General features: G+C 45.6%; 53 protein-coding genes, 1 tRNA gene and 1 pseudogene (2 of these 55 cut by a window edge). 32 read left to right on the top strand and 23 right to left on the bottom strand.

The window, feature by feature from the left end; genetic code table 11:
• Positions 1 to 953 carry the 5' portion of a response regulator gene (locus RIE73_RS03905; protein WP_446399936.1) on the bottom strand. The gene continues 193 nt to the left of window position 1, outside the view, so only the first 953 of its 1,146 coding nucleotides appear in the window; it begins with the start codon at positions 951 to 953; the stop codon falls past the left edge of the window.
• Positions 954 to 1,337: 384 nt separating this feature from the next.
• Between RIE73_RS03905 and RIE73_RS03900 the strand changes: the two genes are divergently transcribed.
• The gene (locus tag RIE73_RS03900; RefSeq protein WP_446399964.1) at positions 1,338 to 2,210 is read left to right on the top strand and encodes an alpha/beta fold hydrolase; all 873 of its coding nucleotides are present in this window, start codon (positions 1,338 to 1,340) and stop codon (positions 2,208 to 2,210) included.
• A 70-nt stretch (positions 2,211 to 2,280) separates the two neighbouring features.
• Here the strand turns inward: RIE73_RS03900 and RIE73_RS03895 are convergent, their stop codons facing one another.
• Positions 2,281 to 3,675, bottom strand: coding sequence for a glycine-rich domain-containing protein (locus RIE73_RS03895; RefSeq protein ID WP_446399935.1), 1,395 nt, complete (start codon positions 3,673 to 3,675; stop codon positions 2,281 to 2,283).
• A 306-nt stretch (positions 3,676 to 3,981) separates the two neighbouring features.
• Here RIE73_RS03895 and RIE73_RS03890 point away from each other — a divergent pair, with 306 nt between their 5' ends.
• The 13 genes from RIE73_RS03890 (at position 3,982) to RIE73_RS03830 (ending at position 12,331) form a co-directional block, all read left to right on the top strand.
• Positions 3,982 to 5,994 carry an ATP-binding protein gene (locus tag RIE73_RS03890; RefSeq protein WP_446399934.1) on the top strand — a complete coding sequence of 671 codons (2,013 nt, stop codon included), beginning with the start codon at positions 3,982 to 3,984 and terminating at the stop codon, positions 5,992 to 5,994.
• A gap of 26 nt (positions 5,995 to 6,020) precedes the next feature.
• Positions 6,021 to 7,178, top strand: coding sequence for an eCIS core domain-containing protein (locus RIE73_RS03885; protein ID WP_446399933.1), 1,158 nt, complete (start codon positions 6,021 to 6,023; stop codon positions 7,176 to 7,178).
• Positions 7,179 to 7,197: 19 nt separating this feature from the next.
• Positions 7,198 to 7,410, top strand: coding sequence for a hypothetical protein (locus RIE73_RS03880; protein ID WP_446399932.1), 213 nt, complete (start codon positions 7,198 to 7,200; stop codon positions 7,408 to 7,410).
• A gap of 185 nt (positions 7,411 to 7,595) precedes the next feature.
• On the top strand, positions 7,596 to 7,829 hold the full coding sequence (locus RIE73_RS03875; protein ID WP_446399931.1) for a hypothetical protein: 234 nt from the start codon (positions 7,596 to 7,598) through the stop codon (positions 7,827 to 7,829).
• A gap of 124 nt (positions 7,830 to 7,953) precedes the next feature.
• The gene (locus tag RIE73_RS03870; RefSeq protein ID WP_446399930.1) at positions 7,954 to 8,412 is read left to right on the top strand and encodes a hypothetical protein; all 459 of its coding nucleotides are present in this window, start codon (positions 7,954 to 7,956) and stop codon (positions 8,410 to 8,412) included.
• A gap of 152 nt (positions 8,413 to 8,564) precedes the next feature.
• Entirely contained in the window at positions 8,565 to 8,753 is a 189-nt protein-coding gene (locus RIE73_RS03865) for a hypothetical protein (RefSeq protein ID WP_446399929.1), read from the top strand.
• 293 nt (positions 8,754 to 9,046) lie between these two features.
• A complete protein-coding gene (locus tag RIE73_RS03860) occupies positions 9,047 to 9,280 on the top strand; it encodes a hypothetical protein (RefSeq protein WP_446399928.1) in 234 nt (77 codons plus the stop codon).
• 158 nt (positions 9,281 to 9,438) lie between these two features.
• A complete protein-coding gene (locus RIE73_RS03855) occupies positions 9,439 to 9,528 on the top strand; it encodes a 4-Cys prefix domain-containing protein (protein WP_446399927.1) in 90 nt (29 codons plus the stop codon).
• A 65-nt stretch (positions 9,529 to 9,593) separates the two neighbouring features.
• Positions 9,594 to 9,815 carry a hypothetical protein gene (locus RIE73_RS03850; protein ID WP_446399926.1) on the top strand — a complete coding sequence of 74 codons (222 nt, stop codon included), beginning with the start codon at positions 9,594 to 9,596 and terminating at the stop codon, positions 9,813 to 9,815.
• Positions 9,812 to 9,961: a WD40 repeat domain-containing protein gene (locus tag RIE73_RS03845; protein WP_446399963.1), complete on the top strand. Its 150-nt coding sequence runs from the start codon at positions 9,812 to 9,814 to the stop codon at positions 9,959 to 9,961. The genes RIE73_RS03850 and RIE73_RS03845 overlap by 4 nt, the downstream gene beginning before the upstream one ends.
• A 54-nt stretch (positions 9,962 to 10,015) precedes the next feature.
• Positions 10,016 to 10,237 (top strand): CHAT domain-containing protein, encoded by a 222-nt coding sequence (locus RIE73_RS03840; protein ID WP_446399925.1) that lies wholly within the window; start codon positions 10,016 to 10,018, stop codon positions 10,235 to 10,237.
• Between the two features lie 154 nt (positions 10,238 to 10,391).
• On the top strand, positions 10,392 to 11,336 hold the full coding sequence (locus RIE73_RS03835; protein ID WP_446399924.1) for a diguanylate cyclase: 945 nt from the start codon (positions 10,392 to 10,394) through the stop codon (positions 11,334 to 11,336).
• An 86-nt stretch (positions 11,337 to 11,422) separates the two neighbouring features.
• Positions 11,423 to 12,331 carry a ribose-phosphate diphosphokinase gene (locus RIE73_RS03830; protein ID WP_446399923.1) on the top strand — a complete coding sequence of 303 codons (909 nt, stop codon included), beginning with the start codon at positions 11,423 to 11,425 and terminating at the stop codon, positions 12,329 to 12,331.
• Between the two features lie 28 nt (positions 12,332 to 12,359).
• Here the strand turns inward: RIE73_RS03830 and RIE73_RS03825 are convergent, their stop codons facing one another.
• On the bottom strand, positions 12,360 to 14,693 hold the full coding sequence (locus tag RIE73_RS03825) for an adenylate/guanylate cyclase domain-containing protein (protein ID WP_446399922.1): 2,334 nt from the start codon (positions 14,691 to 14,693) through the stop codon (positions 12,360 to 12,362).
• Between the two features lie 248 nt (positions 14,694 to 14,941).
• Positions 14,942 to 16,324: a tRNA uridine-5-carboxymethylaminomethyl(34) synthesis GTPase MnmE gene (gene mnmE / locus RIE73_RS03820; protein ID WP_446399921.1), complete on the bottom strand. Its 1,383-nt coding sequence runs from the start codon at positions 16,322 to 16,324 to the stop codon at positions 14,942 to 14,944.
• A gap of 275 nt (positions 16,325 to 16,599) precedes the next feature.
• Here mnmE and RIE73_RS03815 point away from each other — a divergent pair, with 275 nt between their 5' ends.
• A complete protein-coding gene (locus RIE73_RS03815) occupies positions 16,600 to 17,178 on the top strand; it encodes a Uma2 family endonuclease (protein WP_446399920.1) in 579 nt (192 codons plus the stop codon).
• 138 nt (positions 17,179 to 17,316) lie between these two features.
• Here the strand turns inward: RIE73_RS03815 and RIE73_RS03810 are convergent, their stop codons facing one another.
• Entirely contained in the window at positions 17,317 to 18,633 is a 1,317-nt protein-coding gene (locus RIE73_RS03810; protein ID WP_446399919.1) for a dihydrolipoamide acetyltransferase family protein, read from the bottom strand.
• 273 nt (positions 18,634 to 18,906) lie between these two features.
• Between RIE73_RS03810 and RIE73_RS03805 the strand changes: the two genes are divergently transcribed.
• Positions 18,907 to 19,443: a hypothetical protein gene (locus tag RIE73_RS03805; protein ID WP_446399918.1), complete on the top strand. Its 537-nt coding sequence runs from the start codon at positions 18,907 to 18,909 to the stop codon at positions 19,441 to 19,443.
• A 381-nt stretch (positions 19,444 to 19,824) separates the two neighbouring features.
• On the opposite strand, the gene RIE73_RS03800 is transcribed toward RIE73_RS03805, so the two are convergent.
• The 3 genes from RIE73_RS03800 to RIE73_RS03790 all read right to left on the bottom strand — a co-directional run bounded on the left by RIE73_RS03800 (position 19,825) and on the right by RIE73_RS03790 (position 23,848).
• Positions 19,825 to 20,340, bottom strand: a complete 516-nt coding sequence (locus RIE73_RS03800) for a pentapeptide repeat-containing protein (RefSeq protein WP_446399917.1) — start codon at positions 20,338 to 20,340, stop codon at positions 19,825 to 19,827.
• 48 nt (positions 20,341 to 20,388) lie between these two features.
• Entirely contained in the window at positions 20,389 to 22,068 is a 1,680-nt protein-coding gene (locus RIE73_RS03795) for a glycosyltransferase family 39 protein (RefSeq protein WP_446399916.1), read from the bottom strand.
• A 763-nt stretch (positions 22,069 to 22,831) separates the two neighbouring features.
• Positions 22,832 to 23,848: a cyanophycinase gene (locus tag RIE73_RS03790; protein ID WP_446399915.1), complete on the bottom strand. Its 1,017-nt coding sequence runs from the start codon at positions 23,846 to 23,848 to the stop codon at positions 22,832 to 22,834.
• Between the two features lie 579 nt (positions 23,849 to 24,427).
• Between RIE73_RS03790 and RIE73_RS03785 the strand changes: the two genes are divergently transcribed.
• Entirely contained in the window at positions 24,428 to 24,805 is a 378-nt protein-coding gene (locus RIE73_RS03785; RefSeq protein WP_446399914.1) for a DUF2237 family protein, read from the top strand.
• Positions 24,806 to 24,917: 112 nt separating this feature from the next.
• On the opposite strand, the gene RIE73_RS03780 is transcribed toward RIE73_RS03785, so the two are convergent.
• From RIE73_RS03780 to RIE73_RS03750, 7 genes and pseudogenes are all read right to left on the bottom strand, one after another.
• Positions 24,918 to 25,490: a hypothetical protein gene (locus RIE73_RS03780; protein ID WP_446399913.1), complete on the bottom strand. Its 573-nt coding sequence runs from the start codon at positions 25,488 to 25,490 to the stop codon at positions 24,918 to 24,920.
• A 51-nt stretch (positions 25,491 to 25,541) separates the two neighbouring features.
• Entirely contained in the window at positions 25,542 to 26,276 is a 735-nt protein-coding gene (locus RIE73_RS03775) for an NUDIX hydrolase (RefSeq protein WP_446399962.1), read from the bottom strand.
• Between the two features lie 93 nt (positions 26,277 to 26,369).
• Positions 26,370 to 26,936 (bottom strand): nicotinate-nucleotide adenylyltransferase, encoded by a 567-nt coding sequence (locus RIE73_RS03770; protein WP_446399912.1) that lies wholly within the window; start codon positions 26,934 to 26,936, stop codon positions 26,370 to 26,372.
• 117 nt (positions 26,937 to 27,053) lie between these two features.
• Positions 27,054 to 27,212, bottom strand: a pseudogene (locus tag RIE73_RS03765) (type II toxin-antitoxin system RelE family toxin); the annotation flags it as partial.
• Positions 27,172 to 27,390 carry a type II toxin-antitoxin system Phd/YefM family antitoxin gene (locus RIE73_RS03760; protein ID WP_446399911.1) on the bottom strand — a complete coding sequence of 73 codons (219 nt, stop codon included), beginning with the start codon at positions 27,388 to 27,390 and terminating at the stop codon, positions 27,172 to 27,174. The pseudogene RIE73_RS03765 and the gene RIE73_RS03760, both read right to left, overlap by 41 nt.
• Before the next feature lie 109 nt (positions 27,391 to 27,499).
• Positions 27,500 to 28,876, bottom strand: coding sequence for a nicotinate phosphoribosyltransferase (locus RIE73_RS03755; RefSeq protein WP_446399961.1), 1,377 nt, complete (start codon positions 28,874 to 28,876; stop codon positions 27,500 to 27,502).
• 223 nt (positions 28,877 to 29,099) lie between these two features.
• Positions 29,100 to 30,554 (bottom strand): RtcB family protein, encoded by a 1,455-nt coding sequence (locus tag RIE73_RS03750; protein ID WP_446399960.1) that lies wholly within the window; start codon positions 30,552 to 30,554, stop codon positions 29,100 to 29,102.
• Between the two features lie 386 nt (positions 30,555 to 30,940).
• On the opposite strand from RIE73_RS03750, the gene RIE73_RS03745 reads away from it, so the two are divergent.
• On the top strand, positions 30,941 to 31,093 hold the full coding sequence (locus RIE73_RS03745; RefSeq protein ID WP_446399910.1) for a hypothetical protein: 153 nt from the start codon (positions 30,941 to 30,943) through the stop codon (positions 31,091 to 31,093).
• A gap of 452 nt (positions 31,094 to 31,545) precedes the next feature.
• Here the strand turns inward: RIE73_RS03745 and RIE73_RS03740 are convergent, their stop codons facing one another.
• Together RIE73_RS03740 and RIE73_RS03735 are read right to left on the bottom strand one after the other, a co-directional pair.
• Entirely contained in the window at positions 31,546 to 32,238 is a 693-nt protein-coding gene (locus tag RIE73_RS03740; RefSeq protein WP_446399909.1) for a hypothetical protein, read from the bottom strand.
• Between the two features lie 172 nt (positions 32,239 to 32,410).
• Positions 32,411 to 33,118, bottom strand: coding sequence for a diacylglycerol/polyprenol kinase family protein (locus RIE73_RS03735; protein ID WP_446399908.1), 708 nt, complete (start codon positions 33,116 to 33,118; stop codon positions 32,411 to 32,413).
• Between the two features lie 48 nt (positions 33,119 to 33,166).
• Here RIE73_RS03735 and yidD point away from each other — a divergent pair, with 48 nt between their 5' ends.
• The 6 genes from yidD to RIE73_RS03705 all read left to right on the top strand — a co-directional run bounded on the left by yidD (position 33,167) and on the right by RIE73_RS03705 (position 38,899).
• Entirely contained in the window at positions 33,167 to 33,418 is a 252-nt protein-coding gene (gene yidD, locus RIE73_RS03730) for a membrane protein insertion efficiency factor YidD (protein ID WP_446399907.1), read from the top strand.
• Between the two features lie 698 nt (positions 33,419 to 34,116).
• On the top strand, positions 34,117 to 34,830 hold the full coding sequence (locus RIE73_RS03725; protein ID WP_446399906.1) for a M15 family metallopeptidase: 714 nt from the start codon (positions 34,117 to 34,119) through the stop codon (positions 34,828 to 34,830).
• 60 nt (positions 34,831 to 34,890) lie between these two features.
• Positions 34,891 to 35,265, top strand: coding sequence for a DUF3110 domain-containing protein (locus tag RIE73_RS03720; RefSeq protein WP_446399905.1), 375 nt, complete (start codon positions 34,891 to 34,893; stop codon positions 35,263 to 35,265).
• Between the two features lie 24 nt (positions 35,266 to 35,289).
• Positions 35,290 to 36,213 carry an N-acetylmuramic acid 6-phosphate etherase gene (murQ, locus tag RIE73_RS03715; RefSeq protein ID WP_446399904.1) on the top strand — a complete coding sequence of 308 codons (924 nt, stop codon included), beginning with the start codon at positions 35,290 to 35,292 and terminating at the stop codon, positions 36,211 to 36,213.
• 82 nt (positions 36,214 to 36,295) lie between these two features.
• A complete protein-coding gene (locus RIE73_RS03710) occupies positions 36,296 to 37,834 on the top strand; it encodes a site-2 protease family protein (RefSeq protein WP_446399903.1) in 1,539 nt (512 codons plus the stop codon).
• A 597-nt stretch (positions 37,835 to 38,431) separates the two neighbouring features.
• Positions 38,432 to 38,899, top strand: a complete 468-nt coding sequence (locus RIE73_RS03705) for a CYTH domain-containing protein (protein WP_446399902.1) — start codon at positions 38,432 to 38,434, stop codon at positions 38,897 to 38,899.
• 87 nt (positions 38,900 to 38,986) lie between these two features.
• Here the strand turns inward: RIE73_RS03705 and RIE73_RS03700 are convergent, their stop codons facing one another.
• A complete protein-coding gene (locus tag RIE73_RS03700) occupies positions 38,987 to 39,868 on the bottom strand; it encodes an alpha/beta fold hydrolase (protein WP_446399901.1) in 882 nt (293 codons plus the stop codon).
• 363 nt (positions 39,869 to 40,231) lie between these two features.
• A tRNA-His gene (locus RIE73_RS03695) sits at positions 40,232 to 40,304 on the bottom strand.
• Positions 40,305 to 40,423: 119 nt separating this feature from the next.
• On the opposite strand from RIE73_RS03695, the gene RIE73_RS03690 reads away from it, so the two are divergent.
• The 3 genes from RIE73_RS03690 (at position 40,424) to RIE73_RS03680 (ending at position 43,531) form a co-directional block, all read left to right on the top strand.
• Complete coding sequence (locus tag RIE73_RS03690; RefSeq protein WP_446399900.1) at positions 40,424 to 40,822, top strand: DUF4359 domain-containing protein; 399 nt, start codon at positions 40,424 to 40,426, stop codon at positions 40,820 to 40,822.
• A 116-nt stretch (positions 40,823 to 40,938) separates the two neighbouring features.
• Positions 40,939 to 42,396, top strand: a complete 1,458-nt coding sequence (gene gatA, locus RIE73_RS03685) for an Asp-tRNA(Asn)/Glu-tRNA(Gln) amidotransferase subunit GatA (protein WP_446399899.1) — start codon at positions 40,939 to 40,941, stop codon at positions 42,394 to 42,396.
• A gap of 250 nt (positions 42,397 to 42,646) precedes the next feature.
• On the top strand, positions 42,647 to 43,531 hold the full coding sequence (locus tag RIE73_RS03680; protein ID WP_446399898.1) for an alpha/beta hydrolase: 885 nt from the start codon (positions 42,647 to 42,649) through the stop codon (positions 43,529 to 43,531).
• A 135-nt stretch (positions 43,532 to 43,666) separates the two neighbouring features.
• Here RIE73_RS03680 and RIE73_RS03675 read toward each other — a convergent pair whose 3' ends face one another.
• Genes RIE73_RS03675 through RIE73_RS03665 form a run of 3 tightly spaced genes read right to left on the bottom strand, consistent with a single transcriptional unit; the run spans position 43,667 to position 46,943 of the window.
• Positions 43,667 to 45,379 carry a hypothetical protein gene (locus tag RIE73_RS03675; protein ID WP_446399897.1) on the bottom strand — a complete coding sequence of 571 codons (1,713 nt, stop codon included), beginning with the start codon at positions 45,377 to 45,379 and terminating at the stop codon, positions 43,667 to 43,669.
• A 44-nt stretch (positions 45,380 to 45,423) separates the two neighbouring features.
• Complete coding sequence (locus tag RIE73_RS03670; protein ID WP_446399896.1) at positions 45,424 to 46,074, bottom strand: Uma2 family endonuclease; 651 nt, start codon at positions 46,072 to 46,074, stop codon at positions 45,424 to 45,426.
• A 53-nt stretch (positions 46,075 to 46,127) separates the two neighbouring features.
• Positions 46,128 to 46,943: an MOSC domain-containing protein gene (locus tag RIE73_RS03665; RefSeq protein WP_446399895.1), complete on the bottom strand. Its 816-nt coding sequence runs from the start codon at positions 46,941 to 46,943 to the stop codon at positions 46,128 to 46,130.
• A 93-nt stretch (positions 46,944 to 47,036) separates the two neighbouring features.
• Between RIE73_RS03665 and RIE73_RS03660 the strand changes: the two genes are divergently transcribed.
• From RIE73_RS03660 to RIE73_RS03645, 4 genes are all read left to right on the top strand, one after another.
• Positions 47,037 to 47,261 carry a DUF433 domain-containing protein gene (locus tag RIE73_RS03660; protein ID WP_446399894.1) on the top strand — a complete coding sequence of 75 codons (225 nt, stop codon included), beginning with the start codon at positions 47,037 to 47,039 and terminating at the stop codon, positions 47,259 to 47,261.
• 334 nt (positions 47,262 to 47,595) lie between these two features.
• On the top strand, positions 47,596 to 48,297 hold the full coding sequence (locus RIE73_RS03655) for a Mo-dependent nitrogenase C-terminal domain-containing protein (RefSeq protein ID WP_446399893.1): 702 nt from the start codon (positions 47,596 to 47,598) through the stop codon (positions 48,295 to 48,297).
• Between the two features lie 104 nt (positions 48,298 to 48,401).
• On the top strand, positions 48,402 to 49,427 hold the full coding sequence (gene obgE, locus RIE73_RS03650; RefSeq protein WP_446399892.1) for a GTPase ObgE: 1,026 nt from the start codon (positions 48,402 to 48,404) through the stop codon (positions 49,425 to 49,427).
• Between the two features lie 757 nt (positions 49,428 to 50,184).
• Positions 50,185 to 50,937 (top strand): PEP-CTERM sorting domain-containing protein, encoded by a 753-nt coding sequence (locus tag RIE73_RS03645; protein WP_446399891.1) that lies wholly within the window; start codon positions 50,185 to 50,187, stop codon positions 50,935 to 50,937.
• A 120-nt stretch (positions 50,938 to 51,057) separates the two neighbouring features.
• Here RIE73_RS03645 and RIE73_RS03640 read toward each other — a convergent pair whose 3' ends face one another.
• Positions 51,058 to 51,699 (bottom strand): phage tail protein, encoded by a 642-nt coding sequence (locus RIE73_RS03640; protein ID WP_446399890.1) that lies wholly within the window; start codon positions 51,697 to 51,699, stop codon positions 51,058 to 51,060.
• Between the two features lie 325 nt (positions 51,700 to 52,024).
• On the opposite strand from RIE73_RS03640, the gene RIE73_RS03635 reads away from it, so the two are divergent.
• On the top strand, positions 52,025 to 57,671 hold the 5' portion of the coding sequence (locus tag RIE73_RS03635; protein ID WP_446399889.1) for a CHAT domain-containing protein. Its footprint extends 1,385 nt past the window's final position; only the first 5,647 of its 7,032 coding nucleotides appear in the window; the start codon lies at positions 52,025 to 52,027; its stop codon lies beyond the right edge, outside the window.

Here is a 57,671-nt window from a genome sequence, read left to right as displayed (position 1 = left end):
TTGGGCAAAAGCAGGTCAAGCAAAATTAAATCGGGCTTATGTTCAATCAGTTGGGAGAAGCCTCGCATTGGTTCGGGAATACTCAACACTTGATATCCATTGGGAATTAAAATCTTGCGTAACGTGAGCGTTAACACCGGACTATCATCAATGCAAGCAATTAACGGGGTTTTAGTTTCAACTGGAGTTGGCTTGATTTCCGGTGGCTTTTTATCAGCAACTACTGGAGTATCCATCACATTCTCGTTGCTCGTGGGTAATGCCAAATCAGGAACGTCTTGAAATTTGAGCATCCCTTGTTTAGTCAAACCCATCAAAGACTGAGTTAAATCAATGATGGATTGATTTCGCTCAACCGCAATATCCCACAAGGTTAATTTTCCATTGAGATACTTGTCTTCAATCGGTAACTCTGAAGTGTCTACTCCCTCTTGTAAAATAGGAGCCAGCGTGGGGTGAAGGTGACTTAACCCAGCCGCTTGCCATTGTTGCTGCATTTGCTCGGCTGTACCCAGAATCGTTTGTATTTCGTTGCTGGATAAGGCAACAACTTTGCAAAATGTCGATATCGCCGTTTGGGTGGGTTTCCAGTCTCTGTCCAAATCCGTGTAAGGCGTGAGTTCAAATAAACATTCTTGCACGAGACTGCGAATGATTAACTTGGCTTGAATCAGGCTAAGTTGTTTTTGGCTCAATCCGCGATCGATGAGCTGACATTCCCAACTAGGATTGTCGGAAAACTGGGAGTAATCAGCCCTCCAGTGCCAATTCGACCGATGCTGATTGATTGCCCGGTTCCAGCGTCTCACGGGATGATGTTTACTCTTCGGATAAAGTAATTGACCCCGAACCAAGTACAATGTCCAAAATGCCTGAGAGTTTTTTAGAATTAGCTCTCCGTTTCCATGTTTACTATAGTCGTTTAACTCTTGAATTAGACGGGTTAAGTTCATTCGTAATAATTAAATTATTTCTTATAAATAGAAATTTGTGACCTAGTACAAGCGGCTTCCCGACCTACGTGATAACACGAGAGTTTCAGGTCACTGCTAGTATTCTTTGTCAAAAGAATTAGCATCTGATTCAAAGATGGAACCGATGCACTAGAAGAGTAGATGCTTGCCTTGAAACGTAAATGGTCTGAATTATACTTCGCGCAGTCAAATTTGTCATTCTGAACGGAGCGATAGCGGAGTGAAGAATCTCACCAGATGTTACGCTGTACTTCACTAAGTTCTGCATGACAAAAGCTCAGTTGTAACCGCGAGCTTCACCATCGCTTTCTATAAACTAACGTACTTAGTTAAGATTTGTCTACTTATTCCCCGTTAGCACGTATGTTTGAGCAATTTACCCAGCATCGAATTACCACCTCAGACACCACGATTAATCTGGTGATGGGTGGCGCAGGATATCCTCTATTATTACTCCATGGTTATCCGCAAACCTATGTAATGTGGCATCAGATTGCACCCGTTCTGGCACAGCACTTCACCGTGATTTGTGCCGATTTGCGCGGCTATGGTGACAGCGATAAACCCACCTCTGATCCAGCCCATCTGACCTATTCTAAACGGGTAACTGCCCAAGACCAAGTGGAACTGATGGATATCCTCGGTTTTAAGCGCTTTTTCGCTGCTGGACACGATCGCGGCGGACGGGTGTTGCATCGCCTGCTGCTTGACCATCCTAACCGAGTTGATAAAGCGGCGGTTTTAGATATTGTACCCACCCGAACGATTTTTCAAACGGTGGATAAAGAATTAGCCACAGCTTACGAACATTGGTTTTTTCTAATCCAGCCCTATGATTTTCCCGAACGACTGATTGGTGCAGACCCAGAATTTTACCTGAAAACCAAGATACACCAATGGAGTGCAACACAGACAGGGTTCACCGAAGCGGCGATGGCGGAATATAGTCGCTGCTTTAGTCAACCTGCTGTGATTCACGCCACTTGTGAGGATTATCGCGCCGCCGCCTCCATTGATCTCGACCACGATGAAGCAGATATTGACCAGAAGATTCAATGTCCTCTATTGGTGTTATGGGGCGCAAAAGGGGTCATGCAACGCCGCTATGATGTCCTGCAAACCTGGCGCGATCGCGCGATCGATGTTCGGGGTCAGGCGTTGGACTGCGGTCATTTTCTACCCGAGGAAGCGCCGCAACAGACAGCCCAAGCGCTGTTAGATTTTTTTGTCGGCTAATCGTGATTCGGTCTTAACTTTTTATCAATAGATAAAGGTGCGATCGCCAGTGTTTGCTGGCTGTGAGAATTTATCCACCGCCACAACCACCACAGCCACCACAACCGCCACCACCACCACAACCGCCACCACCGCTATTACCACCCCTACTACGGTAACCACTGGAACGACTACTGCCTGGAGAAAGCTGATTATTCAAATAAAAAGCAATGACTAAAATACCAATGACAAGAAAGAAACCAAAGGGAACAATAATCACAACCAGTAAGATTACAGCCAATAAAGATAAACTAACCAGCCAAGCCATTAGGTTGATTAACCGATGTTCAGACAAGAAAAAAGGTCGAAACAGTAAATAGCTACCGACCAGCAGCGACAAAACCAATAGATAGCCAATGGGTTGACTGCGTACCATCCCTATACTGATTCTGGTAATTCCTATAAAAGAGAATAAGCTTAGGGAGAGAATAGTCAATAGCCTTGTTGCCTTATAAAAAGCTAGAGAATATTTATAGTTACCCGATAAATTTCCCAAATATACATCCTCTTGCCATAGTCTTAATTTAGACTTAGAAATTAATTTAAACTTTATCCACAACTGAGCAGAACTGTCTAAGATAAGCCCCGGCACTAAAGCGAGTAAATAAAAGCTGAGAAATTCTGTTCCATGGAACGTGGAGAGTCCTGTCGCTAACTTGATGATTCCTATAAGAAATAACGAAAAAGTCAGGAATGAACCTAAAGGTGCAGCAATGAGGGTAGCTTTTCCAAAAGGGAGAAACGCCAAACACACGAGGGCTTCGATACAAACTGCAATGAGTGCAGCCGACAAATAAAACGACACAAATTCAGGTAAGGCAAGATTTAGAGGATTCGAGAGGTTGTCCAAAGATAAGCTACAACCTGTAATCCCTAATGCCAGAAACAAAAATAAACCCGAAATGGCAATGTATCGCCAAGGGAAATTCAACGAAAAATTCAACCGAGGCTTGGGTAAAATCCAGTTAGTCTGAGTGTTAACTCGAACAAAATAAAGATCTTGCCCAAAGCGAATGTGAGTGGGACGCCAAATATCGGTGGGTGGCTCTCCAAAGAAATGTTGATAACTCTCTAGCGTTTTGTTATACCAATTATTGAATTTATCTTGCTCATGACGACCGCCGATTGTGGGATTGTGATGCAGGGGAGTTTGCAGAACGTTTGGACAAAACTCATCCCAGTAAGATTTGGTGTACGTCAAATGTAAATGCCAAACTTGATCGATTTGGTCAGATGGAGTCACGGGATGTCCGGCGACGATAGCCAGAAAAACAAACTTTTTGTATTCGTCAATGACCCGTCGAGTATACTCAATTGTCCAGGCATTATCGCGTGCTAATCGCTTGCTGAAGGTTAACCGAGCCTGGGGTTCGTCTAAGGAAAATTCTTGAATTCGTTGATAAATTTCTGCCTGTTGATGGTTCATAGGATATAAGGAAAAAAGTTAAGTTTGTGTTCCCCAAATAGGGAGAGTGAATGGTTTAGGTAATTCTCTGATAGTAACCCTGTTGTTTGTGTTAATAAGTTTACCACTCAATTCTATTGTCTTCGACTGGGAAAAAGTCAGGTATTTCTGCATCATATATAGGTTTGAGGAGGTTTTAGGATGGTAAATGTCGGGAAAAGTCAGGATGATCGCTTGATGTATGAAATAACTCATTCATGAAATTCATCCTATTGACTTTGTTTTTTCCTTCATTTAGTCTGCTAGACAGGGGTAATACAAACTGTTATGGGACAAGCGGTAGCCGATCAATTCAGAATCGATAACCTGGTTAACCTGAGTGCCACAGTCGGGATGGTGCGCCAGATCCTGGAACGGTATGTGGCGCAACTGAGAAATCAACCTCTTGACGAGGAACTAGCGTTTTCACCGAACCTAGAAGAAGCGGTCAAGGTATTCCAGCCACCCGCCTTAACTCAGCTTTGTCGTGCCTTGGGACTATCGCGGTTTGAGCGCTATGTGCTGCTATTATGTGCGGCGATGGAATTAGACCCGATAATTGGGCGCTTATGTGCCGAGGCGCAGGGGAATGAACAGTGGACGTTCCCTACACCTCATTTGGCATCGCGTATTTTGCCGGAGGCGAGTTGGCAGGCGTTTACCGCTGATGCGGCGTTGCGACATTGGCAGTTAATTGAGATTGAACAAGGGCGGGCGTTTACCCTGAGTCCGATGCGGATTGATGAGAGTATCCTGCTGTATTTGTTGGGGGAAGCGTATGTCGATCCCCAATTAAAGGGAATCATTAAACCAGTCGCGCCTCAGTCCGATTTCCCCCTACCGCCCTCCCATCAAGGGATTGCACAACAGGTGGTACAAGTTTGGTTACAGGCAACGGCGGTATCGAGTTATCCAGTCATTCAACTGTGTGGCACTCAGATATCTGATCAACAGTCGGTGGCGGCGGCGATTTGTGCGTTGCTAGGGTGTCATTTAAAGCAGGTGTCTCTGACTACCCTAACCGCTACACCCGGTTTATTATCCACCGCCGGGAGTTTAACCGCACTGATGCAGCGCTGGGAACGAGCGGCACGGTTAACCAATAGTATCCTGTTACTGGACTGTCAGGAGATGAATGGGGCGGATGGTTTACAACGGCAAGTATTTCTCCAACTGCTAGAGAATTTGCAAACTCCTTTAATTGTCGCCAGTCGGGAACGGCTATTTTCCCCCCAACGTTCACCGATTACGTTTGATGTGCCGAAACCTACGCTGGAGGAACAACAGGCGATTTGGCTAGCACAATTAGGGACAGCGGGTGAGTCGTTAAATGGGCAGGTAGAGGCGTTAGCCTATCAGTTCAATCTCTCAGCACCGGGGATTGTTGCCGCTTGTACCCATGCCTTAACGGTTGGGGAAGAGGGGGAGAATAATCCCTCTCCAGTTTCCGAACAACTCTGGGATACCTGTCGCGCCCAAGCCCGTCCGCACTTAGATGCCTTGGCGCAGCGAATTGAATGTCGGGGCAGTTTCTCAGATTTGGTTTTACCTGAACAACAGTTGCAGCTACTACGAGATATTGTGGCTCAAGCCCAACTGCGCCCGCAAGTGTATCGGCATTGGCAATTTGACCGCAACCGGGAACGCGGATTGGGGATTAGTGCTTTATTTTATGGTGCAAGTGGCACAGGGAAAACGACAGCAGCGGAAATTATTGCGGCTCAACTACGGTTAGATTTGTATCGCGTCGATTTAAGTGCGGTGGTGAGTAAGTATATTGGCGAAACGGAGAAGAATTTGGCGCAGGTTTTTGATGCAGCAGAGATGGGAGGTGTGGTACTGCTGTTTGATGAGGCGGATGCTTTGTTTGGTAAACGAGGGGAAGTGAAAGAATCGCGCGATCGCTATGCCAATCAAGAGGTGAGTTATTTGTTGCAGCGGATTGAGAGTTATCAGGGAATTGCGATTCTAACCACGAATCTGAAAACGGCGATGGATAAGGCATTTGAGCGGCGGTTGCGGTTTATAATTGAGTTTCCCTTTCCAGATGCTCTTTGTCGGTGTCAGATTTGGCAGCGGGTGTTTCCTCAAGCCACGCCAACTAAGGGGTTGAATTATCGAAAATTGGCACAGGTGCCGCTGTCGGGGGGAAGTATCCAGAATGTTGCCCTGAATGCTGCGTTTGCGGCGGCGCAAAACAAGACGGCAGTGACGATGGGGCATATCTTAGATGCGGCACGAGTGGAGTGTAAAAAGATTGGCAAGGTAATCGTCAGTGCGGATTTTCAGGGTTGGGTTTGAATTGATAGAAATCGTTGAGGTGAATCATGTATCAGCAGGATAAAATCCAAAAATCCAGTTTGCCTGTGGCGCAATGGGCAACCAAGAAAGAGGCAAAAGGCGGAGTAAATGCGGTGCAGTCTCGCCCAGAGGACGTGGCGTCACCTGCCAAGGAAAACCGTAGCGTGATGGCGAAGTCACGGGATGGGATGTTGAATAATGTACTTCAGACTTTAAGGCAAGGGGATGATAGTAACTCTGGAACATCGAGTTTACAGGCAACTCCTGTAGAAGAACAGAAGTTGACAGAACAAGGAAAAGGAGATTGGCAGCAGCAAGCTGACCTCTCCACCATATTTGCTGGTTCTGGCAGTGCATTACCCCAAGGACTGATGGCGAAGTACCAGCAGTTGATGCCGGGAGTGAGTTTGAGTCATGTCAGATTACATCAGGGATCTCAAGTGGATGCTAGTCTAGCCAAGGCAGGACTTCAAGGTTTGACCAATGGCACCAGGGTAGCGGTTTCCGGTAAGGCTGAGTCAGGAACCCTGGAGCATGAATTGGGTCATGTGGCACAGCGACAGGTACAGGGTTTTAATCTGACCGAGGGAAATCGTCAGGCTTATGAGCAGGATGCTGACAGAATTTCGGCTCGATTGGTTAATGGTCAGATTGTGGAAGGTTTCCAGGGATCTGAAGTGAAAAGGAATGGAGAGTCGGCACAGGCGAAATGTTCTGAGTGTGAGCAAGAAGAGAAGCAGAATTTGATCGGCAAAGTCGATGGTGTTAATGGGTATCAAGTAGCACAAGCCGGAAATTGCAATCCTAGTCGTTCACCGAATACAATTATAGAAGATATCAGATCTCTACTAGATCCTGTAAGAAGCATTGCGAGTACTCTAAATCCTATAAATATATTCAGAGAAACTCCCGAAGAGGCATTAGGTAAATGCTTTCGAGAGTATATGTGGGCGATTCTTCCGGCTCTCGCCGATGCCAGTAGAACATGCGCGGGCGAGGGTGATGCCATTGATTGTGGTATAAAGCTGGCAACACTTTTGGGAATATTAGTATCCTACGGTTATTGTGTACGTAGGCGAATGGACACCCTAAGCCGCTCAGAGCAAGGAGTAATAAGACAACACTTACAAAAATTAAATAGTCTCATGACAGAACTTGAATGTTGGACACCCGCAATAGAGTAATTAGATATAGCGAGAGGATTTGATTCATGAACCCCTTAATGATTTCCCTAAAAATATAATGACAGAAAATGAAAAGTGGATTGTAATTATAGGTCTGTATACTTTAGCTTTGCTAGTGTTTATTTATAAAAATGCCAAGTTGCGTAAGGATTTAATTTTAAAATCAGATCAAATCCGAGAAATAGAACACGAACTTAAGGATTTAGAGAAAATTATTAAAACTAGAAAATAAATTATATAGCAGTACACTCTCGCGTAGTTACAGTACAAATGTTCTAAAGCACTCCTGATAAAGCCTCCATTTCTCATGTGTCAATACACCAGCGTGTAGCGCTATAGATGATTGAGCAACCTTAAACGCTAAAATTAAATATAGATTTAGTTTAAATTATAATAATTATAGGTCGATAAGTAAGTATGAGGATAAGTCAATCATGGTTCTGGCCATTACTGGGAATTAGCATAGTTGTTGCTAATGTAACGGGGAAGGAATGGCTGGAATGGGTTGTTTCATCAATTGTGATAATTTTAGCCATTAGTGAGGTGGCTAGTGAAGGACTATTATACCAAAAAAAAATGCAGGAAAGCGAAGAAAATATCAAGAGTATAAAAAAAAGAATTGAATCAATAAAGCAGTTTATAAAGGAATAATCAAATTAACCGTTAGCCGAAAATTTCAGCAGTCGGCAAATTCTCATTCCACCCTAAAATAAAGAATGTCTCATGACGTCAGCGGTGGGTTTGAGGAGATTAATGGGAGTTCAAGTCGAAGTCAATGATGTACCAGCAGCATTCGATCGGAAAACTTGATACCTTTAATGGAAATAAAACTGCACAAACAGGAGATCGCGCCCCTCGTCCACTGCCGATAATTATAGAAGATATTAAATCTCTACTAGCTCCTGTAAGAAGCGTTGCGAGTACTCTAAATCCTATAAATATATTCAGAGAAACTCCTGAAGAAGCAATGGGTCGATGTTTTTTAAGATTAGGTGTTTTTATTTTGGGAGCTATTGAAGGTGTCTCTATAGATTGCTTAACCCATGGTTTGTATAGCGCTGAGTGTGCTAGGTCTCTGACCACCTTAGCGGGAACATTAATAGCTTACGGCTATTGTGTACGTGATCGAATGAAAACCCTATCCTCTTCCGATCAAAAAGTAATACATAAGCACTTGCATAAACTAGATAGTTTAATTAAGGAGATTGAGTATTTGAAATCCCTAACAACGTAATTGTATAGGCTTTTCAATACTTGTAGTATAAGTTTTTCGGGGACAGGAAACAGTGAACAGTGAACAATTAACAGAAAAAACATTATTCAGCAAGCTTTTGACCAAATTCAATAACTTTTCATTATCACCCTATCTACCGGAGAGTAAAAAAAATGACAGAAACTGAACAGTGGATTATACTTATAGGTTTTTATATTTTAGCTCTGCTATTATTTTTTTATAAAAATGCAAAGTTACGTAGGGCTTTAATTGCCAAATCAGATCAAATAAGAGAAATAGAAGTCGAACTTAAAAATTTAGAGGACAGTATGAAAACCAGAAATGAAAGGACAAACAATTGAGTAATTTTACAAGCTATAACTAGTCGGACAAAAGAATACAGCACTGTATTAAGCTTTGTAAATAGTACCCAAACTCTGACAAAAGACGAATGACGTAGCTTGCTTCTCAAGGGCAGCGAGTTCTCCACCGTTCATTTTAATTGTGTCCACCTACTTAGCGCGTCTAACTCTTTTGTATAATAGCGACACATTGCTAGCTATGCTGGCTAAGGCTTTGAGGTTAATTTTATTTGTACAACTTAGTTAGGTTAACCATATATTATAAATATAGCTGTCGTTTAGGTTAGACATATATGAATATACCTCAATCATGGTTATGGTCAGTACTGGGAATTAGCCTAATTATTGCTAATTCAACCGGGAAGGAATGGTTAAAATGGATTGTTTCATCCATGGCGATAATTTTAGTCATTGTTGAAGTAACTAGTGAAGGTTCACTCTACCAAGAAAAAATGCAGGAAAGCGAAGAAAATATTAAAAGCATAAAAAAAATAATCGAATCAATGAAGCAGTTGATAAAGGAATAATAAAACGGGTAGATTATACCCATTTGCCGAGGCAAGTATATCGCCGATGCGATCACGTCTGTGGGAAACTCTCAGGCAAATCCGAAACTTTTGTTCACTCATGCCTGTTAAATCAAAAAGCACGGTCTTTAGCAGCTATGCTCTTTTAGTCATTGCCTATGCGATATTGCCTCAATTTTAACTGTCAGAATCCCCAAAATCCTATCGATGCAGAGGTTTGTCAAAATTGTGGTCGAAGCTGTTATTAGATATTTGAAGGCTGAACCGGAACAAGTAATCGTCACATAAACATCATCTCGTAGAATTATGGGATTTGAAGACTAAAACATTACGTTCTAAGTTTAATGTTACGTTGGCACGACTCGTCATTAGCCACGATAATCAGATGCTGATTATTAATGGTGATCTAGATCGCACGAGTAGGGGGGCTACGACTCTAATTTGGCATTTACCCACAGGTCGCCCAATTCGCCAGTTAAACACAAAGTTTGTTAGTGCTTCAGTCGATTTGCAGGTAGTGGTGACCCAGCGCTGACTATTTGGAATCTGGAAACTGGAGAATTAGTCAATACCCTGGAAGGACATCCAGAGGGTGTCGCTGCTGTGGCAATGAGTGCTGATGGAGAAACGATGGTTAGTCGCAGTCTAAATGGTCAAGTCAAAATTTGGCAGCCTGGTTAGCCTGACCTGTGGGGAGTGGGAAGGGGGAAGGGGGAAGGGGGGGAGATGGGGAAGATGAGGGAGGTGATGGAGAATTTTTCCAATCCGATTAAAGCCGAAGCCTTACGCCAAGCACAATTAGCGATGATCAAGGGAGAGGTGCGCTTAGAAGGGGGACAATTACGGGGAAGTGGACAACCTGTTCGGTTACCGCCAACATTAGAAACTCAAGAGGACAAGTCTCTCTGCCATCCCTATTATTGGGCAGCATTTACCCTGATTGGAAGTCCTTGGTAAATTCATCGTCTTCTCCATCGTTGGTTATTCCTGTTTCGTCAGCATCGGATAAACTGAAGGATTGGTTAAAAATTCGCAGCTTGACGGGCTAAGGTGGCGCTGCCTTCCTATCCGATAAAATATCAAGATAGTCGAGGGTGAGGGATAATGACCAATGAAAAACTTTTGTCCGGAAAACTTCCTGATTTTGATTGTTGATGATAATCCCAATAATTTACAAATTCTTCATGTCATTTTAGAAACCGAAGGCTACACAACAATTGCTGCTAGCAACGAAGAGGACGCGATTGAGCGGGTACGACTTGACAAGCCTGACTTAATCATTATGGCGTTAACCATGCCAAAAACGAGTGGGTTAGAGTTGTGCGACCATCTTAAGTCTCCCCCGCCCCTAACCACAAGTCCAATTATCCTGATGCGGACGATTCGTGAACAAGAGTATTTAATTGAAGCCTTTGAGAAAGGCGCCGCCGATACCATTACTCATCCTTTTAATCCAGCCGAAATACTGGCTCGTGTCCGCACCCATTTAGAATTGAAGCAGACTCAAAAACAATTGAATCGATTGGTTCAAGAACAGGAAAAATTAACGAAATTGTTGAGGAAATTAGCCAGTACTGATCCACTAACAGGACTCTGGAATCGCCGTCATTTTTTAACGATTGGCTATCAGGAGTTTAATCGCGCCTGTCGGTACAAGCGTTCCTTATCTATCCTGATGATTGATCTTGATAACTTTAAACAGATTAACGAGGAATATGGGCATACAATGGGAGATGAAGTCCTTAAGGGTGTAGCCAAAAGCATCGTTGGTTCATTGCGTGAAGCCGATTATTGTGGACGATGTGGCGGCGAAGAGTTTGTCACATTACTGCCAGAAACGGATAGTGCTGGGGCGATGCGTGTGGCTGAACGTTTGAGAAAGCGACTCGAACAAATTACCATTGGAATTGGCGATAAACAGGTACAAATGACGGTAACAGTTGGTGTAGCGAGTTATCAATTAGACGATTCCAACATTGAGGTAATTATTCAACGAGCGCATAAAGCACTTTATCACGCCAAGAGTCAGGGATACAATCGGGTTGTCTTGCATTAGGTTAAGCCTGCATCTAACTTCTAGCAGATTTAGGATATTCGCGGCTGCGGTAAAGATAAAAGAGTTGATAGAAATAGAGAGGGTCGATGAATAATAATATAATTTTATTTGCAGGTAGAGCGAATCCTGGATTAGCTAAAGCGATCGCCCAAGACTTAAATATACCCTTGGGAAATTGTACGGCGCAGCAATTCCCCGATGGAGAAGTCACGGTACAATTACAGGAGTCGGTGCGGCAGAAGTCGGTGTTTATCGTCCAGTCCACTTCTCCCCCCGTAAACGACCATCTGATGGAACTCTTAGCATTTGCAGATGCCTGTCGTCGGGCAGCCGCGAGGCAAATTACGGCGATTATTCCCTATTTTGGCTATGCCCGTGCGGATAAGCGCCATGGTTGTCACGAACCGATTACCGCCAGTATGGTGGCTGAGATTATGCAGACTGTGGGGATCGATCGCGTGATTACTCTGGATTTACATGCACCCCAGATTGAGGGCTTTTTCCGCATTCCTGTGGATAGTTTATCGGCTGTATCAATTTTAGGCGAAACCCTGCGCGATCGCTTGCCTGCTGATGTGGTGGTGGTGTCCCCCGATACGGGACGGGTATCGATGGCGACGGACTATGCCCAAATCCTGGATACCTCTGTGGTTGTGGTGCATAAGCAACGACAAAGTGGGACTCAAACTCAGGTAACGCGGATCGTTGGAGAAGTGCGCGATCGCCCCTGTCTGATCATAGATGATCTGATTTCCACCGGGGGTACAATCGCCAAGACGGTAGACGCCTTACTCGATGCGGGTGCCCGCCCAGAGATAACGGTTGCTGTTACTCATGGGCTGTTTATTCAAGACGCCCGCCAGCAACTAAGTCATGACAGTATCCAACAGATTTTGGCGACGGATACGATATCAATTAACGCGGAAAATTGGTCTCAGTTGCAGATTGTCTCAGTTGCCCCTCTTATTGCCCAAATGATCAGAAAGGATGAATAATATTACCCTACAAAATCTAGTTTTAATATCATTTCCGCCTACCCAGAAGCCAATAGGTCGTCATATCGCCTTTCCCCTTAACTTTGACGGCACCCCGTTGTTCAAAGATAAAGTTATGCTGTAACTGTTGGTATGTAGTAGCGGTAACTTGAATTTTACCCGGTTCTCCTGAGGATTCCATGCGAGAGGCAACATTAACCGCATCTCCCCATAAATCATAGATAAATTTTTTCCGACCAATTACACCAGCCACGACTGATCCGGTGTTAATCCCAATGCGAATTTCAAACGACTCCCCCTGTTGCTTTTGGAACTCATGAATCGCTTGTTGCATATCCAACGCCATCTGCGCGATCGCTGTGGCATGATCGTCTAAAGGACGGGGTAAACCGCCAACAACCATATAGGCATCACCAATGGTTTTAATCTTCTCCAATCCATACTGATCCGCTAGCTGATCAAACGTAGAAAAGATTTGATTCAGCATATTCACCAGTTCAATCGGTTGCAAACGTGCTGATAACGGCGTAAATCCAACAATATCGGCAAACAGAATTGTCACCTGATCAAAATGTTCCGCAATCGCCCTCTGATCTTGCTTCAGCCGACGGGCAATCAGTTCAGGTAATATATTCAGTAATAACTGCTCTGACTTATCTTGCTCTAACTGTAACGCCGCTTCTGCCTGCTTGCGATCGGTAATATCACGCGCCACCCAAATAATCGATTGGTCAGAAATTGCCGAAATACTGGCGGCAAACCATACTGTATTGTCTTCACTTTGGAGACTGTAATCAAAATAGATCGTGTGCTGAGTGGTTAGCGCCTGTTGAATTTTATCTAACCAATCCTGAGCCGTTTCCTCTTGAAAAAGATATTCGATTGTTTGGTTGATTGGGTCAATGTAAAAGTCATAGAAGCGGGTGGGATTCGTCGGCGCTATTTCGATATTTGCGATGGTATGGTCTTGAACATCAATAATTAAAACAATCGCATTCATTGCCTCAAAAAAAAGGCGCATTTTGCTTTCCGAAGTTCGCAGCTTATTTTCCAGCAATTTACTTTCACTAATATCCCGTGCTGCCCAAATCACGCTATCATGAGAAAGCGGCGATAAATTAGCGGCAAACCAATTATCTCGTCCGGCAACGGTCAACTGATAGTCAATATTAACAGTTTGCTGAGTTAAAAGAGCCTCTTTAATCGCTTGGAGAATAAAATCAGCTTGCTCGGTTGGGAACTGTTCATGTAACGTTTTACCGACAATTTCCGCTGATGGTTTGTAGTCACTCAGGGGATTAGTGGGAACAATTTTTAGGCATTGTCCTGAGGCATCAATCACCAGCACCACATCCGTCAAGGCGGCAAAAAGTGCTTGCATCTCGGTGATTGCTTTTTTCTGCTGAATCACGCTACCTAACTGATTAGAAATAACCGTGACTAGCTCAAAAAAATGATGGTCAGGTGGGTATTTTTTTGCCATAAAAAACACCAGTACAGCTAAGACATAAACGGATTCTTGCTCTGATGCTGGTGTAACAATAGGTACGGCAAAGGCTGAATTGAATCCGCATTGAACAGCGAGTTCTAGTCTCAGAAAAAGGTCATCTGAAAACGTCGCTAAATCATCAACCCACTCCGGCTGAATTTGATGCCAGACTCGTCCGGGTAATTCTTCATTGGGTAAGAAGGTTAAGGCGGCACTGTACTCTCGAAATTGGTCGAAGTTTGCTGTGTCTAGACCATCGATATCCGTACATTTACGATACCAACTATGGCTGCATTCTAACGCCATACCATCCGTCGCGGGAATCCACGCTTCGCCATAACTCCAGCCTGTAATTTCGCAGACTTGATGCAAGGCGACATCCAAGGCACTCTGAAAATCAGCGGCGCTACTAATGGCTTGGCTCATTTTAGCCAGACGTGCCACTTGTTCTTCTGCTTGCTTGCGTTCAGTTATGTCGTTAATAACAGTGAGTAAGCAGTCTTGTCCACCGAAGTTAATAATATTTGCCGATAATAATCCTGTTTTTACCTGTCCTGACTTGAGACGGAAATCGAATTCATAATTTTGAATAGTTCCCTGAGTTTGTAATTGCTGAATAAAGCGAGTACGGTCATCGGGATGCACCCAAAATTTTAATTCGACTGTGGTTTTGCCAATCAGTTCGTCTGGTTGATACCCGATCAGATTCAGTAATCGATCATTGACCGCCAACAAGTGTCCATCAGCCAGGGTGCTGATTGCCATGGCGTTGGGAGACAAGCGAAAGGCGAGGGCAAACTGATCTTCGCCTAAGCCTCCTGTGGCGCTTGGGGGTTGGATGGGCTGGTCTAATTCCTCGTTCCTGGGTTCCAAAATACTCAAAGAAGAATGCAACAGCAGGGCAAGGGGGTCAGGTAAAACTTCTATTATATCGCTATTTACTGGGATCGTCTTATGTCATACTCGCTTCGCGAGAAGCAAGCTACGTCATTCGTCTTATGTCTTATGCTGATTGTTCATGGTTCATTGTTCATTGGTAATTTTCTTCCCCAGCTTCCAGACGTAGCATGCTACGTCTCTACATTGCTTCCCCAGCTTCCCCATCTCCCCCAAATCAACCCTTACTTGCCAATACAAAAGCGACTAAAAATCCGGTCAAGTACGGATTCCGTTACTTCCTCCCCCGTAATTTCACCTAAGGCTTGAATCGCGCCACGTAAATCAATTGTCCAAAAATCTAAAGGTAACTGCTGGGAAATGGTTTCTTGTACCTGTTCCAGTGCTACCTTGGCTTGGGTTAAGGCGGCGGCTTGTCGCTGGTTAATCGCTAACTCTAAATCAGCCGCTTGAATGGTTCCGGTTTGTACGGCTTCCAGAATCCCTTGTTCTAATGCCTCAATCCCTTCATTTTTAGTAACGGCGGTTGTAATTACTCGGTCAATACTATCGGGATAGGAAACCGAATCAGCGGGGGCGAGATCGGTTTTATTAATCACTAAAATTAGGGGACGGTGTTTGACGTGGGTATAAATTTCGTGGTCTTCTGAACTCCATCCCGTTGTGGCTTCAATCACCAGTACAATTAAATCAGCCACCTCCGCCGCACGGCGCGATCGCTCAACGCCAATTTTCTCGACTTGATCGACGGTTTCCCGGATTCCGGCGGTATCTAGAACCTGTATGGGGATACCACCAACCACTAACTGCGACTCTACCACATCACGAGTTGTACCCGGTAAGTCGGTAACGATCGCGCGATCGCTGCGACTCCAGGCGTTCAATAAACTGGATTTGCCCACATTCGGACGCCCGACAATGGCGACGTTTAAGCCTGTTCGCAATAATTGACCGCGATCGGCGGTGGCGAGAATTTGCTTAATATCGGTTAAGACTTGTTGCAGTTGGGAGACGATTCCGGCTTCATCTAAAGGCGGTAAATCCTCCTCAAAGTCGATGCGGGCTTCAATTTCTGCCAAAGTATCTAAACACGTCCCCCGGAGTTGGCGAATCGGTACAGCCAGTTTTCCTTGCATTCCCGCCAATGCAGCTTGGGCGGCGGCGGGGGAACGAGAACCCACTAAGTCAGCGATACTTTCGGCTTGGGTTAAATCTAAGCGCCCATTCAAAAATGCCCGCAGGGTAAACTCTCCCGGTTGGGCTAACCGTGCACCTAATTCTAGACATAATTGCAACACCTGCTGCACAGGCATAATCCCACCGTGACAATGGAACTCAACCACATCTTCACGAGTATAAGAACGAGGGGATTGCATAATTAAAAGTAGGGCTTCATCCACGATCTGTTGGGTTTGAGGATGACGCACATACCCATAGAGAATGCGGTGAGTCTGCCAAGCTTGACGCCCTGGTGCGTGGAATAGTTGACGGGCGATTTCTAGGGCATTTTCACCCGACACCCGCACAATCCCTACACTCCCCTGTTGGGGAACGACAGCAGTTGCGATCGCGGCTATTGTTTCACCTTGGACAAACTGTTCAGACATCGTTTGCTTACCCTACCCTTTCCTAATTTGTTGTTCGCCCCTGTTTAAGAGAAGCTAGATTTCTTGTTCCCCCCTTCTGAAGGGGGGCTAGGGGGGATCTCTGATTAAGTAAAGGTTTCAGCCTTAAGTTTACACCAATGTTCATCAAGGGTTCCCTACAGATGGTGGTGTAATGGTCAAACCTGCATCAGTTCTGAGCGTTGATGGCGAGAGAAATTAAGCGATCGCGTAAAATAGTCTGTAACTGTATCAATTGCTTTCTATCTTAACTACTTATGGCAACCGTTACACTTAACCTCAATCCAATTGTTCACTTGAATCAAGAGCAATTTTATCATCTTTGCCGAGTCAATCCCGACGTAAAATTTGAACGCAATGCGAAAGGAGAACTGATCATCGTGTCCCCCACAGGCGGAGAAACGGGAAAACGGAACGCCAAGCTAACCACTCGATTTTGTGTGTGGAATGAACAAACGAACCTGGGAGAAGTTTTCGACTCTTCCACCTGTTTTCACCTGCCCAATGGAGCGAACCGTTCTCCCGATGTGGCTTGGATTCAACAACAACGATGGGATGCGCTGACAGAGGAACAGAAAGAAAAATTCCCCCCCATTGCCCCAGACTTTGTTTTGGAGTTAATGTCACCCAGCGATACGTTAACAGAAACCCAAGACAAAATGCAGGAATACATGGATAATCAAGTCAGACTAGGTTGGTTACTCTATCGACCAACTCGTCGGGTTGAAATTTATCGCCAAGGACAAACGGTAGAAATCCTGGAAAATCCGACCCAGTTATCGGGAGAAAATGTTTTACCTGGCTTTATTTTAGATTTACAGATTGTTTGGAATTGAATCATTGACTGTCAAAAATTCATCCGTCAATTGTAGGGGCGGGTTTAGCCGTTTAATTTGACTATCTACCGATAACCTCAAAAGCCAAACCCGCCCTTCGCCACTATTTGAGCGTGTGTGTTACAGGACAAAATCAGATTACAGCGTTAACGATTGCGGATTAGTTTCAATCAACTTCGCCAAATCTTGTAGGAATGCTGCTGCATCAGCACCGTAAATAATCCGGTGATCACAGGTCATATTCACCTGCATTTGATTCCGCACCCCCATCATGCCATCCGTTGTCGCCACCACTTGCGGACGTGATGCGCCAATCGCCATGATTGCCCCTTGTCCCGGCGGTAAAATCGCATCAAAACGGTCAACGCCATACATCCCCAAATTCGAGATCGTAAACGTACCGGAACTATATTCCTCCGGTTGCAACTGCTTGCGTCGGGAGCGTTCAACCAAGCCTTTCCAGGTGCGAGACAAGGAATAAATATCCACCTCATCGGCTTTTTGTAGCGTTGGTGTAATCAATCCCCCATCTGCCATTGCCACAGCAACAGCCACATTGACGCCAGCATGATACTGAATCCCCTTTTCCGTATAACTGGCATTTATCTTTGGATGTTGTTTCAATGTCACAGCGACGGCTTTGGCTAATAGGGCAGTCATGGTTACGCCCTTAGGCTTAATTTGTTTATACAGCTTATCCAATTCATTAGTAGTGATGGTGTACCCCACCCGGAAGGATGGCACCTGAAGACTCGCCACCATATTCCGCACCACAGCATTTTGCAGGGTGTTGAAGGGAACCACTTCACCTTGGGGTATAGCTACAGGCGTGGTTGGTGTAGCTGTCGGTTGAGTCGCAGGCTCAGGCGTTGGCTGTTGCGGTGCAGCAGCAGGTTCGGGTTGGGGAGTTTTGCCAGCGGCGGCTTCCACATCTTCTGCCACAATGCGTCCGTGAGGACCACTACCTGTCAATGTATCGAGTTCAACCTTCAACTCTTTGGCTAATTTCTTCGCCCTAGGCGAGGCGACAGTGCGTCCATTACGGCGACTAGGGGTATCTTGCGCTTGGGAAGCGGCTGAGACAGTAGCAGGTTCAGATTTTTGCGTTTGTTCGGTTGGCGTTTGCTCGGTTGGCGCTTGATCAGGCGAAGTACTGGCTGAGTCTGAGGCGGAACTGGATTGGGAGGCTTGTTGTTTAGCCGTTTCAATTTCGTCAGGAGTTTCGGCTAGCAGGGCAATTGCCTCTCCGACAGGCACGGTTTCACCTGCGGGTACAGTAATGACGGCTAGATAGCCCTCATAGAAGGACTCCACATCCATATCCGCCTTGTCAGACTCAACCACTACCACGGTTTCGCCTTTTTCTATTTTGTCCCCTGGGGATTTTACCCAAGAGACAATTTTACCTTCGGTCATGGTGGAGCTAAGGGCGGGCATGAAAACTTCGTGGATCATGAGGTGGTATTCCCTATGAACTAGGCGTTAAATAACAATAGCATTTGCCAGATCGCATTTTAGCTTGATGACGGGTTCTCAAACTATAGAGGTCGAAAAGAGGGAACGGGGAATGGGGAACAGGGAACAGGGAACAGGGAACAGGGAACAGGAAATAGGGATTACCCACCCGCCCCTAAATCTGGGTGCTTCTCCATACCAACCTACAATAGAATTAGCCGCTTACATAGAAAGCTGATGGATTGGATGGTCAAATCGGGCAAAATTTCTTTGATGAGTCTCGCTAGTATGATACTCATGCTGACGGCTTGCACAAGCATCAGTAATCGCCCAGAAGCGACAGTTACAGCCGCTAATCCCTCACCTGACAAAACGATTTCCTCATCGACTGAGCCATCCCCCGATTCTCCCGGTAATTCAACTCCCCAGCAAAATTTTTCATCGCCTCAGACGCCAGCAGCTAACCGGGAAAACTATCGTTCCATTGATCTATCCCAACAAGCAGATCGGACGAGTTTAACCGGGAGTGATCCCAAGGCGATCGCACTCTCGGCGTTTGGTAGTAGCGACGCTGATACGGATTCAGCTACCGTGGATGTCTCCTATCCTCAACCGGATCAGGCAATTGTGATTCTGACTCAAACTGGATTAAAGGGTGATTCTGTGCAAGATATCCGATATCGCGTTGAGTTCCAGAAAAATCCCTCGGCTCAAGCTAATGAACAATGGCAGATGATTTGGGCAGGATCTCAGTTCAAATGTTATCCTGAGCGCGGTCATCAAGACTGGTCACCTGAACTTTGTTTGTGATACCAAATCCGCTTTGAAAACCCTTTTTTGTCATGGCGATTGAAATCGCTGCTACACAAACAAAGTCCGCCTGCGCGGACTGGGTTATATAGCACTACTGGCGTGACACAGCTAAAATTGTGGAATAGATTTGACGTTTAACCCTGAGCGAAGTCGAAGGGTTAAACCGGGCGCAAGGATGGTGCCCCTACAATTCTAATCCACCAAATAAGGTGTGCCACGACACTACGCTCTCAGGTTAGGACAAAATAAGAAAAATTTAAATCGCTCAATCCCTTGATGAGTCAGTGTTTTTCTTCACTATTGCCTATTGCCCATTGCCTATTCCCTATTGCCTCTCCCCACCACAAGACTTATTCAGCAAGCCCCACAATAGACAATTTATCGACATCCTAAGGATGCGCGAGTCTCTACTCCCGTTTTCGAGTTAACCCCACTGGCTCTAGTACAGAGATTTTGGACTTGTAAGCGATCTAAAACTGCATTGCTGAAGTCAGCACCCGTAATTTTAACGTCATTTAAGCGAGAACCTAACAAAATTGCTTCCTCTAGAACCGCATCACTTAAATCAGCCCCTTTGAAGTTAACCTTATAAGCAATGCTGTATGAAAAATCTGCACCCTGTAGATTTGCATCAGTCACCGTCGAATCACTAATCACCACACTGCGTAAATCGGTATTGCTTAAATTCGTTTGCGTCAGATTCATGTTAGATATCTCCAATTCCGCTAAATTTTGACCGGAGAAATCCATGGCACTTAGATCCGATACACCGTCATTAATAAGCTGTCGGGCAGAGGGATTAGCAGCTTGGGCGGATAGGGGAACGCAAACCAACACTAACGCCACAATTAGAGCGGCGAGTCCTTGAATAGACTTAATAATACTTTCTTTCATTGTAATTGTTGCCGAAAACATCCTTTCTGGCGTAGTTTACGCCAAATCTTAACCACATCGGTATAACTGATAGGGAATACCAATCCGGTAATGGTGACTCGGATCAAGGATACAGGTTTTTTGGTTCGCGATCGCAAGAGTTTGGGGATAGTCTCGCCGCTTCAAGCCAGGAGCGATTACCCATAGATTCAACGGAGACACAGAAGGTATGGCTAATTCCGATAACTGTTGCCAGACTCTATCATATCCCTGTTGGCGACTTAAAAAGGCTATTGTGCGATCGCCCTCCTGATTCCCACCCTCTGATACGTTCTCCAATGCCAAGGCAAAGCTCAATCCTAATCCTACATCCTGAAGATCGTGATATCCCATCACCATGATCAGGGGAACCGTGGGTTCAATTGTCATATTTTGCGCCACCTGCTGAGGATGATAGGGTTTGAGAAACACCAAATTCGCCCCAACACAAACTGTACTCACCAGAGAGATAGCTAAGGGTAAGATGATTTCCCATTTTGCCTGTACCCCAGCACCCCTAAGCCCAGATGCGCCATGGTTTACAGTTAAACTCGCTGCCAATAACGCACAAATCGCCGGATAATAGACAAAGTTATAACGGGGGACAATGGAGATATCCTTACCTAATCCGTAAATAATTGCCAGAAATTGCAGCAATACAGCCAAGGTAAACCCGAATAGCGTCAATGTAGCTAACTGGGTTGAAGGCTGACACAGCAATCGCTTCACTCCAACGCCTCCCCGCCAAATAATCCAACTCCCCAATCCCAACGTTAATCCTCCCATGGGTATCACCATCCACAAAGGTTGATTTTCCACGGGTAAAGCAATCACCATCAGGAACCAACCCACCAGTAATTGCAACAAAGGCGTAATACTATCCGGTGGCGGTAGCCAACTGGTTTCTGGACGCCCCACATCTGCCAAAAGCATACCCCACCACGGCAGATAACTGACTGCCATTCCCGCGATTACCAGCGCCACAGCACTCCAACTCCCGTCAGGTAAGCGCCGACGATACCCAATCATCCCAGAAATTAGGGTCAAAACTTGGGCAATGACAGCCAGAATAAAAAAGTAATGGACATAACAACCGATACTGTTTATCATTCCCCAACCGCACCATAGCCAAGGGGAAGGCATTTGCTGATGGTAAAGACGCTGCTGAATCAGGATTAATGCCAATAGTGCCAGAATAATCAGCAGCATCGGTAACGTGTAGTGACGCGCTTCCTGAGACAGGTAAACCGCAAAAGGAGACACCGCCATTAACGCGGCGGCGATTAATCCCGCGATTGGCGAAAAGATGAGACGATTGAGACAGTAGATTGCCGCGATCGCACCCACTCCGATTAAGGCGGGAAATGAACGCAACGCCCACGCTAACGGTTCGGTTCCCGTCAACCTTAGCCACGAATGCATTAAGCAAAAGAATAAGGGCGGATGAGTCGATTGTTGGGCAAGGGTTTGGGCAATATCTCGACAGCTAGCGTCGGGTTGAAGGGTGAAGAATTCCTGGAGCGTGGATAAGGGAAATACGACATCCAACGGTAAATCACTATACTCAAGTCCCAGACTAAAGAAAGCCGTGAGAACTTCATCCAGCCACAGGGGTTTTAAGTCAATATGCCAAAATCGGAGGGCGATTCCCAGGATAATGATTCCAGCAAGGGCGAAATAATGGAGAGTCAGTTTTTGGCGTAGGTGCATAGTATAGAGTTTCGCGCAAAAACCACTCTAGCGAGAATTGGGTTAATTTGAGCGATTGAAATCGCTGCTACACAAATGTATGCGAAGCCTTCCCGAAGGGTAGTGGACTGACACAGCTAAAATTGTGGAATAGATTTTATCATTGAATCGGGCGCAAGTCTTTGCGCCCCTACGGTTTCGGGGCGTAATTCTAATTCATCAAATAAGGTGTGCCACGCCAGTACTGGCGTGGCACAGCTAAAATAGGGCTTTGTTTGTAGTAAGCACTTTAGTGCTATAACGCCCTGAATCGTCAGGTATGGCACATAAATGTGTAGGGGCGGGTTTCACTACTATCTCTTCGGTTGCACCCAGATGCAACTAAACCCGCCCCGATTCCCAGGTTTCGTAATTTCCAGTGAAACGCCAGGGTTATAAGGGGGTAGCTAACCCGGATTTGTATAAGTCCTAGATTGATTAACATGGTGAGAGTAGACGGTAATTTGAGAGACAAAGAACTTGGACGGGTCTAGGTTTAATCTGATGGATTAAGCACTGTTACTTATCAGGATGTAATCGAACCTTGGAACAAGGATTAATCCCATTGAATAATAGGGCGATCCAATCAATTGAATGAACTCCAATTGTTTCTTTAAGTAAGCGGGTCGCCCCTATAGACTCTCACCGATGTTTATGATATAAAAATTTTCTGTGGAAGATTCTTTTCTAGTTCAGTCCGCGTAGGCGGACTTTGTTTGTGTAGCTGCGATTTCCAATCGCCCTTTCAACCCCTATGCACAATACCATCTTGAACACTCGCTCTACGATAACCCCTTGAGGGTAAATGTTTCAGATCAAATTCCTCACCATTTTCTCGTTTCCAAATCTTGTAATCAGAAAATGTGAGCGGGGTTTGGGGTTCACAATCTTCTGGGATATGATCGGCTGACACAAAATACACTGCACCCTCTCCCATAACCTGAGCGATACCATCCCGGTTAACCACCAGCGAGGTTCCCTCATCAATCCCTATCCCCAAGACACTATCCGTAATTCCATCCCGAAGTTGACGCGCCATAAATGTCATCAATCGACCCATGCGATCGCGATCGCTAAAATGGGTATCTATAATCGTACCCTTCATCAGCGACCAGTTGAACAAGTCATAACTAAACAGAATATCTTCGTAGGGATCATCTAGGGCATACTCACTATCAACCGCATCCGAACAGGCGTTGTAAATAAAATCACTTTGAATCATCGCCCCAGCACTGGTTCCCCCAATCCCACCGCCCTTAGCACCAACGGATTTAATCGCGTCTGCTGTCGCCGTATGCTTAAAATTTCGGGTATAGTCGCACTGATCGCCACCTGCAAAAAATAACACCTCAGCTTGGCGAATCGTATCCGCCACATCTGGAGAATTAGCATCATCCCGACTACCGATAACCAAGGTTTCCACCGAATCCACCCCATTCATCGCCAGAATCGGTTCATTATAGCCAGCCGAACCCGATGAGCGAATCACAACCACGTCAACCGTAGCCGAACAGTCAGTGCAACCTCTCGCCTGATTAATCATCCACTGAATCGCTTCATCCACATCAGCCCCCCCGCCGCCTAAGTCAAAAGCAATACCTGCGGGAACATTGACATCCGTCGAATTGCCATCAAAATAGCGGATAACCTTGGCAGATGCTGGTGCAACCCACAGCGATAAGCACACCAATACTATTGACACCAGCTTGATGACTTTAGCAAGGGGCAAACCGGAGGTAGATTTAAAAGGACGAGAACCCATAGAATTATTGGAAGATAAACCCCGATATCAATAATGGCACGAGTAAAAGGGCAGATATAACCGCCACAACCGTGACTGGATCTACATTGATAACGTTTTTTTCAGGTTTATTGCTCATCGAACACCCTCCCAAATTGACTAAATATTGCTTTGCCACCCGGCTGGGTAAACTGCTGTCCTTATCTTACTGCCAAGTGGGTGATCAAGATGACAGATGATGGATAAAACCGTTTTGGTGAAGAGAGCCAACATAGTACTGGCGTGGCACACCCTATTTGATGAATTAGAATTATGCCCGGAAACCGTAGGGGCGCACAGACGTGCGCCCGATTCAATGGTAAAATCTATTCCACAATTTTAGCTGTGTCAGTCCAGTACGTTGGTTGGTCTTGTAGGGGCGAGTTTCACGGCTCACATTTTTTTCAGCCCTAATGCAACTAAACCCGCCCCGATCAAGGTGCGAGGATTCTCTAACCAATCACCAATGACGCATGACGCATGACTAATAGGGGTCTTGCTGGATAGAAGCGTCTCTATGTATCCTACTGATGGAACGGTTTGTCAATAAAAGGTTTTGTCATGGCTAACTCAAAAAACGTCCTGGGTACAGAACTAGAAACCTGTTGCACATCTCCCATGACCGGATTTTACCGGGATGGCAAATGCAATACTGGAGGCGGTGACTTTGGCGCTCACGTTGTTTGCGCTCAAGTTACCGAAGAGTTTCTGGAATTTACCAAACAGCGCGGGAATGACTTGAGTACACCCGTTCCCGGATTTAACTTCCCTGGTTTAAAACCAGGCGATCGCTGGTGTCTATGTGCGTCTCGTTGGCAAGAAGCCCTAGAAGCGGGTGCTGCACCTCCTGTGGTTTTGTCTGCTACTCATGCATCGGCGTTAGAATATGTTTCCTTAAGTGAACTTAAACAACATGCTCTTGATGCTCAAGGTGCCTAAAAACGTGTGGAATTTTTAATCCAAACGTATTTGAGAGTTTGTGATGTTAGTGCGTTACGCTGATAAATGGTGCGTTACGCTTCGCTAACGCACCCTACAATTAACTCATGACTTATGACTTATCAGGTTTGGAGTTTTGTACAGATGAAAGAACCGGATTAGAATTCGTATCCACATTGTCTAAAGCGGGTTTTAAAATCTGCCAAGCTTGTTGCGCTTCAGGTAAAAATTGATCCCGTGCGGCTTTCGCTTCGGCAAATTTGATTAACGTTTTGGCAAAACTCTTATCTGTCGCCTGCTGCATTTGTTCGGGAGTCAGGGGTTCGGGGCTAAAGAGTGCCTCAATTACCGGACGTAACTCCAACGCCTGCTGCTGTATCTCTTCTAAGCTAACTCGTAAGCTGGCTAAATTCGCGATCGCCTTCACCGCTTGAATAATTTCCGGTTCATCTTCTGGCGATTCAATCGCCGAAGGGGGACCAACCACAATTAAATCTTCACTGCTTAACCCATCGGCAAAACTATTCGCATCTAAGCTGGTATCCTCTGGGTCATCCATCCGGCGTTCAATTTCTTCCAGCGCCTTTTTGCGACTGCGATCGCTATCCGTTCTGCCGCTGACTTCGATAAATAAACCCAGTTCCTTTAAATGTTTGGTTGTATACTGAATCGTCGATTTCGTCATAATCTTTATCAATAGAGAATTAAATATAAACTACAATAAAATGCTGTATTTTTAAAGAAAAACTAACGGCTTATCCTTCAACGGTGCAAACGCCTCAGCATCAAAGCGGTATAAAGACGCTGGACGCCCTGCCCCCCGTGAGGCTTTGAGACCCGTATCGGCTAAAAAACCCAACTTCAACAAACGGGTGCGGAAGTTAGAATAATCCGAGAAATTTTCGCCTAAAACAGTAGTATAGAGTTGATATAAATCACTCAGCGTAAAAACATCGGGTAATACGTCAAACGCGACAGGACTATACTCTAACTTATTCCGCAAACGCTGATATCCATACTCAATAATTTTGCCATGATCGAAAGCTAGGGGAGGGATCTGCTTAACCGGATACCAAGCCATACCGTTAACCCCCTCAGCAATAAACTGTGCTTCTTCAAACCGAACTAGGGCAAAGTAGCTAACCGATAAATAACGAACACCAAAGCTTTTCGGAGATTCCCTGGGATCACGATGCGGACCACCAAAGGTGTAGAGTTGTTCTAAGTAGAGATTATTGACCCGAATTTTTTCTACCAGAACTCGATGGGCAGCATCTTCTAGGGATTCTCCCTGGCGCACCAGCGTTCCTGGCAAACTCCACTGACCGGAAAAAGGGTCATCCCGGCGCATGATTAATAGCACCAAGACGCGGTTTTGTTGAGTATCAACAGAAAAAATAACAGTGTCAACACTGACCTTGAAGTCAGCTAACGCTGGTTGGTTGATCGGTTTGATGCCGCGTTCTGACATGGTTATCCAAAACTTTAACGTTTTGAACTTAAAAAAGTGATAGTCCCCATAAAAGTATAGCGAAGAACGTCCCTGTTCCAGCATCAGGGTTACTCAAGCATACAATTTTTCGCGATTGATATAGTCTTCAACAGAAGGGGTTATGACATCGGGGTCTCCTTTTTCACGATAGGCGGTGGAGGACACTCCTGGGACATCCAAATCCGCGATCGCTACCTGAGTGCCAAGCTGCCTTAATCGTTCTACACCTGTCTCGTCTATGTCATAACCGGGACGCGGTACAACCAGCAACTGCACCTGACTGAGTAATTCTTCAATCCGATACCAACGGGGTATCTGATGGACTAAATCCGAACCCACTACGAGAGTATAGTCAACCCCATCCCCCCAAATTTCCTTGGCTTTGGCTAACGTTTCTAGGGTTCTACTACGACTCAACTCCTCATGTACGCCAATATTATTATGCGGTGTTTCAATTTCAGAAATTAACACCTCTAACATTCGCTTACGGTGTTCTAGGGAGGTTTGGTGAGACTTAAACGGATTATCTGACGCCCAGACAGCGACTTTATCGTAATGGTTGGACAACCATTCGAGAATGGTTTGATGGGCTGCGGTGGGTGGATCAGCACTGGTTCCGAATAAGGCAATAGTGGTCATATCAAGTCCGTTAGCATCATCATGATATAGAGGATACAGATACAGGGGTGGGTATGATTGCTTTATCCTGACGATGGGAGGCATTAAACTGGTATTCGCCAAAAGTGCGGAATCGCACTATTTCAAGAGGCGTTCTAGTCGTTTATATACATCATCATCGTTACGCTTACCAACCAAGATGACTTCAACCAAATCCTGATTCGGATTGAACCGATATACGATTCGGTACTCACCGCTATCCACCCGATAATAACCTGGATAACCGGATAGCTGTTTGACCTAAAAGCATATCTTCTAATTCTTCCAGGCGCTTGAGTAGTCGCTGGTAGGTCTGTGCAGACATAATCACATGGCTAGGTTGAGATTGCTGCGTCACCACAACAGGCTCAATAGCGGCTTGCTCAAACACTTCACTGTGGCGATCGCGGGCATCTATGAGAGTATAACTATGCATAGCTAGATTTAAGGTTCACGACTATTGGCATTCTGTCTTAATTGTAGATGACTATCATCACCGTTCTATTCGGCTGAAGGGAGTAGACAGCTAGGGAGGATGTCAAGAATTAGACATCAGCGGCTTCTTGCTCTAATCGTTTTTCCGTTTGTTGAGTAAGCTGTTTTAATGTATCCGAAATCTCTACTTGTAGGGGTTGGGGATCGTCAAGTTGGCGGATTGGATCAGGAATCATTGCCACAGTCGCCGCTGTACGTTTTTTGATGTCTGCTAATGGTTCCGGTGGGTTTAAGCGTTTACCTGCTTGAACCATGAGTTGCAACAAGGGCTGTTCGTTGGCTTGAGGAGATTCAGATACCATTGCCAGCCGATCTTTGCTAATTTTCCCGTCAACAAAATTACGGAAAACTTGTTTGCGTCCAGGATAAGTTTCTTTACTACTCGACTGTTTCATAGTAGGAATACCATCCAGTTCCACCAGTTTATACACCCCATTAACTGGCTTACCTGTAACTAATCGCGTACCGACACCATAGCCGCCAATAATACCGCCAGCCTGTTTAATTTTGGCAATTTCCCATTCATCCATATCACCACTGGCAAAGATTTTCGCTTCTGGTAACAGCGAGTTCACTTGTTTAGACAGATCAGCAATATCTCCCGAATCTAAGCGCACCCCTGCAACGTTCATCTGATTGGATTTAACCTGTTCTGCCAGACGTTGCGCCGCCGCTACTGTATCATAAGTATCAATTAACAGAGGTGCCGTGGGAAAATAGCGTTGAAATGCACTAAATGCCTCATCCTCATTCCCCGATACAGCAGCAATTGCCATCACCAGAGAATGTGCCATTGTGCCACTGGGTTTTTGGTTTAACTTCAGTGCAGCGACCACATTTGAGGTAGAATCAAATCCAGCGGCTAATGCTGCCCGTGCTGCCCAGATTGCGCCTTGAGGACTAAACGCACGGCGGGTACCAAATTCCAACAGCTTGGCATCCTCTCCCGCAACATCTCGCATCCGCGCTGCCCGCGTTGCGATTAGGGTTTGGTAATTAATTGTATTCAGGATATAGGTTTCAACAAGTTGGGCTTGCCACAAAGGGGCTTCGACGCGCAGCAGAGGTTCATTGGCAAATACGGCAGTTCCTTCGGGTACAGCCCAAACATCGCCAGCAAATCCTCCTGACTTGAGGACTGACCAAAAGCGTTCTGGGACGTGATCAAACTGCCCTGTTGCCTGCAACGCCTCTATATGGGATTCGGAGAATTGAAGCTTTTCCAGATAATCTAACGCCTGTGCTAATCCCATAGCAATTAAATAGCCAAAGCCGTTAGGCAAACGTCGCACGAATAACTCAAAGCTGGCGCGTCGATTCTCTAACCCTTCACCCACATAGCAAGCTGCCATGGTCAGTTCATAGAGATCGGTTAATAGGCTGTAATCGGCTGGAGTGAGAGTGAGTTGCTGATCTTCCTGTGGCATAAGTTTCAAAAGAGTATTGTTCAGCGTTGATTGTTCATTGTTGATTGTTCATCGTTGATTGTTATGAACCATGAACAAATCAGACGTATAGCGCGTAGCGCTAGGCAATAGGCAATAGGCAATAGGCTCAATTGTAGTAGCAAGCCCCCAAATAGCCCTATACCTTCTGAATTAAATTTGGCATCGGAGCAATTTTTTGGCACGAATACTTCGTCCTCAAAAATTACGCCTTAAAGGTCAAAATCGGTCGTAAACGCGCCACTACACTTACCATCTCTGCCTTAACTTGTGCCTCAATGACGGGCTGAATGGGCTTATAAGCCACAGGTGCTTCTTCAATCCGCCGTTCTTCCCGCAGGGTAATGCAATCAACACCTGTTAACCCCAAGGTTTCCTCACTATAACCCGCCCCACGACGACTCAGTTCAAAGCGCGATCGCAATCGTCCTGCGCCATGAGATGCACTCCAGAGAAAGGCGGGATTTCCTTTACCAACGACTAGATAAGAGGGTGTCCCCATTGAACCTGGAATAATCACAGGCTGTTCGGCATAAGCCGGACAAGCGCCTTTGCGAGTTATCCACCGATGAATTTGAGCGGATTCCTGTTGAGGCAATGTAATATTATGGGGCAAATCATAAACCAAGGGGGCTTCTATATCCCCATAAACCTGCCGTAAGCGCAACCGTAACAGTTCCGCTAACACAAGCCGATTCACAAAACCATAGTTAGCGGCGGTTGCTTGGGCTTGCAAATAATCCTGCACCAACTCAGGGTTCCGGTGAACCGACAGAGAAAACAGCCGAGACTCCGGATAAGGGTGTCCTTGTAACCAAACCGCTTGAGTACGGGTTCGCCACAGTCCCCCAATAAATTTACCCACATTCCGGGAACCAGAATGCACCATAAATGCCAATTGTCCCTCTCGCACTCCCCAAGCAAACGCCCTTGCCCGATCTTCAATCGTCTCAACCACCTGAATTTCCACAAAATGATTGCCACCGCCAATTGTCCCCAATCCCCCATCTCGCACCCATCCCGCCTCGGGAACGAGTTCCTCTGGTGCCCAGCGTATTGACCCATTTAGGGAACCACCTAAGTAAACGCGATCGCATTCAGCCGCTAACTGATCCAGTTGTGAGTTGACGAAACTACCCGTTGGCGCATCCAGCATCCCATCCAGCCAACCTGGAATCCCATGTTCAAATAAAGCCCGACTGGTTTTGGCTGTCATCGTGACATCACGAGTACCCAAAAAGTAATCCCCTTTGATCAACTCAACCAAGCGATCGCGTTTGTTTAAAAAGTCATCAATCGATAAATCCGCCAGATGTAATCGCATCCCACAGTTGATATCAGAACCAACGGCGGCGGGAATAATCATCCCTTCCGTTTCCACGACTGAACCGATAGCGACTCCGGCATCACCGGGGTGAAAATCCGGCGTAGCGCAAACCTGACAAACATGACCCCCCGATGGATGGCGAATGTTTGCCAGATTCGCCAACTGTTTAAACGCTTTCGCTTCCACTGGAAACCCTTGTGGCAGTAAAATCTCTGCCACAGGTGTATCGGGGGAATTTTGGAGACGTACAGAGTAGATCGGATGGTTGTAGTGAACATCCAACCCCTGTCGAGACAATGCCCGCAGGAGTCGGCGCAAATTTTTCGGCTGCATAAGTATACCTAACAAGTCAAAACGACTTGCCTGAATCAATGTGGAGCATGTGGCAGACTTCGGTGCAGCAGCCGCAGTTAAGCCTGCTTGTGCCATTATACGATCAGGCGTTTAAGTTTGATGAACTCTCGTCGCGAATGTCAGGGTTTCCTGGCATGAGGGCAACAAATCATTACAGAATGTCAAGGATGTAAACAAAAATTTATACAAATCGCGAATAAGCGGGCATTTGACTGAACCTTGGGAAAAGTATTGCAAACATAATCAAATAAATGTTGCAGAATACTGTTTTTTTGTGGTGCATCGCTCATAATTAACAAGTGAATTGCATACCAATACACCAATTTAAATCTGACTGAGTTTTACTCGATTAGGAGGACAAGATTATGAATATTTCCAAACTCTTTGCAGAAATGACCCAATATATATCAGAAGCGGTTGTCAGAATTTTCGGTCCCAGTGATGATGCTTATCCCTCGACAGGTGTACAACCTTTCACTGGTGAACCTTTCCACGAACCCAGAAGAGCGGATTGGTAACCTCTGATAACAATCGGTAAAAAAATCGGTTTGGTAATTGTTCATGGGTTCATTCCAAAAATTAAGTTGGTGAAGTGGTTAAACCTATCTTCACCAACTTTTATTTAGGTATTTTTTATATATAAAGGAATTTGATTGGATAAGCTGACTACTCGGTGTCTACTACCTTCGACCGCTCTGATGGAGAGTTTCGTCTCCCGTTGGTAGTAACAAAGTGAAGGAAGCGACAAAAACTTCACACCACCTTAGCTCAGCAATTGTGCTGCACCGTTCGCACATCTGACGTCGCTCTCCTTCGATGTGCAAAAAATAGACCACAGCGGAAAAACGTCCAATCCGGTGCAATTCCTTTGTTATTTCTCATAGTAGCGGCTAAACCCTTTCAGGTTATCGACCGTTAGGTATAAAGAACAACAATTTGCTATCCATCTAAAAGGGTATGATAATCGGTTCTACAAAGAAAGCTGACGCAATTGATGCTGCTGTTGATTAAACTGTTGTTGTTCTAGCGTTAACAGCTTGTACTCAATGGGAGGACGCATATCCCACTGAGTTTCGGCAAACATCAGTAGAGAGGCGGTCATCACGATACCCGTGGTGAGAAACTGCCAGCCTCCAACATAGTTTAAAAGTGCAATACCCAGTAAATGAATGATACCTGCTAAGGTAAAGGCACGCGATCGCATCCCTATTCCTGTCCCGATGTAACCCACGGCGCACAATCCCAACCATAGAGGACAAAGGCGAAGCAACAGATGTCCCCAACCCAGGAATATACTCAAATCGGTGAGGATCACACCACCTACCATGAGGACTCCCCAGAAATACAGTAACCAATTGAGACGTTCGACTTTTACCCAAAAGTTAGTGAGTACCACCATCGCTGCGGTGCCAATTAAGGTAAGTCCTGACCAAAGTCCGGCTTGGAGTTTCCAGCTAATCGGCAAAAACTGGGCGGTGATGAAAATCATCGCACAAATTAGACCCCAGAACAGGAATACCTGGTCAATACGGGTATAAAAGGCAGATAGCAGTGTCTTGTGTCCGAGTTGCCAATGCAGGCGTAACAATCCTTGACGGTCTTGGTAGTCGAGTGCGTGCTGTTTGGTACGAATAATTGGCTCTGTGGGATTGAAGAAGTTCATGCTGTATCGACGTTTGGCAAGAAAGTGCTGTAGAAGGTGATCGGTCTAGAGGATGATTTTTAACTATGTTAACAATATATTACGAAATGTGTAGATTATGATCCTCGGTGGGGCGGGTTTAGTCACATCCGGGTGAAAAGAGACGATAGTGGTGAAACCCGCCCCTACACAATCAAACCAGAGGAAACAGTTGATGAAGGTAAAACGCCAAAGCAGCACTGGCTAAAGGTACCGTAAGATTATCCAAGCCCCACTTCGAGAACAGTTCTAAAGCGGTAGCCCCTAACGCTACAGCTATAGGCACTAACCAGGTTTGCCACACATTACCCTGGACACTCAATAAAATTAACCAACTGACCCCATAGCTGATCAGAGTCATCGTCAGAGAACCTTCCCAGCTTTTTGTCATCCCCCAAATTTGGTACTTATGCTGCCCAAATCGCTGACCAATCAGTCCCGCTAGCCCATCTCCCCAAGTCATGACTAAAATGCCAATAGCGGCATAGTGGAATTGATCAGGCGACCAAAACCAAGCGATGAGGATGCCGATACTCACCGCATAGAAGAACGTGCCAAAACTTCTACGTCCCACACTGTTGATACCGGGCAGAAATGGCACATAATACGACGAAAGTGCGATCGCGCTAGCGATAATGGATGCCGCTATACCCACCCAGGCGGGAATTTGTAACCACCAAGCCACCAAAATCACATTGCCCGTGCCGATGTGAACCACTTTGCGGGCTAATTCTGAACTCGTAGAAGTTCGACGATGGAGTGTCTCAGCGGATAGCACAATCACACCTAGCCCCAGTGCCACAATACTAATGTGGAGCCATAACGCCGGAATGGATTCAAACCAAGGTAATGAGTCAAGCAAGAGTTAACCCGAATAACACAGCAGTGCCTTATAACACTCTATTACAAGATGAAAATTTTATTAATTTGGCTGATTCGAGCCTACAGAACCTTTATTTCCCCTATCTTCCCGCCAACCTGTCGATTTCATCCAACCTGTTCAACCTATGCCCTACAAGCTATTGAACGCTTTGGCGTGTGGCGTGGAAGTTACCTAGCACTACGGCGCATCTTACGCTGTCATCCATTTCATCCGGGCGGTTATGATCCGATTCCGGACGCAACTCCCAAGGATGAGAGGGGAGCTGGGGGAGCAATGTAGAGACGCAGCATGCTACGTCTGGGAGCTGGGGGAGCCGATCTGTAGGGGCAGGTTTTACCCATAACGTTTTAGCTCAAACTGATAACTTATAGCAGTAGACACATCGATTAGGACTTTCGGCACCATTGTAGAGACTAAGCATGCCTAGTCTCTACTCGCGCCCGCCCAGTTGTAGAGGTGAATTTTACAGATCTCGCCAAGAGAGATAAATTCCGCTAAATCGCGTATTAAGATTCATTGCTATTGCTGAGGAAATTACGTAAGTAGAAATACACAATAGTAGTTAAGCACATACGACTTATCTAAGGACTTGCGTCATAGAGTTATCTAAGCAGTATCTCCGTGTCTAAGCGTAAGTCCTTTTTCTTTGTGCTTTCTAAACCTTGATCCTAGTTAACCATAGTTGAGCTGAGCGCACCCTGATAGTCCGCATTCTTGAATAAGTTTAACATTTGTTTACAAAAATATACAAACTTCTCCGTGATTCTACGGTAATACAGATGAACTAGCTAGCAAAGTTCCGGAAATATACGGATTATTTTGCTCTGTGAGTTGGATATGTTCAAAGAGGAAACACTGTATTCTTTAGCCCCTGAGCGCTTGTTCTGACGGTCAGGGGATTTCTTGTAGGTGTTTTGAGTCATTAGTCGAATGGCAGTGCTAGAAAACAAAGGACTAATGACCAAAGGCAAAGAACCATGAAACCCTATTACCAGATTCCGATTCGAGACTGGGGAGAACCCTTAGTTCCCATACCCTTGGAGCGGTTCGCCGTGGATTCCCCTCATGCTTATGAAAAACTGGGCGCTCCTTACGGGGAGACGTCTCCCTATCATTTGCGCCAGACGGTGTTAGAGGCATTAATCACAGCTCAACATTACCTACAACAACAATGTCCGGGTTGGCGTATCCTGATTTTTGATGCCTATCGTCCGGTGGCGGTTCAGGAATTTATGGTCAACCATACCTTTGCAGAAGTGGTGCGATCGCAAAACCTCAACCCAGCGACTCTATCGGAATCAGAACGCCAGCAAATCTGGCAGCAAGTGTATAAAATCTGGGCATTACCGAGTCCTGATCCATTGACCCCACCGCCTCATAGTACAGGTGCGGCTGTGGATATTACGCTCGTTAATCATCAGGGTGAGGTGATTGACATGGGTTCAGCGATTGACGAACTCTCAGCCCGATCTCATCCCGATTATTACGCCCAAGCGTTGCAACTCCCCTATCATGCCCATCGGCAATTGTTACGGGATATTATGCAAAAGGCAGGATTTCAGCGTCATCCAGGGGAATGGTGGCACTTCTGCTGCGGCGATCAGATGTGGGCGTGGTTGTGCCATCAACAGCACCCAACCCAAAGGTTTATCGCTCGTTATGGTCGAGTGGCTGGTGAATCAGGGAATTAAACCGATATTCTGGGTAAAGACGATTTTTTTGTCTGTCGATCACTCCCATCTGAACAGGTTATGGTTGCACCGAAACAAGTCTATGTTCTCTTATTCAATGCTCGTACTGAAAACGAGGGAATTCACACCCTACAAATCAGCGATCGCAATGTGGTATTGATGTTTGAGTCAGAGGATGACGCAATCCGTTTTGGCGGGATGCTGGAAGCCCAAGATTTCCCCAGTCCCTCTGTGGAAGCGCTGGAGGTTGAAGAAATTGAAGAATTCTGCCAAAGTGCGGGCTATGAGTGTCAGCTTGTTGAAACTGGGATGTTGGCATTACCGCCGGAAACAAATGTGGAAAAAACGGATTGGCAACCCGATGCTGCGCCCACTCAAGAACCAGAGATGTCTGATCTGGATCGAATTCGCCGTCAGCTCGAGGGATTGTTGTAAGCGGAACTATAGTGAAATAAATAAATGAAAAAGTTGGAGGAACGGGGTTATCTGTTAACCGAACAGGCGAACCCTCAGAGTCAGAATCTCGATCAACTCACCTCGCTAGAGTTAGTGGATTTGTTTAATCGCGAGGATGAGCAAACCATTCGGGCGATCGCTGCCGTTAGAACTCAACTAGCACAAGCCATTGAGCGCACAGCAAACGCCCTGAAACAAGGGGGGCGTCTCTTTTATGTGGGTGCAGGAACCAGCGGACGCTTAGGAGTACTGGATGCGGCTGAATGTCCTCCCACCTTTTGTACACCTCCCGAACTGGTGCAAGGGATTATCGCTGGTGGCGCTGGGGCGTTAATCCGGAGTTCGGAAAACTTGGAAGATCGCCAAGAAGATGGCAGTGACGCGATCGCCCATCGTCAGGTGACGGAATTGGATGTGGTGGTGGGGATTACCGCTGGTGGGACAACACCCTATGTACGCGGGGCGCTGCAAGCCGCACGACAACGCGGCGCTATGACAATTTTGCTTGCCTGTGTCCCTGCTGAACAAGTCAGTTATGAGGTCGATTTAGATATTCGCTTACTCGTCGGTCCAGAAATTCTCGCGGGTTCAACGCGCTTAAAAGCTGGAACCGTAACCAAAATGGTATTGAATATCCTATCTACGGGTGTGATGGTGCAACTGGGCAAAGTCTACGGCAATCGCATGGTCGATGTCGCTGTTACCAATAAAAAACTCCATGACCGTGCCTTACGCATTCTCCAAGACCTGACTGACCTGAGTCGAGATGAAGCCGGGTTTTTACTCGAGAGCAGTGGACGGCGGGTGAAACTGGCGCTACTGATGCATTGGACAGGAGAGGATGCCCTAGTCTGCGATCGCCTGTTGAGTCAACAGCAAGGCAATCTCAGACAAGCGTTACTCAGCTATCAGAAAAGTGGGGAGTGATTTGTTAACAGTGACTTTCCGCAGCATCCCCACTCAGCTACAGTAGAACTATTGGCTTTTGCTGCTACAAGTTTGATTAAACATGTTCAACGGATCAGAGACGACTGCAACAGTTTTACTTCTCCTTGTCGCCCTTGGTGTCATCGGTTGGGGATATAGGCGTGCCAGAACTTACGGCAGACTCGGCATCCTCGCCTGGTTGCAGTCCCTGGTGTTGACGGTTCCCTGGCTGATATTTTTCGTCCTATTGGCTGCTGGCATTTATCTAAATATTGTGGGTATCTTATTTTTATTGGTGGTTTCAACCGGGATCTATATTTTCCTGGGCAAACGGTTGCGGGAAGAAGGTCAAGATGCCGTCTTGCACAAGCGTGCCAATCCGTTACTTCAGGAGAAATCAGAGACCAGCGACAGTCAAAATATGTCGCCGCCAGAAGATATCTCAGCACCAACGTCCCCATCACCCAATAGTAGTGGTCCGGCGGGGACTGAAGTGATACCCATTTCGCCCGACGATCTGAAAACTATTCAGGGAATTTTTGGTATTGATACATTCTTTGCCACAGAAACCATTCCCTATCAGGAAGGGGTGATATTTAAGGGGAATCTGCGCGGCGGTGAGCCTGAGGCAGTGCATTCCCGTTTATCTGCTAGTTTAGAACAACGGTTGGATGATCGCTACCGACTCTTTTTAGTTGAAGATCCCGAAGGGAAACCTGTGGTGATTGTTCTCCCCAGTAGCAATGATCCGCAACCGCTAACGATTCCCCAGAAAATTTTGGCAGGGGTGTTGCTTGTCGCTACCGTTGTCACTAGCTTAGAAGCTGCCGGATTTTTGCTCAATTTTGATTTGTTTACCGCACCTGAACGGGTGAAGGAAACCTTACCTCTAGGTGTAGGGATTTGCACCGTTTTGGCAGTGCATGAATTGGGTCATTGGTGGGCAGCACGGCGTCATCAGGTGCGCCTGAGTTTCCCATTTTTTATTCCCAGTTTACAAATCGGTTCCTTTGGGGCGATTACCCGTTTTGAATCGTTGGTGCCTAACCGTAAAGCCTTGTTTGACATTTCCTTAGCTGGACCGGCGGCGGGTGGGATCGCGTCTGTGTTACTGCTACTATTGGGCTTAGTTTTGTCTCATCAGGGCAGTACCTTTCAGGTTCCGGCTCAATTTTTCCAAGGTTCGGTTTTGGTTGGTGGGTTAGCCCGGATTATTTTGGGCAATTCTCTGCAAGCACCCCTTGTTGATGTTCATCCCTTAACCATTATGGGTTGGCTGGGGTTAGTGATTAGTGCGTTGAATTTAATGCCAGCCGGACAGTTAGATGGAGGGCGGGTTGTGCAAGCTATCTATGGACGCAAAACGGCTCGTCGCACGACAATTGCCACGTTGATTATCTTGGGAATTGTGGCGTTAGCGAATCCCTCGAATCCATTGATTTTGTATTGGGCAATTATCATTTTGTTTTTGCAGCGTTCTTTGGAACGTCCGAGTCTCAATGAAATTACGGAACCGGATGATACGAGAGCCATTTTAGGCTTAGTGGCGCTGTTTTTAATGGTGGCAACGTTGATTCCTTTCACGCCAGCGTTAGCGGTGCGTTTGGGTATTGGTAGTTAAGAGGTGTACTGGTGTGGCACACCTTATTTGATGAAACTGACACAGCTAAAATTGTGGAATAGATTTGACGTTTAAACCGGGCGCAAGCCTTGCGCCCCTACAATTCTAATCTACCATTTTAGGTGTGCCACGACAGTAGGGTGCGTTAGCTAAAAGCGTAACGCACCTTCTCAATTGCCGATGGGATGTCCACGAATTCCTAACCTCAAGAGCGATCACATTTTGTTTGATTTATTGACAGGAGTGCAATGGCGAAGCGCCCATGCCCGATTAAATCGGGCGCACGTCTGTGCGCCCCTACGGTTGATGGGTATGTGGCTAATCCACCAAATATTGATAAACTATCGCACTTCTTTATATTCTGTATATAAAATATTAGCCAGGTTTTCTTGGCTGCGATCGCGCCTTTTTGTGATCAGGATCAACCCTTAGATGGCAAACCCGACTGGCTGATTGAAAGAGAGTTTCCCTAACCCAAGCACCCTAAGTAGTAGGACAAAAGTAAACGGCACGCTGATTAACTTTTATAACATTACGCGATCGCTCCTGCCAAACTGATAATCTACTTTTTGTTCCCAAAGAGCTACAATTGCAGCCATGGCAATCGAAATTGAACGAAAATTTTTAGTTAAAGGCGACCAATGGCGCACCCTGGGTCAAGGAACGCTCTATCGTCAAGGTTATATTGCTACCCAAAACCTAACGACGGTGCGCGTGCGTTTAGTTGGAGATCAGGGCTATCTGACGATTAAAGGGAAAACCGAGAATTTTTCTAGAGTCGAGTACGAGTATCCGATTCCTGGATCAGATGCTCAAGAAATGCTAGAAACATTGTGCGATCGCCCTTTAATTGAAAAGACACGCTATCGGATAGAGTGTCAGGGTTTGGTCTGGGAAGTGGATGAGTTTATCGGTGAGAATGAAGGATTGATTTTTGCCGAAGTCGAACTAACGGACGAAAATCAAATTTTAGAGTTACCGGATTGGATTGGTCAAGAAGTGACGGGAGATGCTAACTATTACAATGCGAATTTAGTTCGCCATCCATTTAAACAATGGTCATAAGATTGTAGAGACGTTGCATGCAACGTCTCTACAATCACGCCCGCCCTTTTATCCCTGTTCCCTGTTCCCTGTTCCCTGTTCCCTCGCCTAACTAAACTGCTGTATGTATTCTGCCGTTATTTCCGGCTTTTCTAGGTGCGGGACATGACCACAGTCATCAATCCATAGTAGTTGAGAATTAGGAATAGCCGCTTCAAACTTGTGAGCATATTTTGTTCCCAAAATTCGGTCATCTTTTCCCCATAAAATCAACGTTGGTTGCTGAATTTTGCTCAGTTTTTGGGCAATGGGCGGATATCCTCCACTTTTAGTAAATGAAATTAATGCCCGATGCCATCCCGGCATGTCTAGATGCAGCGCCGCACACAGTAAGGCATCGGCAGAAACGAATGTCGGATCAAAATAAGCATTTTTACTAATCTTTTCCCGTACCTGGGGACGCCGCAGAAACTCAACCGCCCAATAATCCAAGGGTGGAAACAGGAATTTGCCAATGGGCGGGGGACTGGTGAAACCTGCACTATCCAGCAATACCAGCTTTTCCACCGCTTGGGAATAGGTGAGAGTAAAATCAATCGCTGCTGTCCCTCCCATCGACGCCCCAACCAGAATGACAGGAACTTGAATCAGGGTTTTCCAGAAATAGTAAAGATGAGTGGTAATGGCGCTGGCGTTAAATGTGATCTGAGATATCCGATTCGTAAAGCCAAATCCCAATAAATCTACCGCCCATGTTTCCTGGTATTCAGCTAATTTGGGAAACAGGCGGCGGAATTCAAAGATGGAACTATCAAAACCATGTAATAACAGGATGGGTGTTCCCCCTTTTCCCTGGTGGACATAGGTTGTGGCAATGGGTTGGGGGTTCAGGGGTGTGAGAATATCTTGGCGTGTGATCGCCTGAGCCAAGTCAATTGAGGTAGACTCAGTAAGCTGCTGAATTTGGGCGGGAAGGAAATTGGCAAACATGAAGTGACAGTGAGTTTTGACCCAACGCTAGGCTCAAGCAGGGTTTACAAACAATTACTAGCGATTATATCAAGTCCGGTTCAACCTGTTCGCGGGAGTCTGAGGTTTCAACCCTTTAGAGGGATTCGCGTTTTTGAGTGCGGTGATGCCCAAATCTTGGGGATTCTTTCTTTATCAGGAGGCGAATCCTTTACTTTGTTCGAGGATATGATTTTACCGATATAATTTTGCTAACTTATGCTCGTGTTTTTATGTAATCCAAGTCGCTTGACGGCTTCTCTCAAAGGAATATCGCCCATGTAATTAAATGTAAGCCAATATGAGCATATAGTATCATATTAGCTTTCTGTTATCAACCTTGAGGGCGAACGATGGGACTCGAACCCACGAATGGTGGAACCACAATCCACTGCCTTAACCTCTTGGCTACGCTCGCCATACAGTTTTTTAGTATAGCATCAAGTCGGTGAGTTACACCAGTATTTATTGGCAATTTACCTGGAACCCTACTGTTAGAGGGAATAGTCGTAACCAATGGAGGCTTAACCAAGTGACATGAAATCGTTAAAAATTATTACAGCATTGGGAGGAACAGCGCTAGTTGTGCTAGGAGTGGGACTGGCGTGGACGAATCCGGGCAAAGAGGCTTATGAGGAGTACGCCGTTGAAAAACTCAGCACCTACCTCAAAGATGAAGTCTGCACTCAAACCCCCAAGCAATTGGAGTTTCTCAACCCTGATCCAGAATTTCTCAAACGCCAATGCCAATCCCTAGTTAATCAGGGACGCCCCCAAATTCAGCAAATTATTGATCAGCAGACCGAACGGCAAAACTGGGTAATTTTCAGCATTTACCGCACCGATATTAACATCAGTCCCCTATTGCCCGCTTACCATTTTGAAACGGTAGGAGTTTTGCAACAATTTTTGACCTATCAGGCGCAACAGAAGTAGGGGTTTGGTTTCCAAACCCCGTTTGGTTTCCTTTTTGTCACCAAACCCCTTTTTCGGTGAATTTTTGCCAAAATACGAAAGGCAAACATGGTAAATCAGCATAAATAGGTACAAGCATGGCATCCATTCGTGAACTGCACCAACAACTTATCAACAAAGAACGCACCAGTGTTGAAATCACGCAAGACGCCCTCGATCGCATTCAGGCGCTAGAACCCAAAATCCATAGCTTTTTGCATATTACCGCCGACTATGCCCTTGAACAAGCGCGTCAAGTGGATGCCAAAATCGCAGCGGGGGAAGAAATTGGCATGTTGGCGGGGATTCCGATTGGCATCAAAGATAATATGTGTACCCAAGGCATTCCCACCACCTGCGCTTCTCGCATCCTAGAAAACTTCGTCCCACCCTATGAGTCTACCGTGACTCAGAAACTCAAGGATGGGGGTGCTGTCATGGTAGGCAAAACGAATTTGGATGAATTTGCCATGGGGAGTTCCTGCGAAACCTCTGGCTATCAACAGACAGCAAATCCCTGGGACTTATCCCGCGTTCCTGGGGGTTCCTCTGGGGGTTCGGCGACGGCGGTTGCGGCTAGCGAATGCGTGGTGGCGATCGGTTCGGATACAGGGGGTTCAATTCGTCTACCTGCATCATTCTGCGGGATTGTCGGGATGAAACCCACTTATGGGTTAGTGTCTCGTTATGGTTTAGTCGCTTATGCATCGTCGTTGGATCAAATTGGTCCGTTTGGACGTTCGGTAGAAGATGCAGCTATTTTACTCAATGCGATCGCAGGCTATGATCCCAATGACTCAACCAGTCTCAAGCTGGAGATTCCTGACTATACCAAGTCCCTACAACCTGATTTAAAATCCAAAGGCATCAAAATTGGCATTATTAAAGAAACCTTTGGTGAAGGATTAGATCCTGTCATTGCCAAAGCCGTTCAAAAGGCTACTGATCAGCTAAAAAGCTTAGGCGCTGAAGTTCAAGAAATTTCTTGTCCTCGATTTCGCTATGGGTTGCCCGCCTACTATATTATTGCTCCCAGCGAAGCCTCAGCCAATCTCGCTCGTTACGATGGCGTCAAATATGGGTTTCGCACGCCAGAAGCCGACAATCTGGTGGACATGTATAAGAAAACTCGTGCCGCTGGATTCGGCGCGGAAGTCAAGCGCCGGATTATGTTGGGAACCTATGCTCTATCCGCCGGCTATTATGACGCCTATTACCTAAAAGCGCAAAAAGTTCGCACTCTGATTAAGCAAGACTTTGAGCAAGCCTTTGAAACGGTTGATGTTTTAGTTTGTCCTACCGCGCCGACTAATGCATTTAAAGCCGGAGAAAAAATTTCAGATCCGTTAACCATGTACTTATCTGACTTAATGGCAATTCCCGTCAATTTGGCAGGATTACCAGGGATGAGTCTTCCTTGTGGATTTGATCACCAAGGATTGCCAATTGGTATGCAGTTAATTGGCAAAGTTTTGGGCGAAGAACAGCTATTTCAAGTCGCTTACGCTTACGAACAGTCTACGGATTGGCATCTCAAGCAACCACCGCTTAAATAGGGAGGCAAAGCTTCAAGAGGAGCATTCCCAGACAAAGAGCATTCCCAGGCGGAACGAGAGAACAAAGGTTCGGGGAGCAGGGTTTGTAGAGACTCCTCCGCTGGAACGTCTGGGTGCAAGGAGAGATAATAGGTAGGGGCGGGTTTAACCGATAACGTTCTTGAGAAAACCGATAACTTGACTAAACCCGCCCTGGTTGAGAAGGGTGATTCAAAAATAGCATCAGGTCAAGTTTGTAGTTGTTTTGGTAATGAATAATTATAATGTTTTCCTTCTGGGAAAGGGTTTTCTAATCCTCACCGGAATTGTCGCCATCATTTATCTGTTAGCCTGTATCTCTATCCTCTTATGGCAAAATCGGCTAATTTTTGTTCCCACTAAGACGATTCAAACCACACCAGCAGACTTAGGGTTGAGTTATCAGGAAGTGTGGATACCTGTGTTCTCGAAAAAGCCAGAACATCTGCATGGGTGGTGGATTCCTGCTACCTCCGCTAAAACCGGGGTACTGCTGTATTTACATGGGAATGGGGAGAATATTGGCGCGAATGTTGAACGGGCAATGGAATTTCACCAATTGGGTTTAGATATCCTGTTAATTGACTATCGCGGCTATGGTCAAAGTGAGGGAAAATTTCCCACTGAAACTCAAGTTTATCAAGATGCTCAAGCGGCGTGGGATTATCTGGTGCAGAAACAGGGTATTTCCCCCCAGAATATTATCGTCTATGGTCACTCTTTAGGGGGCGCGATCGCGATCGATTTAGCAGTGAGAAATTCCAGCATCCGGGGTTTGATTGTGGAAAGTACATTTACCTCAATGCGGGATATGGTCGATTATCAGGGAAGTTATGGTTTATTTCCGGCGGATTTGCTGCTGACGCAAAAGTTTAACTCGAAAAGTAAAGTTCACTCTCTAAAGATGCCAATTCTTTTAATTCACGGCACACTTGATGATGTCGTACCTGCTTACATGAGCCAAGTTTTATTTGATACCATCATGGGTTCTAAACAACTCTTCCTCGTCCCTGATGCGGATCATGATAATGTGGCAACTGTAGCCGGAAAGGACTATCAGCAAAAGATTCGCGAGTTTCTTCAACTTCAACCTACTCCTGAACCACATTTTGAGTAGTTATTCTATTCAAATTAACCAATAATCTCGCCTACCCATCTGACTATTGTTGTTTAATATCTGGCAAATAATGGTTGGCTAAAAAAAGGAATTGTCTATGTTTAGACTACCGGGAAGATACGATGACTGTTCAGTTTATTTAAGATAAGAACTAGCCCATGCATAACGATCTGGATCTTTTTTGAGCAGATACTCTGCTACCTCTCGGCGTTTATCTTTGTCTTTCGTCATTCTGACAATGCGTTCAATTTCATCATCTGTGTCAACAGCCCCCCGTTCTGCTGCCATTTCAAACCATTCATCTCCATCTGAGTACTCGCTTCGGTCATAACAAATTGCTCCCATTAAGGTATAAGGTTGATGACTTTCTGGCTGAGATTCTATTGCTTGGGTTGCACAGTCTTCTGCTTCATCTAATCGTCTAAGATCCCTGAATGCTGCACCTCTTGTAACAAGTAGGGCTGATTTAAGAGCTGATTCTCGCACCTTAGTCCAGTTTATTTGATCGGTAACTTTTAAGGCTTTGTCAGATTCATTCGCTTTACGCCAATTACTACTAGCACTGGGTAGATTCCAGCGATTGCCAGTTCGCTTATACTCCTTTTCATAAAATATTGCCTCTAACCTGTAGTGAGCGATCGCTATCTTTCCAGATCGGGATAGTTGATTCTCTTCTATTAACTGAACAACTTGTTTGGGATCTAGCCGTTCTTCACGTTCAAGCTTGAGCATAATCTCATAAAATGGATTTATGGGTAATCGAGGGTCAATGATTTGATATTTATTCTTTAAGTATTTAAAGTGAAGCTTTTGAGCAATTTCGGCTGTTTCATGGAGTTCTTCTTTGATCAACCAATTAATATCCTGTTCAGATATCTTAAATTGAGGATTGTCAAGTAATATTTGTAGATCTCTCGATAGATTAGAAACCTTGAGTTGATTTAATTCAAGGTTTCTCAGGATAGTATATAAATGGCTAGAAGGTTCTGAATCTGAATACTGTGTAGCTTTATACTTTTCCTTGAGTTGAGCAAAGCTTTTTCTGTCCTTCCGTTGTTGATCGATGGTGACTAGCCCATGTAATTTTTCTTGCTCAAGCCATTCACATTCACTATTACTCAAGTCCTCATTTTCATCTAGCTTCTTGAGAATAGAAAATAGAGGACTAGAAATAGAATAATCTGGATAATCAGAAACTTGATATTTAGATTTAAGTTCCAAAAATTCCAGTTCAGCTTTTCTCTGCTCCTCTTGTTGCCAATAGATTTCCAGGGTTTCTTCAAGGCTAGCTTCTAATAGCCACTCAGCTTCAGAATCATTTAACTGTTCTTTTGCCTCAACTTTTTTGAGAATAGGGTATAATGAACTTTCCGGAAATCTATCGAGATGATGAGTGGCCTTGTATTTATTTTTTAATTGGGCAAAATATCGTATTTCCTGAACTAAGGATACCGTTTCGGCAAAACCTTGGGAATTGAGTAATTCAAGTTCTGAATCTTCCAGCGTATTTCCACAATCCAATTTAACTAAAACCCAATAGATGCTGCTATGAATTGGAATGTCTATAGTTTCGGGAATTCGGTATTTGACTCTTAATTGTAAAAACTCGGAATTAAGTCTGGTGATATCATTCTTAGCGTATTGCTGCAATTGAATTATATCAACTGTTGTAAACAGATTATTTTTAGCTAAATAGTTTAATTCTAGATCTGAAACTTGAATTCCCAAATCAGCTTTTCTTAATATCAAATACAGGAATTTATGCGCGGATATATCCTCGATTTTGTTTACCTGATATTTAGCGGCGAGAAATCTGAAATGTTTTTCCTGTAGCTCCCTATCGTTCATTCTGAAAACCTAGCTATATTATATACTAGATTAATTATAGCCTATCAAACACTTATAGTCCTTAACCACCAGCGACTAACTGCACCATCATCTTCAGTTTTAGAACGTTTTAGAGATTCTTCAACTAAATCAATCGCTAGTCCTGGCAAGACTTGAGATTCTCGAATCAATTCAGCGTTTGTTGCGGACAGAGAATAAGCGATTATCTTGCCAGCATTGACATTGACAACCCAATATTCTCGTACTCCTAGACGTTTATAGAGTTTTTGTTTGCGCTCTGTATCATCCTCCAAAGATGAAGCGGCAATTTCAACCACTAGCGTTGGGGGATCAAGTTCATTCAAGTTAACAGGTGCATTAGTATGAGGCGGAAACCTTACATTTTTACCGATGTAGAAAGCAATGTCTGGCTGGCATTCTCGCAATCTGGCTTTTCTGAAGCTGGTATTCGTGAGTTCTTTGATAGGAATATTTTTAATGGTGGCATACAAGACAATTACCGTAGAGAGAATGGAGTTGTCTTGACCGTGTGCCGAACCGAGTGGAGACATTTCAATCCTCATGTAACCCTGATCGTAATAAAACCTGCCACTGGCTAAGGTTGGATCATCCGCAAAGGTGATAAACTCTTCCCAGTTGGCTTCAACCCAAGTATCGGTAGCAACAGTGGATATAACGGGCGGTGGATTGACCATATCTAGAACGTACAGCTTCTGTGGCTCTCCACTAGCTTAACGTACAAATGTCGTCAAATTCTTTCCCCAAAACTCTTAATTTCCACCTCATCCCCTACTTGCAGTTTTCCCAATTCTTCTTGAATCACGTTTTGTCCAAAAAAGATTTTTCCATTCCGCAGCCGATAGTTTGCCAGTGTCGCTAACGGTTCTTTGCCTCGTATCCCCTGAGATTGATCTACTGTGGTAATCGTACATCGAGAACAAGGTTTAACCACGCGAAAGGGAATTGCACCGATGCGAATTTGTCGCCAACTATCTTCAGCATAGGCTTCGCAGCCAGAAACCACTAAATTGGGGCGGAATCGATTCATGGGAACAGGTTGTTCTAAGCGTTGATTTAAGTCTTGCAACGAGGCTTCAGAAATGAGTAAAAAGGGAAATCCATCGGCAAAACTGACCGATTCGCTGGGATTAGCATAATTTGGATTAATTGAGCGAATGGAATCCTCTGGCATATAGACTAACTGACAGGGAATGTCGAGAAATTCGCTAAACCACTGACTGATCTGTTTATCCAATGGCATCGCTTGGCAGATATCATTCCAGACTTGTACCGGGAGGCGATGGTCAATTTCATAGTCTAGGGGAATGGATAAGCTGGGCTGGTTGGGTGCTTCCACGACTAACTCGTTCTTTCCCAATCGCACTTGAATCAACGCCATGCGGGGAAATTGACGTTGGGTAAGAAACTTACCCTTGGCATCCACTAGCATCCAGCGTCGGTCATAGTGTAAACCGCGATCGCTCACCTGTGCCGTGGAGAGTGCTATCCCGCCTGCTGACTTAATCGGGTAGATATAGAGTCCACTTAACTGAATAGAAGCCATGTTTATGCCGTTATATTAAGAGGTTAAGAAAGTTCTGAGCAGTTAGTTGTCAGCTAAGATCAGAAGAACTCCTAGCTATACGCAATAACTACCATGAAAACTGCAGCGCCTGTTATTCATAGTGACCCTGACATCCTGGGAGGAACCCCTGTTTTTGTTGGAACTCGTGTTCCTTTTGAAACATTGCTCGATTATCTCGAAGCCGGCGCTCCACTCGACGAATTCTTAGATCATTTTCCCAGTGTTCGGCGTGAGCAAGCGATCGCAGCCCTTGAATTGGCAAAGGAAATGCTGATAGCTTATGCGAATCCTGCTTGATGAGTGCGCCCCCTGCTCCCTCTGCTTCCCCTGCTTCCCCTGCTCTATAACCCCACCACAAGACTTATTCAGCAGACTCTAGGTATATGGCTATGGCTACGGCGGCAATCCCTTGAACTCAATAATTACCAATCGTCTCAGCCTGATTGTGCCAAGAGTAACCAGAACTTCTCTTCCGTAGTAGTTAAGATGAAGAGTGGAAACAGTCCAACCCTGGTAGGGTAACGCCGTTGTCGCTAAACCTCAGTCGTTTAGTCTCCCAGTTTAAAACCTGTTAGGACTCTGCCAAGGTTCACTCTTCCAATCATGTTCGTCGAGTTCCTGCTAGATAATTATGACGACTGTCACTCAATCTCCCTACACCGAAGACCAAATTTCGGCTTGGCTGCGCGGCTTGTGTACCGTGGCTTGGGCTGATGGTCACTTTGATCCCGAAGAAAAAGAGATCGTTTCTCAACTGACTCATGAACTTCTGGAGGTGGATAAAGACCCACAGTCGGTTGAACAAACGATTTCTGCCGAAGAACTAGCTACAGCGTTAGGTGATGACCACCATACCGCCGAGAATTTTATCCGAACGGCTGTTATGGTGGCAATGGCAGATGGTATCTACTCGGCTAAGGAAGACAATGTTCTGCAAGAGTTCTGCGAGGCGCTAGGACTGAAAATCGAGGCATTGAATTCCCTACGGCATACTCTTTACGATGGTGAAGGAACGGATATCTCAGATGTTGCCCACCAAGACGCCCAGCAACCGGGAACATCTCCCCATCCCCATTCGGATATTCTGCATCCTCTACGCAAATGGCTAGACGGGATGGAAGTTCATGACCCACGAGTTGCCCGATTTGTTTGCAATATTATCCCCTCTCAATGTCCATTTGAACGGGATGTCAACCTATTCGGTCGCAAAGTCGCCCATATTCCTGCTATGTGTAAGCTTAATCCCCTCTATGATCAGTTAGTCGGCTTGCGTTTCCGGGCATTATCCTATCTGGCAGATGAACAGGGCGAAGATGTCTCGAAGTATTTTTAGTTCCTCAGGGAACAGGGAACAGGGAACAGGGAACAGGGAACAGGGAACAGGGGGAGAATATTCCCAATCCTTAATCCCCAATCACCAATCACCAATCACCAAGAATGCAATTTATTGATCAAGCGGAAATTGAAGTAGAAGCGGGAAAGGGCGGTGATGGGATTGTCGCCTTCCGGCGGGAGAAATATGTGCCGGCGGGGGGACCGGCGGGGGGAAATGGGGGACAGGGAGGGGATGTGATTTTGGTGGCGGCTGAACATCTGCAAACCTTGCTGGATTTCAAATATGCCCACCGCTTCCAGGCAGAAAATGGGGGACGTGGGGGACCGAATAATCGCACGGGTGCAAATGGGCGCGATCGCACGATTCAAGTTCCCTGCGGTACAGTTATCTATGATGCGGATACTGAAGAAGTTCTAGGGGATTTAGTCCAATCGGGACAAACCTTTTGCGCGGCTAAGGGAGGTAAGGGAGGATTAGGGAACAAGCATTTTTTGAGCAATCGCAATCGCGCCCCTGATTATGCCTTACCCGGACTCCCTGGAGAGTATCGCCGCTTACGTTTAGAGTTGAAATTGCTGGCAGAAGTGGGCATTATTGGTTTACCCAATGCTGGTAAGTCTACCCTAATTGCTGCCCTTTCTGCGGCACGTCCCAAGATTGCCGACTATCCGTTTACAACGTTAGTACCCAATTTAGGTGTGGTTCGCAAACCTACAGGTGATGGTACAGTATTTGCTGATATTCCGGGATTAATTGAAGGGGCGCATCTGGGAACCGGCTTAGGGTATGACTTTCTCCGCCATATCGAACGCACGCGCTTATTATTGCACCTGATTGACGCTACGGCTGATGATCCGATTGGTGATTATCAAACCATTCAAGCCGAGTTACAGGCTTATGGACGGGGGTTGTCAGAACGTCCCCAAATTCTGGCATTGAATAAGATAGATGCTGTTGATTCAGAGATGGTCGAGCTGCTGGCGACTGAACTCAATCACTTAACTCATGTACCCGTGTTCCAAATTTCAGCCGTGACTCAAAAAGGGTTAGAATCACTGTTGCAAACCGTTTGGCAGTCTTTGGAGCAGCTAGAAGATGTAGAGGTGGAAACAGTTACCAAGGTTTGATAGTGGGCAGGGTGTGGGGTGTCGGGTGTCGGGTGTGCAAATAGCTCCAATCTCTGTAAAGAAAGGGACGAGAGTTGCCTGGGTACAAAAATTGTCGCTAATTATACATTTTAGAAAGATAATTGTCAAATCAGTAATCTTAATTATTTTGAAAACGAAAATTAAATCCCAGAATTCCGGAATGGGGGGATGAAAGGATGAAGGTAAAATTACACCTTTATCCAAGGTGCTGTTAATTCGTCTCTGTTGAGCAACGTTTACACCTCTTTACATTCCATGATATAAATACTCTTTCCAGAAAAGAAAAGCCGACCGTAACGTTGATAGCTTTTCTGACAGCCGTTAGTTGCAAGGCTTCAGGTTTTAGCCAAGAGCTAGAGTCCAAGAAGTCTTAGTCAAACATATTTTTTGGAGAAATAAAAATGGATTCGACCAGCAGGCGATTAACGGCTGCGGCAAAATCTCCTATCTAACGCCTAATCTGCTTTTAAACTTGCAGCAAATTTTATCACAACTTTATTTAAGTCATCTCGATTATGTTTTTTCCGTAAATCATGGCGATAACGCTTGTAGTTTGACTTGGCAAGATGCAATCATAAACAATAAGGAAACTTCGAGATTAAAGCTGGATAATCTCTCAGACAATAAAACAGCTTGACTATTGACTTGCCACACATTCATTCAATCTTTCTTGATTTCCATCAGGGCTAGGCATCTCCATAACTCAGTTTGAATTTTTTTGGACATACATTTCATCATGGCTCATTCAAAGGTCATTGGCAAATTATCATTAACGGCAGCTCTGGCTACGTTAATTGCCGTATTAAGCAGTCCAGCCGCCCAAGCACTGGTTATTGATTTTGAAGATAATGCGCTTGAACCTAATTATAATGAAGATGTTTTCTCCTCGATAACGTCGCAGGATTTCTTGTTCGAGCCAACTCGACCTCCTGAACAAACCCAGTATGCATTAGCTAATAATGTATTTGAGGCACACAATGACAGCACCTATTTTGTGATCCGGAATTTAGTAGACAACGACACAAATGAGGCATTTATAAATCCTGTCACTATGTCTCAAGTTAACGGCACTCCATTTTCGTTACTCAGCTTGGACTTGGCAGAATGGGGAGTACCTCGTGATCAAGCCACAAAGGTTGAATTAACTGGCTTTTTAGCCGGAGGCGGTTCAATCACAACCTTGATTTCCTTTGATGGCATTACTGATGGAAGTGGACCTCAAGAGGATTTTCAAACCGTAACCTTTGACCAGCAGTGGAGTAACTTGAGTAGTGTTGAGTTTAAAGGGATAGACGCACCCGTTTCTGATGATTCCAGTGAAGAACCTGGCTTTCAGGTTAATAGCTTTGCTGTTGACAACATTGAGGTAGGAGAAGCGTTTGAAGAACCCCACACAGAAGTTCCCGAACCTGCTTCGATTCTAGGTATTTTTGCTCTGGGGATGGTGGGTTTTGGTTCTAGATTGACGAAAAAAATAACCCAGCGTTAACTAATCTAAAATACTGATATAGATTGGCTTCGTAGTGAGGGCTTCAGCCCTCTTCAGCTAGGCATTAGAGTACTAAAGTACTCACTACAAACAAAGCCCTATTTTAGCTGAGTCATACGACTAGGGGCGTGGATCGATTCCTTGGTAAGCGATGATAAAGTTAATCGCTAAGTAGGGTTGCAGGTTATTGTGGGCGTTGTTCTCGTTACTACCGATACTAGAAATACAATCCATTTCCACGAAATCAGTAGCTCCAGTAGCATAGATACTACTTCTCGGTTTCGACAAAATAGCACCACTCGGACGAGTTTCGTTGGAGTCAGCATTCGTCGCTTTTAATTTCAGTTGAATTTCTGGTAAGTTCGCTTGAGTTAATTCAACCTGCTCTGATCCACTTTTATCACCCAAGCCATAGGAGTTGCGATTATTATCACTATTTCCTCCCATCGGGTTTATCCCCAGAGGAACGCGACCTCTCAAATCAGGAACGCGAAAAGTACCTTGTGTTGGATCACCAGGCTGATTGTACTTTCCTGCCAAGATTGAAGCCAGAATGTCGTTTTCGTTACTTATGATGTCATGTAGTGTACCATCGCAAAGATACCAACCATCGGGGGCAAAATCAAAAGCAACCATGGCAATTTGACCGATAAAGGGTGTTGTCATAATAAATTCCTCCAGTTTTCCATAAGGTAACGTTGCGCTAAAACTTCCCTCGGCTTCCTGTAGCCCTAACAAAAAGGCGGGAAATGATGTAATCATTCTTGGGGTTCAGGACTCCATTAGTTTTCTTTAGAGCTTAATGACATAGTAATGTAGCCAAACTTTACCAAACCGTCAAGAAAATTTTGTTACAAAGTTTAAGATTTAGCGCCATCAACGTGGCGTCGATATTTTTATTTTTTTAAAGAAAATTCGTCAAACTAGAGTTAGCGAGTAAAACTCCTGAAGATAACTGAGTTTCGCCATACCCTGTCTCTGTAGACTGGAGGGAAATAGCGAAGGGTAAGTCCTGAGCCATTATTTTTGAGACGAGAATATAAAGTATGCTGGATTTGGCAAGTTCTACCGGATTGGGGGACTAGCGATGAAACCTATCTCATTGTGCATGCGCTGTTTGTTTGTCGGTGTTGTCCTCACCGGCGTAATGCCTTACCTAAATTTTCCCGAAACAGGACGGTTTCCTAAGCGCGATCGCACATTAAAATCAGCGATCGCTTGGCTGGATTCGGTTCCCCCAGCCCAGGCTCAACCCATTACCCCAGCCGCCGATGGTACTGACACTATTGTCACCCCAGAGGGAAACCGCTGGGATATCCACGGTGGAACGCTTTCGGGAGATGGCGCAAATCTCTTCCATAGCTTTGAGCAATTTGGACTCTCTCCCGATCAAATTGCCAACTTTATCTCCGATCCCCAAATTCGCAACATTCTGGGACGGGTGGTTGGCGGAGATACCTCGGTAATTAATGGTCTAATTCAGGTCACTGGCGGAAATTCTAATCTATTCTTAATGAATCCGGCGGGGATCATTTTTGGCGCTGATGCCCAACTTAATGTCCCGGCTGCTTTTACTGCAACCACAGCAACGGGGATTGGTTTTGGTGCTGAGAGTTGGTTTAATGGGTTTGGTGAGAATAGTTATGAAAATTTAATCGGGAGTCCCACAAGCTTGGCGTTTGACTTGGCTGAATCGGCAACGATTATTAATCATGCCAATCTAGAGGTGGGACAGGGGCAGAACTTAACCTTAGCGGGTGGTAGTATTACCAACACAGGGCAACTGACAGCAGCAGGAGGACAAGTTGCGATCGCGGCTGTACCAGGCGAGAATTTGCTCAGAATCAGTCAACCGGGAAGCCCCCTCACGTTAGAGATTACACCCCCTCGCTCCGCCACTGGGGAGCAATTGCCCATTAATCCCCTCGATTTACCTGTTTTACTGACGGGGAATAGCGGTCAAGTTGTCAACGAAGGGGAATTATCAACCACCGATACGAATCAGGGAGGTGCAATTCATGTCGTTGGTTCTAGGGTGGATAACCTGGGTCAAATTATGGCTGATGGGGCGAATGGGGGTAATATTCAGGTTCAAACTGATCATTTCCTGGACACGGGACAACTGAGTGCAACTGGGAACCAGGGCAATGGTGGGGAAATTCAGGTTAATTCTACAGGCACAGTCATTCAAACCGCCAGCGCGACAACCCGGGCAAATGGTTCTCAACAGGGAGGTGTAATTGAATTTAAGGGTAATGCTGATACAGTCTTAACCACTTCAGGTGACATTGAGGCGACAGGAGAAGTGGGCGGTACAGTCCATTTATTTGCTGAGACGGTTCAGTTATTGGCGACTGATATTGATGTTAGTGGTAACAGTGGCGGTGGAGAGATTTTAGTCGGTGGTGATTTTCAGGGACAGACGTTAGATGCCATTAATGCCCAAAATACAACCGTTAATCATAGCAGTCGTTTAAACGCCAACGCCCTGACCACGGGTAACGGAGGACGGGCGATTGTTTGGTCTGACCAACACACTCAATTTTCCGGTACGATTCAGGCGCAAGGTGGTGCAATTAGCGGTAACGGCGGTTTTGTAGAAGTGTCGGGTAAAAATACACTCTCGATGACAGGTCTTGTTGATGTGGGGGCTGTAAATGGATTAGCTGGGACGCTGTTACTCGATCCAAAAAATATCATAATTGACGATAGTGTGGGCGCTATTCCCCAGTTTGACCTCGTTGATCCCAACCCTGACAATGGTTCTGGATTTGGTGATGCCATTGTGCCATTGAGTACGGGGAATGTGGCGGTTACTAAGCCAGGAGATGACTTGGGTGGAGATAATGCGGGTGCGGTTTATCTGTTCAACGGTTCAACCGGGGCATTACTTAGCACACTGACGGGTCAAGCCGATGACCAAGTGGGGAGTGGTGGTGTTACAGCCTTAAGTAATGGGAATTTTGTAGTCGCTAGTCCGCAGTGGGATAATGCCGTTACCGGGGCGACAAATGCTGGGGCGGTGACGTGGGGTAATGGCACAACCGGAATTTCGGCAGAGGTTAACGCAACTAACAGTTTAGTTGGCACTCAGACGGATGACCAAGTGGGGAGTGGTGGTGTTACTGCCTTAAGTAATGGGAATTTCGTAGTCGCGAGTCCGCAGTGGGATAATGCCGTTACCGGGGTTATGGATGTAGGGGCGGTGACGTGGGGTGATGGCACAATTCAGACTATTGGAGAGGTGAATGGGACTAACAGTTTAGTTGGCACTCAGCTTCGAGACAGAGTTGGTAGTCGTGGTGTTACGGCTCTCAAAAATAATGGCAATTATGTAGTCAACTCCCCGTTTTGGGGCGACAGTCAGGGTGCCGTAACTTGGGGTGATGGCACGACTGGGACTACTAAAGGACAAGTGGATGCGAGCAACAGCTTAATTGGTAGCGAAGATAATCTTATCGGATTGGTCGAAAATGGTTTTGACGGTGTAACAGCGCTGGAAAACGGAAATTATGTCGTCAACAGTCCCTTTTGGGATGATCCCAATACAACTAGACCTGATACTCCAACAAGTCTAAATACAAATGAAGGAGCCATCACCTGGGGTGATGGTGTGACGGGGACGACAGGAGTTGTAGGTGCGAATAACAGTTTGATTGGCACTCAGACTGATGATCAGGTTGGTGGTGCTGGTGTTACTGCGCTTACCAATGGCAATTATGTTGTCAGTAGCCCCCTGTGGAACAATGGGACAGTTCAGGATGTGGGAGCCGTCACCTGGGTTGATGCTATTAATGGTTTGACCACGGGTTCAGTAAGACTAGATAACAGTATAGTTGGTAGCCTTGCCCAAGATCGCATCGGTAGTGGTGGTGTTACCGCCCTGACGAACGGGAATTATGTGATTAGCAGTCCGAACTGGAACGATAACAGAGGAGCGGTGACTTGGCGGGATGGTACTCTGCAAACGGGCAATGAGCAGGTTCGTGCGACCAATAGTTTAGTCGGGAGTACATCAGGTGATCAAGTTGGTAATGGTGTCCCCCCGATGGGCTTTGTTCCTTCTCCGAGGATTGAAGGTGTTATTGCGCTTGCCAATGGCAATTACGTTGTCAGCAGCCCTGACTGGAATAATAATCAGGGTGCTGTCACTTGGGGTAATGGCACAACCGAGATTCTTGGTGTAGTGAGTGAGACAAACAGTTTGGTTGGGACTCCAGCTTCCTTTGATCGGATAGGTAGTGGCGGTGTTACAGCCCTGAGTAATGGGAATTATGTGATTCGTAGCCCAGAGTGGAATAATAACCGGGGTGCCGTTACTTGGGGCGATGGCACAACTGAGATTATTGGTCAGGTAAGCGAACTCAACAGTTTAGTGGGAAACTTGGCGGATGACCAAGTAGGTAGTGGTGGCGTTGTTGAATTAAACACTCTTCATTATTTGGTCAGTAGCCCTAACTGGGATAATCTGGAAACCGATAGTGGGGCAGTGACTTGGGTGGATGGAAGTACGGGACAAACTTGGGATGGAACGAATAGTATCAGTGATAAAAATAGCATTATCGGTCGTCAGTCAAATGCTGGTTTAGCTACAGTCGTTAATGAGCCAGTTCATCAGACGTTTTGGGTACAATTTGCCAACGAAGGTAATGGTCGAGTAACCGTCGGTGTCCCTACAGATCTAACATTTGCTAACTTATCTGGGAATTCGGTAACATTCTCTCCCTTCTTTTTACAACGTACCCTGAATACGGGTACAGCCGTTGTGCTGCAAGCCAATAATGATATTACTCTCAATACTCCACTAGATATCGATAATCTTAGCGGCAATGGCGGAAACATCACGTTTCAAGCCGGACGCCGTATTTTTATTAACGAAAACATCATGACAGATAACGGCAATTTAACGTTAATTGCCAACGAAACCCGGGCAAATGGGGTAGTTGATGCCCAGCGAGATATGGGGAACGCGGAAATCGTATTGGCAAATGGAATAGAACTGGATACAGGTGAGGGAGATATTAATATTACCCTGAATACAGGTGAGGGGTTAACCAATAATCGAAGCGGTAATATTACTCTAGAGGGTATCATCAAAACCAATCATCTGACGATTGAACATAAGGGGTTAAGTGGCGAGGTAATTATCGCGGAAACCGCGAATTTTGAATCAATTGGCAATCTCACTATCTCTAGTCGTACCCTAACTCTCCCGGAGACAATAGAACTTAACCTGGAGAGCGGATTACAATTAAATATCACCGAAGCGGTGGAGTTAGCAGGTCAAATTACAACGACGAATGGTAGCCTGGAGTTGAATGCACCAATTACTCTAACTGGCGATACTGTCTTCAATACAGGTGGTGCAGGCACTATTCTATTTAATAACACGCTTAACGGAAATCATAATCTCGAACTGTCTGCTGGCACGAATAGCATTACCTTTGATAATCCCATTGGCTCTATTAGTCCATTGGATAACCTGACAATTAATGGGGGTTTCAATCTCGCCACTACCATTAACTTGACGGGAGGATTTGAGCAAAATGGCACAAATCCAGTGAATTTGGCTGGGACTATTACCACAACAACTGGCACGATTGATTTAAATGGTGCGGTTACGCTGATGGGTGATAGTCGTCTGAATACGAGTGCGGGGGATGTCCGTTTGCTCAATCCAATTAATGGGAGACATGGAACAGAAAACCTAAACCTAATCGCGGAAACGGGTACAGTTCAATTACCCGAAACGATAGGGAGTACAACCCCAATTGGCAATCTAACAATTCTCAGTAATAATCTGGATATCCCGACAACAGCCAGGATTAATCTCACGGACAATTTTCAACTCAATGGCGCTAATCCGCTGAATTTCGCGGGTGAGGTGACAACAGCGAATGGTACGATTGAATTTAATGCTCCAACCATCCTAACTGGCGATACATTCCTGAGGACAAATGGCGGTGACATCCGGTTTAATAATAGGCTCAACGGTAACGGTAGTTTGGCTAATCTCAACCTGGCGGCGGGAATGGGGAATATATGGTTCACAGATAGTGTTGGTGAAACGATTCCACTGGGTAATCTGACTATTTTTAATGCCAATAACTTCACGGCGAATGATTTGATTAGGGCGGCTAGTCTGAAGAATACGACAGGAATTGGCACAATTAATTTGCAAGATGTGCAAACCTTTGGGGGTGCGGTTGAACTGACAACTGAAAATAATCTAACTACGACTAATATTACGACGGCTGGCGGTGATATTCGTCTCACTAGCCATCAGGATGCAGTGAATAGTGGTAATCTCAATTCATCGGCGGCGACGGGTGGTGAGATTGTGGTCAACGCTGAGGTGAGTATTGATGCAGGAGAAATCAATTCCAGTGGCAATATCGGCGATGGCGGTGACGTGACGCTTGATCCCCAGGACTATATCCAGGTGAGTTCGATTAACGCCCAGGGGGGAAGTAATGGCAAAGGGGGTAATGTTGAGATAGAGAGCGATCGCGTCTTTCGGGCAGCGGGGAGTTTTTCCCACAATGGTAGGGAAATCAGCATTTCTACAGCGGGAGGGAATGGTGGCGGTGATATCACGATTCGTCATGGGGGAAGAGGAATTATCCCCTTTGATGTGGGAGATGCCACAACTAACGGCACAGTTGCTGCCATTACCAGTGGTGAGTTTACCATTGCCCCTTTCCAATCCTTTCCCTTTACCCACACGGAAGGCA

The organism is Coleofasciculus sp. C1-SOL-03, from assembly GCF_040220555.1.
In the GTDB taxonomy this organism is placed as follows: domain Bacteria; phylum Cyanobacteriota; class Cyanobacteriia; order Cyanobacteriales; family Coleofasciculaceae; genus Coleofasciculus.
Note: the sequence above shows the minus strand (reverse complement) of the source record. Positions and strands in the feature narration are given on the sequence as shown.

Excerpts from the sequence above, each read along its gene's own strand:
- RIE73_RS03900 (WP_446399964.1), top strand. The coding sequence starts at position 1,338 with ATGTTTGAGCAATTTACCCAGCATCGAATTACCACCTCAGACACCACG.
- RIE73_RS03895 (WP_446399935.1), bottom strand. The coding sequence starts at position 3,675 with ATGAACCATCAACAGGCAGAAATTTATCAACGAATTCAAGAATTTTCC.
- RIE73_RS03890 (WP_446399934.1), top strand. The coding sequence starts at position 3,982 with ATGGGACAAGCGGTAGCCGATCAATTCAGAATCGATAACCTGGTTAAC.
- RIE73_RS03885 (WP_446399933.1), top strand. The coding sequence starts at position 6,021 with ATGTATCAGCAGGATAAAATCCAAAAATCCAGTTTGCCTGTGGCGCAA.
- RIE73_RS03875 (WP_446399931.1), top strand. The coding sequence starts at position 7,596 with ATGAGGATAAGTCAATCATGGTTCTGGCCATTACTGGGAATTAGCATA.
- RIE73_RS03870 (WP_446399930.1), top strand. The coding sequence starts at position 7,954 with ATGATGTACCAGCAGCATTCGATCGGAAAACTTGATACCTTTAATGGA.
- RIE73_RS03865 (WP_446399929.1), top strand. The coding sequence starts at position 8,565 with ATGACAGAAACTGAACAGTGGATTATACTTATAGGTTTTTATATTTTA.
- RIE73_RS03860 (WP_446399928.1), top strand. The coding sequence starts at position 9,047 with ATGAATATACCTCAATCATGGTTATGGTCAGTACTGGGAATTAGCCTA.
- RIE73_RS03855 (WP_446399927.1), top strand. The coding sequence starts at position 9,439 with ATGCGATATTGCCTCAATTTTAACTGTCAGAATCCCCAAAATCCTATC.
- RIE73_RS03840 (WP_446399925.1), top strand. The coding sequence starts at position 10,016 with ATGAGGGAGGTGATGGAGAATTTTTCCAATCCGATTAAAGCCGAAGCC.
- RIE73_RS03835 (WP_446399924.1), top strand. The coding sequence starts at position 10,392 with ATGAAAAACTTTTGTCCGGAAAACTTCCTGATTTTGATTGTTGATGAT.
- RIE73_RS03830 (WP_446399923.1), top strand. The coding sequence starts at position 11,423 with ATGAATAATAATATAATTTTATTTGCAGGTAGAGCGAATCCTGGATTA.
- mnmE (WP_446399921.1), bottom strand. The coding sequence starts at position 16,324 with ATGTCTGAACAGTTTGTCCAAGGTGAAACAATAGCCGCGATCGCAACT.
- RIE73_RS03815 (WP_446399920.1), top strand. The coding sequence starts at position 16,600 with ATGGCAACCGTTACACTTAACCTCAATCCAATTGTTCACTTGAATCAA.
- RIE73_RS03810 (WP_446399919.1), bottom strand. The coding sequence starts at position 18,633 with ATGATCCACGAAGTTTTCATGCCCGCCCTTAGCTCCACCATGACCGAA.
- RIE73_RS03805 (WP_446399918.1), top strand. The coding sequence starts at position 18,907 with ATGAGTCTCGCTAGTATGATACTCATGCTGACGGCTTGCACAAGCATC.
- RIE73_RS03800 (WP_446399917.1), bottom strand. The coding sequence starts at position 20,340 with ATGAAAGAAAGTATTATTAAGTCTATTCAAGGACTCGCCGCTCTAATT.
- RIE73_RS03795 (WP_446399916.1), bottom strand. The coding sequence starts at position 22,068 with ATGCACCTACGCCAAAAACTGACTCTCCATTATTTCGCCCTTGCTGGA.
- RIE73_RS03790 (WP_446399915.1), bottom strand. The coding sequence starts at position 23,848 with ATGGGTTCTCGTCCTTTTAAATCTACCTCCGGTTTGCCCCTTGCTAAA.
- RIE73_RS03785 (WP_446399914.1), top strand. The coding sequence starts at position 24,428 with ATGGCTAACTCAAAAAACGTCCTGGGTACAGAACTAGAAACCTGTTGC.
- RIE73_RS03780 (WP_446399913.1), bottom strand. The coding sequence starts at position 25,490 with ATGACGAAATCGACGATTCAGTATACAACCAAACATTTAAAGGAACTG.
- RIE73_RS03775 (WP_446399962.1), bottom strand. The coding sequence starts at position 26,276 with ATGTCAGAACGCGGCATCAAACCGATCAACCAACCAGCGTTAGCTGAC.
- RIE73_RS03770 (WP_446399912.1), bottom strand. The coding sequence starts at position 26,936 with ATGACCACTATTGCCTTATTCGGAACCAGTGCTGATCCACCCACCGCA.
- RIE73_RS03760 (WP_446399911.1), bottom strand. The coding sequence starts at position 27,390 with ATGCATAGTTATACTCTCATAGATGCCCGCGATCGCCACAGTGAAGTG.
- RIE73_RS03755 (WP_446399961.1), bottom strand. The coding sequence starts at position 28,876 with ATGCCACAGGAAGATCAGCAACTCACTCTCACTCCAGCCGATTACAGC.
- RIE73_RS03750 (WP_446399960.1), bottom strand. The coding sequence starts at position 30,554 with ATGCAGCCGAAAAATTTGCGCCGACTCCTGCGGGCATTGTCTCGACAG.
- RIE73_RS03745 (WP_446399910.1), top strand. The coding sequence starts at position 30,941 with ATGAATATTTCCAAACTCTTTGCAGAAATGACCCAATATATATCAGAA.
- RIE73_RS03740 (WP_446399909.1), bottom strand. The coding sequence starts at position 32,238 with ATGAACTTCTTCAATCCCACAGAGCCAATTATTCGTACCAAACAGCAC.
- yidD (WP_446399907.1), top strand. The coding sequence starts at position 33,167 with ATGAAAATTTTATTAATTTGGCTGATTCGAGCCTACAGAACCTTTATT.
- RIE73_RS03725 (WP_446399906.1), top strand. The coding sequence starts at position 34,117 with ATGAAACCCTATTACCAGATTCCGATTCGAGACTGGGGAGAACCCTTA.
- RIE73_RS03720 (WP_446399905.1), top strand. The coding sequence starts at position 34,891 with ATGGTTGCACCGAAACAAGTCTATGTTCTCTTATTCAATGCTCGTACT.
- murQ (WP_446399904.1), top strand. The coding sequence starts at position 35,290 with ATGAAAAAGTTGGAGGAACGGGGTTATCTGTTAACCGAACAGGCGAAC.
- RIE73_RS03710 (WP_446399903.1), top strand. The coding sequence starts at position 36,296 with ATGTTCAACGGATCAGAGACGACTGCAACAGTTTTACTTCTCCTTGTC.
- RIE73_RS03705 (WP_446399902.1), top strand. The coding sequence starts at position 38,432 with ATGGCAATCGAAATTGAACGAAAATTTTTAGTTAAAGGCGACCAATGG.
- RIE73_RS03700 (WP_446399901.1), bottom strand. The coding sequence starts at position 39,868 with ATGTTTGCCAATTTCCTTCCCGCCCAAATTCAGCAGCTTACTGAGTCT.
- RIE73_RS03690 (WP_446399900.1), top strand. The coding sequence starts at position 40,424 with ATGAAATCGTTAAAAATTATTACAGCATTGGGAGGAACAGCGCTAGTT.
- gatA (WP_446399899.1), top strand. The coding sequence starts at position 40,939 with ATGGCATCCATTCGTGAACTGCACCAACAACTTATCAACAAAGAACGC.
- RIE73_RS03680 (WP_446399898.1), top strand. The coding sequence starts at position 42,647 with ATGAATAATTATAATGTTTTCCTTCTGGGAAAGGGTTTTCTAATCCTC.
- RIE73_RS03675 (WP_446399897.1), bottom strand. The coding sequence starts at position 45,379 with ATGAACGATAGGGAGCTACAGGAAAAACATTTCAGATTTCTCGCCGCT.
- RIE73_RS03670 (WP_446399896.1), bottom strand. The coding sequence starts at position 46,074 with ATGGTCAATCCACCGCCCGTTATATCCACTGTTGCTACCGATACTTGG.
- RIE73_RS03665 (WP_446399895.1), bottom strand. The coding sequence starts at position 46,943 with ATGGCTTCTATTCAGTTAAGTGGACTCTATATCTACCCGATTAAGTCA.
- RIE73_RS03660 (WP_446399894.1), top strand. The coding sequence starts at position 47,037 with ATGAAAACTGCAGCGCCTGTTATTCATAGTGACCCTGACATCCTGGGA.
- RIE73_RS03655 (WP_446399893.1), top strand. The coding sequence starts at position 47,596 with ATGACGACTGTCACTCAATCTCCCTACACCGAAGACCAAATTTCGGCT.
- obgE (WP_446399892.1), top strand. The coding sequence starts at position 48,402 with ATGCAATTTATTGATCAAGCGGAAATTGAAGTAGAAGCGGGAAAGGGC.
- RIE73_RS03645 (WP_446399891.1), top strand. The coding sequence starts at position 50,185 with ATGGCTCATTCAAAGGTCATTGGCAAATTATCATTAACGGCAGCTCTG.
- RIE73_RS03640 (WP_446399890.1), bottom strand. The coding sequence starts at position 51,699 with ATGATTACATCATTTCCCGCCTTTTTGTTAGGGCTACAGGAAGCCGAG.